This is a genomic window from Cupriavidus laharis (assembly GCF_914271435.1).
Lineage (GTDB): Bacteria > Pseudomonadota > Gammaproteobacteria > Burkholderiales > Burkholderiaceae > Cupriavidus > Cupriavidus laharis.
The window spans coordinates 170,519-226,112 of the sequence record NZ_CAJZAI010000008.1; the positions used below are offsets into that span (position 1 = coordinate 170,519).

Here is a 55,594-nt window from a genome sequence, read left to right on the forward strand (position 1 = left end):
CATGTAGGCGCCGAACGCACCGCCGGTGGGGCTGTGGCTGTCGCCGCCGACGATCAACCGGCCGGGCAGCACGTGGCCGTGCTCGGGCAGCACGACGTGGCAGATGCCTTCACCGTCGATCAGGTGCGCGCCACTGCGGCGCGTCCAGTCGCGCGTGAAGTGCAGGATCGCCTCGGTAGCCGGATCGCTGGCCGGCACGAAATGGTCGGTCACGACCACGTAGCGCGACGGGTCCCACACGGTTGTGCCAAGGGCGTCCAGCAAGGGTGCGACGCGGCGCGGGCCGCTGGAGTCGTGCGACATCGCAAGGTCGACCCGGCACATTGCCAGCGAACCGGGTTCGGCATGCGCCAGCCCGGCGGCGCGTGCCACCAGCTTCTGGGCGAGCGTTGCCGGACGGGGGCGCGCGGATACAACGGCCACGCTCATTCCGTCGAGGCTCCCGAGTACTTCACCACCGCGGCCCAGCGTTTCACGTCCTGCCTCACGAATGCGGCGAACGATTCCGGCGTAGTGCCCAGCGGCTGAGCGCCGTCTGCCTCCAGCCGCTTGCGCACGGCCGGCGCTTCCAGGCCCTTGTGGGCGGCATGGTAGAGGGCCTGCGTCACGTCCGCCGGCAGCCCGGCCGGTCCGAACAGGCCAAACCAGGCGCTGGATTCGAACCCCTTGACGGTGGCGCCGATCGGCGCCGCGCCGGGAAACTGCGGCAGCGGCGCGGCGCTGGTCACGCCCAGCACCTTGAGCTTGCCCGCCCGCACATGGGGCAGGACATTGAGCGTGCTCGCAAACATCAGGTCGCACTGCCCGGCAAGCAGGTCAGTGATGGCCGGCGCGGTGCCCTTGTACGGAATGTTCACGATATAGGTGTGGGTCATCATCTTGAACATGTCGCCGGCCAGATGCACCGATGAACCGACCGAGCCAATGGCGAAGTTCAGCTTGCCTGGCCGCGAGCGCGCCAGGCGGATCAGTTCGGGCACGTTGTTGGCGGGCAGCCGCGGGTTTGCCACGAGCACGCTGGGCACCGTGGCCACCAGCGTGACGGGTGTGAAGTCCTGCACCGGATCGAAGGGCAGCTTCTTGTAGAGCGTGGCGTTGATGGTGTGGCTGGTGAAGCTCATCAGCAGCGTGGCCCCATCGGGCGTGCTCCTGGCAACCAGGTCGGCCGCGATGTTGCCACCGGCGCCGGGGCGGTTCTCGACCACGACGGGCTGCCCCAGCTCCTGGGACATTTCCTGCGCGATCGTGCGGGCCAGCGTGTCCGTGGTGCCGCCGGCCGGTGCGCCTACCAGGATGCGGATGGTCTTGCCGCCGGCGATCTGCGCATAGGCAGCCAGCGGAACCGCGCAGAATGCCAGCGCGCAGGCGCTGGCGGCGCTGCGCAGCCAGGCGCCTGGTGAACGTCTGCGGGTCGGCGTGCACGGACGGGACAACGGCATGACGGCACCTCCTTGCGAAAAGTGATCACGAGTGCGCAGTATCGCCCGGGATCGCGCCGCGTAGGGCCATCCCCTTGGCGTGGCAGGGCGGTTGAACTGCCTGGCGGTGGTCCGGCTCAGTCGCGCAGGCCGGGGCGGGTTTCGTTTTCCACCCAGACGTTGGCGCTGTCGACCCCGGCAGGGGACAGCTCCATGCGGTATTCGTAGCGGTCCGGCCGGTACTGGCCGAGCAGGAACTGGACGGGGCGGCCGTTGCTGTCCTTGACCACGCGGCGCACCGCCAGCAAGGCGCCGCCGACCGGCACGTCGAGCAGCGGGGCGACTACCACATCCGCGAGGCGCGCCGACAGGGTCTGGCTGGCGCGGCCAAGCCGCACGCCGCTGCTTTCCAGCAGGCGCAGCACCGGCTGTTCTTCGAGCGCCTTGCGCGTGATCGTGCGGCCCAGTTCGGCGGGCAGGTAGACCGTGATATGCGAGAGAGGCCGGTTGCGGTAGTGGCGCACGCGGACGATCTTCACCACCGGATCACCTGGCGCGAGGTCGAGCGCCTCGGCCACTTCCGGCGTGGCGTGGACCTCGTCGATCGAGATCACCTTCACCGCCGTCTTCTGGCCCATGTCGATGATGTTGTCGAGCAGGCTGGCGCTGCGCTCTTCGGTCGTCGCCGCCGGCTTGACCGGATGCGGGTTGACGAATGTCCCCAGTCCGCGGTGGCGGCGAACCAGCCCTTCCTGGACCAGCCGGTCGAACACCCGCCGCATGGTCACCCGCGAAGCGTGGAATTGTTTGGCCAGGTCAATTTCGCCCGGCAGCGGTCCTTGGCCAAAGCGGCCCTCGACGATCTGCTGACGCAGTACCACGTAAATCTGGTGATACAGGGGAACGACGGCTTCGCTCATGGTTTCGCTTGCGGGGACATGACAAGTCTGTAATGCCTCTAATGTACTGTAAATCAGACATAAGTCCTAGCCCGACGGTGCAATGAGGGGATTTCGGCACAGCGGCGGCGGGCAATTTGTTGCAACTGTGCACCTGGGCCTGGCAAGCCCGGATCCCGGAGAGCGAGGGAACCCGCAATGTCTGTCCTGCGCCGCTGCCACCGGGCTTTGCAGCATGCGACCCCAAGGCAATATCTGATGTGCGTCGTCCCCGGAAAGAACTACCGGCCTGTGCATCGCCGGGCACCCTGTTTCAGCGCCGATACGCACTCAGGCGCATCAGGCATTCCCGGGGCATTTCGCTAACTCATTGAAAAATAGGGGGTTCTACCAATGTGCGAAAACGCACCTAGCAGGCAGGCGGGAGTCCGTGTCACAGCGGTGTGACATGTCGCTTGCGATGCACTGCGGCGAAGGTGGGGAAGACCGTTCACGGCGTCCGAAAGTTCCCGGGAAATGTCTGGCAAGGCCTTGTCCCGCAAGGGATTGCGATTTCGAGTGGCGAAGCTGGCACCGATTATGCGCATGGGGAGTCTGGTTTGGCACGGTGCCGGACCTAACCTCCAGCCATCGCTCGGGATGAGCGTTGGGCGGGGGCTGAGCCGCTGTATGAAATTCTCCTGGGAGCTTCGTATGAAAAAGACCTTAATTGCGTCAGCCATCGCCCTGGCGTTTGGTGGGCAGGCTTGGGCAAATCCGACCAACAACAACGAAAAAGTCTGGGACGGCGACAACAACCAGAGTGCCACTGCAACCTCGACTCAGAGTGGTAGTGGTGCCGCGGCGAATGAGAACTCGACGGCTGTCCAGGCGAATGGCAACACCAAGACCGACACCAAGACCACCTCTGTCTCAGTCTCAAAGTCGTCCACTAAGACATCGACCAAGACTATCCTCCACGCTCATCAGGACGTGGACGGCTATGGCAATGCGGCCGCCGCCAACGGCGGTACGGCTACCGCGAACTTCTCTAACTCGTTCAACACCAGCAAGGCGATTGCCATCAGCAAGCTGACCGGGACGGTATCCGGCAACAGCATCGCTCCGATGGGCAATTGGGCCACTAACAATGGCAACGCCAATGGCGCAGCGGGCGGCAAGGGCGGCGCTGGCTATGGCGGTACTGGCGGAGTCGGTAACGGCGGTAACGGCGGCAACGGCGGCAACGGCGGCAACGGCGGCTCCGGCGGCAGTGCCCTCAATGGCAGCGCTTCCAATGGTAGCGCCACCAATGGCAGCGCAAACGCCGGCAATGGCGGCGCGGGCGGCAAGGCGATTGGCTGGGCTGGCGATGGTGGCAGCGCCAAGGCCTATGGCGGCGACGCGTACAGCGCGGCTGGCAGCAAGGGCGGCAGCGGTGGCGGTGCCTACGGCTCGGGCGGCGGTGCTCTGAGCGCTTCACTCGGCGCGGGTGGCCGCGGTGGCGGTGCTGGCGCGATCGGTGGTGGCGCCCTGGGTGCCAGCGGTGCGCTGGGCGGTCTGGCCGGCTCGGCTGGCGGCGCGGGTGGCGGCAGTGGCACGGCCAATGGTTCGGGTGCTGACACGACTGGTAATGGCGGTGCGGGCGGCTCAGCTGGCTCGTCGAGCGCTACCGGTACGGCCGGCGCAGCCAGCGCCACGGGCGGTGCGGCCGGTGCGGCCGGCGGTGCGGGTGGCGCTGGAACCGCGACGGCAGGTGCTACTGGCGGTGCCGGCAGCGGCACCGGTGGTGCTGGTGGCGCAGGCGGCGCGGCGACCTCGACAGCGACGGGCGGCGGTGCCGGCAGCACTGGCGGCGCTGGTGGCTCGCAGGCCAGCATTGGCGGCGCCGGCGGCGCTGGCGGTTCAGCCAGCAACGGCAGCGCTTCGAGCTCGGCGTCCAACGGCAGCGCCACGGCCGGCAACGGTGCGGCGGGTGCCGTGGGTGCGACCGGCGGCGCCGGCGGTACCGGCAATGGCGGTGCCGGCGGCACCGGCAACGGTGCGGTCGGCGGAGCCGGAGGCAACGGTGGCTACGTCACGGTCAGTGCCGGCACGTTCAGCATGCAGAACGTCATGACCAGCGTGGGTCAGACGGCGGCGGGCATCATGGTCGCCAACCAGAACCTTGGCGCAGCATCGCTGGTGCAACAAAGCGTCAACGTGCAGGCAAATCTGACAGTAGGCAAGTGAGGCGCGCACGGCGCCCCCGGACCGCCCTCTTTGCAATAGGGTGCGGCCGGGCGGCGCCGGTGCGGGGCTTCAGGCCTGCAAGAGGGGGTATCCCGTGTGCAGTCCGCATCCGGGATGCCTGCCTGGCGTAGCAGTCTGTAAGTTCCGCCGCGGCTGGCCGGATGGGGCCGGGCGCGGCGGGCAACAAGGAGACGCACCATGCGACCGATTCGCATTGCTGTCACCACGCTGGCGACAGCATTCCTTGCCTGGCCGTACATGCAGGCCCACGCGGATCCCGCTGCGGGCGATGTCGCCGTGGCAGCGCCGGTCGCCGCAGTGGGTAGCGGGACAGCGGCCGACGAGGGTAAGGCAGGAGGGGCAACGCGGGCAACAAGCAATCCGTTCGGCGCGACAGTGGCGGCAGTCGCAAGCGATAAGCTGGACGGGGTGCGCGGTGGGGCAGATCTGGTGGTCAATGACATGCGCCTGCACGGAACGGTGGCGGACAATGCCGCGATTGGCACGTATTCCGGCAGCAATATCGTCACGGATGGCGCGTTCGCCAATGCTGCAGGCATTCCGACCGCGATCCAGAACACGGGCAACAACGTGCTGATCCAGAACGCGACCATCGTCAACGTCCAGTTCAAGTGATCAAGTGATGAAGATTTTTCGACGGATGCTGGGGGCCATACCGTTCCTGCTGGCATTGGGCGGGACGTCGCCCGCGCTGGCGGACCGGGTAGCGATATACGGACCGGTTGGCGAGTACTACAGCGTCCCGGTGACCAGCCTGCGCGAAGCGCGCTTCAAGACCACGGTCCGGCAGCAATACGATTTCAGTTGTGGCTCAGCCGCCGTGGCGACGCTGCTGACCTACCAGTACGGCGAGCCCATGACCGAGGAGTTGGCGTTTGCCAACATGTTCGTCAATGGCGATCAGGACAAGATCCGGCGAGAGGGCTTCTCCCTGCTGGACATGAAGCGCTTCCTGGAGTCGCGGGGCTATCTGGCCGACGGCTATGAACTGCCCTTGTCCAAGCTGGAGGAAACGCAGATTCCCGCGATCGTGCTGATCTCCGAGAATGGCTACCACCACTTCGTGGTCGTCAAAGGGGTCAAGGGCGACCGCGTGCTGATCGGAGATCCGGCGCGCGGCACGCGCTCCATTTCTCGCGAGCATTTCGAGAGCATCTGGGAGAGCCAGTTGCTCTTCGTGATCCATAACCGTACCGAACGTGCACGGTTCAATCTTGCGGCCGACTGGCGCGTGGCGCCAATGGGCCCTTACTGGATGGGAGTCAACCGGGACAGCTTGTTCTTCACCGTCATGCCAAAGCATGGCGCCAGCGATTTCTGAGGAACACATCATGCTCGAGACATCCGCTTCATTTCCTGGCCTGGCCGGCAGCCGATGCGGCACGGCGGGACAGGCAACTGTCGTATTGCTGCTCGGGGCCGGCATGGCCTATGCCGGTACCGTGCACGCGGCTGAACAATCCCTGCCGGACCCCCTCGATGCGGGCGCGGTCCCGGCGCAGGCGGCGCTCGCACGCGGCGACGACGCGCAGCCGGACAGCCCTGTTGCAGCCGCGCGCGGCGACATGACAGGCTGGAAGCCCGTCGCTCAAGAACGGCTCGAAGAAATGCGCGGCGGCTTTGACGCCGGAGGGCTGCAGGTTTCGTTCGGTATCGAACGTGCCGTGTACCTCAACGGTGCCCTGGTGGTGGCGACCAGCCTTAATATCCCGGACGTGGGCAGGATCACGACGGATCAGGCCGCCCGCCTGGCCTCGACCCTTGGGCCGTCGATCGTCAGTGCGACCCAGGCGGCTGTCGACAGTTCGCTGGCGGGTACCGCAGCGACGGCCGGCAGCAATGGAACTGCAGGTAGTGCGAGTGCAACGGGCGGTGCGGGGGCGGCAGGCTCCAGCGGTGCCTCGGCCTCGGGGGCAAGTTCCGTAGCGACCGGCATCGCTGGCCCGGCCGGTATGCCGGTGACGACGATCAACACCGGGACAGGCCAGGTCGTCACCAACGGCGCCATGGCCATTATCCAGAATGGGGCGGGCAATATTGCGAACGTAGGAGCGTTGGCAGGCTCGCCGGCAACGGTGATCCAGAACTCTTTGAACAACCAGAGCATCCGGAGCGTGATGACAATTGACGCCGGCGTGAATACACTGCAGGCATTCCGGTCACAGCTGGCCAATACAGCGCTGAACAGCGCGCTGATGCGGGCCGCCAGCATGAGGTAGTCGTAGCGAAGGCATAGCGCAGTGCAGGTAGCGGACTCCTGCCTAATCAGTCTGCAGTCTGCCGTCCCGGGGGAGGATAGACGTCATGAAGAAGCGGTCGATGCAGGGCATCCGGAACGCTGGATGCTCGACGTTGCTATTGGTCGGAGGCCTGGCACAGGCCCAGACCTCTCCAGACGCAGGGCTATCGCCCGCTCCAGGCATCGAAGCCTTGCAACACCAGTTGACCGAGCAACAGGGCCAGCTGGAAGCAATGAAGCGGGCGCTGGCTGAGCAGGACGCCGTTATCAAGGAGCTTCGCAGCGTTATCGGCGACGATGTCCTCGCGAGAAAGCGCGGGGGCGCGGGGCCGGGCGTCACGCCTGGGGACAATGCGACCAATGCCGCGACCGCCGCGGCAGCTGCCAGTGCGACGCAGAGTGCCCCTCCCAATGTCGTCAACGCTCCCCAGCAGGTCACGGGTCAGCAGCAGGCCGGTGCGCAACCGCAGCAGGGGCAGCCACAGCAGGGCGAGTCGTCGGATACGCAGACGATGGCCGGGGTCGAGGAGCCTGTAGGCCAGCCGCCCGAGCGCAATACGCGGCCCCCGGAAATCGCTCCGATCACCGACCAGCCTGGCGTGCTGACCGGTGAAGGCAAGCTGGTAATTGAGCCAGGTCTCCAGTACGGCTACTCATCCAACAACCGCGTTGCCCTGGTCGGCTACACGGTCATCCCCGCCATCCTGATCGGCCTTGTCGACGTGCGGGAGGTCAAGACCACGACGTACCTCGCCTCAGTCGCGTTGCGCTACGGCATCACCAAGCGACTGGAGATCGAAGCGAAGGTGCCATACGTGCACAGTTCCGGAGACACAGTCAGTCGCGAGATATTCACGGGCACGGCGGTCGACAACGTATTCAATGCCAGTGGCAGCGGCTTGGGCGACGTGGAAGCGACACTGCGCTACCAGCTCAACTACGGCAATGAAAAGATGCCGTACTTCATCGGCTGGCTACGCTACAAGTCCAATACCGGCAAGGATCCGTTCGAGGTCGTCACCGATTGCGTGACGCGCTGCGTCGGCAATGCGACCGGCACGGGCCTGCCGCTGGGCCTGCCTACCGGTACGGGCTTCCAGGCGATCCAGCCGGGCATTACGTGGCTGCTGCCGACCGATCCGGCGGTGTTCTTCGGCACCTTCAGCTACCTGCACAACTTCGCGCGCGACAACGTCAGCCGCACCGTGCTCAATGGCGAGAAGGAGAACCTGGGCAAGATCGCCCCGGGGGACATCTTCGAGTTCAGCTTCGGCATGGGCCTTGCGCTCAACGAGCATGCCTCGTTCTCGATCGGCTACGACCAGGCCATCATCTGGCCGACCAAGCAGAACGGGCAGACGGTGCCGGGCTCGGTGCGCGTGACGCAGGGCACGCTGCTGGTGGGCTACTCCTATCGCTTCAACAACCGCTACACACTGAATCTGTCGGTGGGCGCGGGCCTCACGCGGGATACGCCTGACCTGCAGGTCAATGTGCGTCTGCCGATCACATTCTGAAGCGCAACTCTGGCGATTGTGGCGCGCGCGACCGACGCGCGCGTCACATCGCCAGGCCAGTGGGAAAGCTGTCTTGCACTCGCTGCATGAACGGCGTACAAAGAAATAACCCCGTCCCACAGACGGTATCCCCACTTCCGGGACGGCCTGAAAAAGGAGACAGACATGCGCAAACGCATCTTCTGGTTGTTGCCCGATCTGGCCAGTGCCCGACGCACCATGGATGACCTGCTGCTGGCCCGCGTGGAGAACAGCCACATCCATTTCGTGGCGCGCGACGGGGCCGACATGACGGGCCTGCATGAAGCCAACCTGTTCCAGACTTCCGACATCGTCCACGCCGCAGAAATGGGGCTGATGGTGGGCGGCGGCGTGGGCGTGGTGGCCGGTGCGGTGGTGGCCATGTTCCCGATCGTCAGCGACACCCCGCAATGGGGGCTGGTCGGCGTGCTGGCCGTGCTGGGCGCGGTGTTCGGCGCCTGGGCCGCGAGCATGATCGGCAGTTCGGCACCCAACAGCCGCCTGCGCGCGTTCGAGAAGGACATCGAATCGGGCAAGATCCTGCTGATGGTCGATGTGCCGCGCAGCCGTGTCGAGGAAGTCGAGGCGCTGCTGCAGAAGGCCCATCCGGAAGCCGCCTTTGCCGGCCTGGATCCGGCCGTGCCGGCTTTTCCCTGATACACCGATACGCGTAGCCCTGTCCTGAGCGCAGCCAGTCTCTTCCCGGCGCGCCTGTGCGGCGCGCTTTGACGCGCCACTTGCTTGCGCGTCCCTGCATCACGCCAGCGTCGGCCGCCGGTGCCGGTGTGATGTCTCCGCAACAGCTTTTCCCTCCGCCGTTTGCCCCGACACCGCGCTTCGGGTAACTTGCGAAGCGTCGCGGCCATCCGCGTGCATTCGCGTGCATGGCCAGCGGCAGCCACGCTACAACAACAGCACGCCATCGAGGCGGAGGGGTCAAGAAGATGAAGGCAACATGGTTTGCGTGCGGCATGCTGGCCGCCACGCTGGGGTTTGCCGCGCCTGCGGCATTTGCGGAGCCGGGCGTCAGCAAGACGGCGATCCGCATCGGGCAATCCGCCGGCGTGACCGGCCCGGTGGCGGGTTCGGTCAAGGAGCAGATCGAAGGCGCGCAGGTGTACCTGCGCACGGTCAACGGGAACGGCGGCATCGCGGGGCGGCGCATCGAACTGGTGACGCTGGATGACGGGTTCGACGCGAAGCGCACGCCGGACAATGTGCGCAAGCTGCTCCAGGACGAGAAGGTTTTCGCGCTCTTCATGGTGCGCGGCACGCCCCAGAACGAAAGCATCCTGCCGATCATCGCGGCTGAGAAGGTGCCGCTGGTGGCGCCGCTGACGGGTGCCATCACGCTGCACCGCCCCGTCAACCGCTATGTCTTCAACGTGCGCGCGAAATACCAGGACGAAGTGGCGCGCGCGATCAACCACCTGGCGACCTCGGGCATGACGCGCATCGCCATCGTCCATGCCAGCGACGGCTTCGGTAAGGACGTATACGAAGGCTTCGACATCGCGCTGCAGGCGCGTGGCATGCAGCCGGCCGCCTCAGCCAGCTTTTCCCGGCCGATGGGGGACATCTCGCAGCAGGTGGCGACGGTGAACAAGGCCGAGCCGCAGGCAGTGCTGGTGATCGGCTCGGGTTCGGAGGCGGCGCGCGTCATCCGCGACCTGCGCAAGGCGGGCAGCCAGGCGCAGTTCGTCACCTTGTCGAACAACGCGGCCGACTCGTTCATCAAGGAGCTTGGCGAGGATGCCCGCGGGCTCATCATCACGCAGATCGTACCCGGCATGAACTCCAGCCAGATGACGCTGGCCAGCGAGTACCGCAGCCTCTCCCGCCAGCAGGGCGTGGAGCCCTCCAACGCCGGCATGGAGGGCTTCATGTCCGCCAAGGTGCTGGTGGAAGGACTGCGCCGCGCAGGCCCCGACCTCACGCGCGAACGCCTCGTGGCGGCGCTGGAGAACCTGCGCGACTATGACCTTGGCGGCATCCTGATCAGCTACAGCCCGGCCCGCCACACCGGGTCGTCCTTTGTCGAAATGTCGATCGTCTCGTCGACCGGCAAGCTGATCCGCTGAGCGGCAGCAGGCAGGGCGTACCCATTTCTGCGTGGTGCTTCGCCCTGCCGTGTGTGCCGTGCCGCAAGGGCGCGGCAGTGCCGCCAAAGCCCGCGAAGCGTACCCGATTCTGCGTGCGCTCAGGCGCGGCTGTAGTGTTCACGCAGGCAATCGATCATTGCCGCCGCCGCTGCCGAGTCGCCACGCTCGCGTAGCCGCACCAGGCAGATGTCCCTGACCAGCGATGGCATCTGCAGCGGGCGAATGGCCAGGCCTTCGCGCCGGAACTGGAACAGCGCCAGCGCAGGTACCACGCTCACGCCAAGGCCGGCCTGCACCAGTGCCGCGACCGTGGCCAGGTGCTCCACCTCCATCACGCTACTGAGCTTCAGCGGATGCAGGGCCGCGTCCAGGTGCTGGCGCACGCTGCTGGTCCGCGACAGGTGGATGAACGGCTGGCCCGCCAGCATCTGCGGCGTGATGCGGCGCTTGCGCGCGAGCGCGTGCGTCGCGGGGCAGACGAGGTGGAAGGAATCGTGCACCAGCGGCTCGACACGCAGGTCGTCGTCTTGTGCAGGCGCAGGCGCCAGCGCAAAGTCGGCGCGCCCGCGCCGAACCATGTCGATGCAGCCGTCAGCCAGCTGGTCGAACAACTCCAGCGCAATGCCCGGATAACGCTGACGGAAGGCTGCCAGCAGCGGTGGCAGGTCACCGCCTGCAATCGACGGCAGCGCCGCGATGCTGACCCGGCCCTTGCGGCGCTCGGCGTGGGCGCGCAGGTCCTCGAACGCAGCCTCGAAATCCGCCAGCAGGCGACACGCCGTCTCCTCGAAACGCAGGCCGTCGGCGCTCAGCTCGACGTGCCGCGTGGTGCGTTCGAACAGGCGGCTGCCGGCTTGCTCCTCCAGCGTCTGGACCAGCGCGCTGAACGCTGATTGCGACAGATGGCAGGCGCGCGCCGCGCGCGTGAAGTTGCGATGGGTGGCAAGCGCCACGAAGGCGCGCAGGTGCTTGACGGAGAGATTCATGGCGGCCCCACCGGATTCATCGAGATAGTCGCTAGATTAATCCAAATAATCCGCTTTTTGGTTGATTGAACCACCCCTAGAATGACCTGGAACATCGCGTAACCGCCCCAGACACCATGACTGCTCCCTTGCTGATCGGCTCCGGCGCCGGCTTTTCCGGCGACCGCACAGATGCCGCCCTGCCCGTCGTGCGCACCCTGATCGCCGCAGGCGGACCGGCTGCGCTGATCTTCGAGACGCTGGCCGAGCGCACGCTGGCGCTGGCGCAGTTGGCCCGGCGTAACGACCCCGCGGCCGGCTACGAGCCGCTGCTCGACGCCCTGCTGACGCCCGTGCTGGGGCTTTGCCTGGCCAACGGCATCCCCATCATCGGCAACTTCGGCGCGGCCAATCCGCGCGGCGCGGCGGCGCGCGTGCGCCAGCTTGCGCAGGAACTGGGGCTGCCGGCTCCGCGCGTGGCCGTAGTGGAGGGCGACGACCTGTCGCACGACGCAGGCCGCGCGCTGCTGCGCAAGATTGTCGGGCCTGCCTTTCCCGAGGCGCGCTTTGTCTGCGCCAACGCCTATATCGGCGCCCGCGGCATTGCCGATGCGCTGGGGGACGGCGCGCAGGTGGTGGTCTGTGGACGCGTGGCCGATCCCGCGCTGGCGGTCGGCCCGGCCATGGCGCACTTCGGCTGGTCCTGGCAGGACTGGGACCGGCTGGCCGCGGCCACCATGGCAGGGCACCTGCTCGAGTGCGGTGCGCAAGTCACCGGTGGCTATTTTGCCGATCCGGGCATGAAGGACGTGCCGGACGTGCACGCGCTCGGCTTCCCGATCGCGCAGCTCGACGAGGCCGGTGGCATCGAGATCTTCAAGGCCGCCGGCACCGGCGGCTGCGTGGACCTGCGTACGGTCAAGGAGCAGCTGCTGTATGAGGTCCATGATCCGGCCGCATACCTGACGCCGGATGTGGTGGCGGATATCAGCGAGGTCACGGTCGCGCAGCTCGGTCCGGACCGCGTGGCGGTGCGCAACGTGCACGGCCACGCGCGGCCTGCGCAGCTCAAGGCCAATCTCTTTTTCCACGGCGGCTGGATGGCGGAAGGCGAGATTTCCTACGCTGGCCCGAATGCCGCCGCACGCGCCCGCCTGGCGGCCGATATCGTGCGCCGGCGCATGGCGCTGCTCGGGCATGACCTGCCGATCCGCTTCGACCTGATCGGCGTGCTTAGCGTGCTGGCAGATGATGCGGGCAGGATGCTCGCGCAACCCGGCCCGCACGAAGCCGCTGCTGAAGACGTGCGCCTGCGCGCCGCGCTCTCGCACGAGGACGCCGGCGTTGCCCAGGCCTTGCTGCGCGAGGTCAATGCCCTGTACACCTGCGGCCCGGCGGGCGGCGGTGGCGTACGCACGGCGCAGCGCGCGCGGCTCAACGCCATGTCGTGCCTGGTCCCGCGTGAGGCGGTGTCGCCGGCCCATACCTTCATCGACTGAGCGGAGCCCCCGACATGACTGCGACTGCAATGCTTTACCAGTTCGCCCACGGCCGCACCGGCGACAAGGGCAACCGTTCCAACATCAGCGTGATTGCCTACGACACGCGCGATTTCGATCACCTCGTCAAGCATGTGACCGAAGACGCCGTGCGCGCGCTGTTCCGCGACCGCCAGCCCACAGCGGTCACGCGCTACCTCGTGCCGTCGTTGCATGCGATGAATTTCGTCATCGACGGCGTGCTCGACGGCGGCGTCAACGACGCGCTGAACCTCGACGCGCACGGCAAGGCCCTGTCGTTCCGCGTGCTGCAGTTGCAGATCCCGTTGCCGCCGCGGCTGGCCCCTCCGGACGCGTAATCGGACGCTTGCCGGCTTCTACATCGAACAAGACCCCTCAACAGGAGACATCCATGCCTGGAATCCACAGGATCCTTACCGCCGCCGTATTCGCCCTGTCCGCGCTGCCAGCGGCACAGGCGTTAGCCGAGTACCCTGATAAGCCGATCCGCTTCGTCGTGCCGTTTGCGGCCGGCAGCGCCACCGACCAGCTTGCCCGTGCGATCGGACAAGCCGTGACCGTGGACAGCAAGGTCACCGTGGTGGTGGACAACAAGCCCGGCGCCAATGGCTTCATTGCCGCCACCGATGTCGCCAAGGCCAGCCCTGATGGCTACACCGTGCTGATCACCACCAACACGACGCATGCCGCCAACGAGCACCTGTTCCGCAAGCTGCCTTATGACCCGGTCAAGGACTACGCGCCGGTTACGGCGCTGGGCCGCGGCGGCCAGATCATGGTGGTGAACCCGCAGGTGCCCGCGAAGACCGTGGGCGAGTTCATCGCGCTGGCGAAGAAGCAGCCGGGCAAACTCAGCTTCGGCAGCGGCAGTTCATCGTCGCGCATCGCCGGCGAGCTGTTCCAGCAGATGGCGCACGTCGAACTGCTGCACGTGCCTTACAAGAGCAACCCGCTGGCCATCACGGACCTGCTCGGCAACCAGATCCAGATGATGATCACCGATACCGCCACCGGCCTGCCGCAGGTCAAGAGCGGCAAGCTGCGCGCGCTGGGCGTTTCCGGCAAGGCGCGCTCGCCGCTGGCGCCGGATGTTCCGACCATCGATGAAGCGGGCGTCAAGGGCTATGAGATGAGCTACTGGTTCGCGGCGTACGCGCCGGCCGGCACGCCGCCGGCGGTGGTCAACAAGCTCAATGCGATGCTGGTGAAGGCTGCGCACAGCGGCACCGCTGCGAGTTTCTACCAGGGTACCGGCACCGAGGTGTTCACCAGCACGCCGGCGGAACTGGCGCGCTTCCAGCAGCAGGAAGCGGCCAAATGGGGGCGCATCATCAAGGCTGCGAATATTCAGCCGGAATAGGCCCAGACTGGAATCACGCCGACAACGGGGCCGCTGGCCCCGTTTTGTTTGCGCAGAAATGGGTACGCTTTTGGTTGGCTGCCAACCGCTTTCCCTTGTCGCGCCTTAAGATACGCATTCGGCGGACTGTTCCGGCGCAATGCTCGCAGCAGGCCGGCCATTCCAGCCGCGTGTGTCGGAACGCAAACCACGAACAGGAACGTGACATGAAGCTGCCGAATGCCTTGACCCATCGACTTGCCGGTTCCCTGCTTGCCGGGGCCGCCCTGTTTTGCACTATGCTGCCCGCCGCGCTGGCTGCGCCGCCTGACCAGGTCAGGACGCAGGCGCCGGGCTACTACCGCATGATGGTGGGCCAGTTCGAGGTGACAGCACTGTACGACGGCTACATCGACCTGGATCCGAAGCTCTTCAAGTACACGAGCGCGCGTGAAGTGCAGCGCCTGCTCGCCCGCATGTTCGTGGCATCGACGCCCGGCATGCAGACGGCCGTCAACGCCTACCTGGTCAACACCGGCAGCAACCTCGTGCTCGTCGATGCCGGCACGGCGAGCTGCTTTGGCCCGACGCTGGGCCAGGTCGTCAACAACCTGCGTGCGGCGGGCTACGAGCCGGCGCAGGTCGATACCGTGTTGCTCACGCACCTGCACGGCGACCACGCCTGCGGCCTCGTTTCCGGCGGCCAGGCGGTGTTCCCCAACGCGACGGTTTACGTCGACAAGGCGGACGCAAACTACTGGCTGAGCGAGACCAATGCCGCCGCCGCCGGCAAGGACAGCCAGGCGCTGTTCGGCATGGCGCGCGACGCCGTGGCGCCGTACCAGGCCGCCAACCGCTTCCGCACTTTCGATGCCGTCACTGGCGCGGAGCCCGTGCCCGGCGTGCGCACCGTGGCTGCCTATGGCCACACGCCGGGCCACACGGGCTACCTGTTTATGTCAGGCAAGGCCAGCCTGTTGTTGTGGGGGGATATCGTGCATAACCACGCCGTGCAGTTCCGTCGCCCGTCGGTGTCGATGGAGTTCGATGTCGACAGCCACGCCGCTGCCATCACGCGCAGCCGGATTTTTGCCGACGCGGCGAAGGGCAAGCTGTGGGTGGGCGGCGCGCACCTGCCGTTCCCGGGCATTGGCCACGTGCGCCGCGACACGGTTGGCTATGAGTGGGTGCCGGTGGAGTATGGGCCGATTCGCGAGGACCAGCTGGCGCCGCAGCGTTAGTTCAGATTCGTGATGTAGCTCGCGAGATTTCGGATATCGTCGTCGCTCAGGTTGCGCGAGACGCTGGTCATGTTGCCCGCATCATTGGTGCGCCGCTTGGCGCGGAAGTCTTCGAGCTGCTTCACGATGTAGGCGTACTGCTGTCCCGCCACGCGCGGGATCTCGTTCTGGCCGGAGAATCCGCCAAGGTGGCACATGGTGCACAGCACTTCTTCGGACTTCTTGCGGCCGGCTTCGACGCGCGCGGCCTCGACCTTGTAGGTGGAAGGCATCGGCTTCTGTGCGGAGAAGTAATCGGCCAGGTCGAGCATGTCCTCGCGCGACAGCGGCGCGGCCATCGGCGACATGGCCGGGTCGCTGCGCCGGCCTTCCTTGAAGTCGCGCAACTGCAGGTACAGGTAGCGGGTCGTCTGGCCGGCCAGTTCCGGATAGGCAGGATTGGTCGAGTTGCCCTGCGGACCGTGGCAGGCCACGCATACCTGGGCCTTGGCCTGCCCGGCGGCGGCATCCGCGCGGGCCAGGCCGGCCATGCCGCAGGCGGACAGCAGCAGGCCCAGCGCCAGCAGCCGCCTTGACGGGGGGCTGCGGCGCGGTGGGGTCAGGCCTGCCATGACAAGTTGCGTGCGCGGGACTTATTGCACCGCAAAGACGAAGACGCTGTTGCCGCGCTTGAAGTCGAGCTGCGTGTTGCCGCCCGCGGCGACGGCGATGTACTGCTTGCCGCCGACCATGTAGGACACCGCCGGCGCATTGACGCCCGCGCCGCACTGGAATTCCCACAGCTTCTTGCCGGTCGCTGCGTCAAAGGCGCGGAACAGGCCATTGCCCTCGCCGTTGAACACCAGGCCGCCCGCCGTGGCCAGCACGCCGCCGATCAGCGGCTGCTCGGTCTTGAAGTCCCACTTCACCTTGCCCGTGTCGATGTTGACGGCCGACAGCTTGCCCCACTGCTGCTCGCTCGGAATCGTCTTGAAGGCGCCGCCCAGCCAGAGCTTGCCGCCCGGGTACGGAGCGTCTTCCACCTGGTACGTCATCGGCTGGTGCAGGTTGGCGGCGTAGGCCAGGCGCAGCTTCGGGTTAAACGCCATCGGCGACCATTCCACCCCGCCATTGGCGCCAGGCAGCATGCGCGCGCCGGCCGGCGTTGGCAGCGTCCACATGTTTTCCTGCGGGATCATGGCATCCGAGAAACGGATCAGGCGCCCGTCGCGCCGGTCATGCACATAGACGTGGCCGGTCTTGCCGCCGTGGATCACGCCGGGAATCATGGCACCCTTCTCATCGCGCACGTCGACCAGGATCGGCGGACTGACGGCGTCCAGGTCCCAGACGTCATGGGCGACATATTGCGAATGCCACTTGTAGGCGCCGGTGTTGAGGTCGACGGCGACCATCGAGTCCGTGTACAGGTTGTCGCCCGGACGGATGGCGCCGTAGAGGTCAGGCGAGGGGTTGCCCACGACGAAGATCACGAGCTTGTTGGCACGGTCCACCGCCGGCGCCATCCACACGCCGCCGCCGAGCGTCTTGTAGAAGTCGCCGCCCTTGTCGGCCAGCATCTTCTTCTCGGCGGCGATATCGCGCTTCATGTCGCGCCCGGTAGCGTCCTTGGTGGCCCAGACGCCTTCATGGCCCTTCTCGGGGATGGTGTTGAAGGTCCACAGCAGCTTGCCGTCGTTGGCGCTGAATGCCTTGACGAAGCCGCGGATGCCGTACTCGCCGCCGTTCGTGCCGATCAGCACCTTGTCATCGACGACCACCGGCGCCATCGTTTCGGAGTAGCCCAGTTCAGGATCGGCGATCTGCGTTTCCCACAGCAGCTTGCCAGTCTTCGCGTCCAGCGCCACCAGCTTGGCATCGAGCGTGCCCATGTAGAGGCGGTCGCCACTGATCGCCACGCCACGGTTGTTGGGGCCGCAGCAGAAGGTCGTGACCGGCCCCATCTTGTGCTTGTAGTGCCAGAACTCCTTGCCGGTCACCGCGTCGACGGCGTAGACGTGGTTGTACGACGTCGTGAGAAACATCACGCCATTGACGACGATGGGCGCGGTTTCCATCGATTCCATCACGGCGGTCTGGAACACAAACGCGGGCCGCAGCTTGGCGACATTCTTCGTGTTGATCTGGCTGCCGGCGTAGTAGCGCGTCTGGCCATACGAGCCGTTCGAATGCAGCCAGTCATTGCTGTTGGTCAGCGCGCCATCGAGCTGTGCCTGGGTGACGGGACGCAGCGCGCCGGACATCGGCGAACCTGTAGTGGTCGCGCCGCCCTGGATCTCCTCGGCGCCGTGCGCGGCGGAGGCAACCAGAGTCAGGAGCAGCAGGGGAAGGGCATGCCGGGAGAGACGAGGGACGGAGAGCATGGGACGCTCCTTTTCTTCGATTCTTGTAGCCCCGGGGCGCCTGCCTCGTGCGCCGGTCCGCGGCGTGCGGGGCGGGCATCGGCGCGGCGCACAAACTGGCCCGGCCGCGCATCGAAGTGGCCCGAGGTGAGGGCAGTATAGGCAAGAATGTGCACAAGACAACCAATACACGCACGCTTGTGTGCCGCGGTTCCGGATGCGCAATCGGATACGGAAGGGACGCGGAACTGCCCTGCATTGCAGCATTCCACGCGCGGCTTGAATTTGTGCTTTGCGCACACCAAACTTAGCGGCAGCCACACCGGCCGGAGCCGGAAGGAGCCGCAGATGAACCGCGCATTGCAGAGAGTTTCCATGATGGGGCTGTGCATGCTGGGCGCGCTGTGCCTGCGGGCTGCGCCCGTGCTGGCCGACGATGATGTCAGCCTGAATGCACGGCTGCTGGCGTCGGCGCGCGCCGGCGACGAGGCCGGCGTCCGCGGTGCGCTGGAACAAGGCGCCGCGGTCGATTCGCGCAACCGGATCGGCGACACGCCCCTGATCTCCGCCGCCAAGCGCGGCCTGACCGGCATGGCGCGCACGCTGCTCGATCACGGCGCCAATGTCAGCCAGGCCAACCTCCAGGGCGTCACGCCGCTAATGGCCGCCGCGTACGGCGGCTACCAGGACATTACCGCGATGCTGCTGGCCCGCCATGCCGACGTCAACGCCACCGACCGCATCAGCAAGACCGCCATGGTCTACGCCGCGGGCCAGGGCCAGGCCGCTGTGGTGAAACAGCTGCTCGATGCCGGTGTCGATGTCAATGCGCGCTACCATCATGGCCTGACCGCGCTGATGTGGGCGGCCGGCTACGACAAGGGCGAGGTGGTGCAGCTTCTGCTGTCGCGCGGCGCCGATGCCGCGCTGCGCGACGACCGCGGACTGACTGCGCGCGAGATCGCCGAGCAGGCCGGCGCGAAGGCCGCGGCGGCCGTCATGGCCGCGCGTCAGTAGCCGCCCGGCGGCATTGCCTCAGGGCGCATCGATCGAGCCGATGCTCTTCGGATAGGTCACGATGCCCCATGCCAGCGGCAGCCCGTCGATCTGCTTCACCGGCTGGTAGGTGCGCGCGTCGAACACCTGCACCGCATTGGAACGCCCGCAGGCTACCAGCAGGCGGGTATCGTCGGGCGTGAAGCTGAAGTGCCAGCAGCGCTTGCCCACGGCAATGTCGGCCAGCGGCGCGTAGCTCTGGCCATCGAATACCTGCAGCGTGTCCGCGCGCGAAGCCGCCACGAACACACGTGCGCCGCTGCGATCGAACGTGACGCCATAGGGCCCGGTGCGCGTAGGTACGGTGCGCAGCACCCGGTAGTCGTCGGCGGCCAGCACCACGAATGCGTTGGCCGATTCCAGCGTCACCACGTAACGGCTGCCGTCGGGGCTCGCCCTGATGCCGCGCGGACGCGAGCCGGCGGGCATGGGCAGGCGTTGCACCTGCCGGCCACTCGCCTTCTCGTAGACGGTGACCGTATCGTCGCCTTCGTTGGTGACCAGCATCAGGCGCCCGTCGTGCGAGAACTCGATGCCCTCGGTTTCCAGGCCGCTGCGGACGGTGCGCGTCACGCGCCAGGTTCGGAGGTCGACCACGGCGATTTCGGCAGGCAGTGGCTTGTCGTCGTCGCGCTTGCCCGCGTCCTTTGGCGGTGTCGGTGCGGCCGGCTTGCCCGGCGGCCCGGCCCGCTCGCCCGGCTCGAAGGTGACGAAGGCCTGGTCGCCAGCCACGCGCACGAACTCCGGGTTCTGGCCGATCGGCACGCGCCTCACTTCTTTTCCGGCCGCCACGTCGATCACGGACATGTCGCCGGTTTCCTTGTTTGCCGTCAGCAGGTACTTGCCGTCGGCGGTCAGTCCCAGCCCGCGCGGCCCCTTGCCGGCGGTGGCCGGGCCGGGCAGGCGCTCCATGCGCTCCAGGTCGATCACGGCGATGCCGCCGCTCTCGGTGGAGACATAGGCCTGCGCCGCACCGGCCTGGCCCGTCCCGGCCAGCACCGGGGCAAGCGCCAGCAGCGCGGCGGCACGCAGGGATACGGAGGGTGATGTCATGGCGGCTCCTTTCGATTGAATCGGGCAACGTCGGTCAGCGGCCGTCCCACTCGTAGCGCACGCCGACCAGGAACAGGCGTGGCGCGCCGGGCGCGACAAAGCGCTCCACCGGCACCGCGGCGCCCGGTTGCAGCAGCGTGCCGCCCGGGAACAGGTTGTAGCCGGCCTGGCCATAGGTGGCGTCGCGCCGGTCGAACACATTGTCGATGCGGCCATAGACCTGCCAGCGTGGCGAGAACTGCCAGCTCGCGCGAAGGTTCAGCAGCAGGTAGCCGCCGGTATCGGACAGCCCCGGGTTCTGTGCACCCAGCGCGCCGTCTTCGTTACCGGCGACCGGCCGCGAGGACGACACCAGCAGGTCGCCGCCCACGCTCAGCGCCGCCGTGGCGCTCCAGTCGGCGCCCAGCTTGAAGCTGTGCAGCGGGATGCCTGCCATGCGCGTGCCGGGCTGCACCGCCACAGGCGCGGCAAAGGGCGTCTGCAGTTCTCCCTGCGCCTGGTAGGTCGCCTGCGTATAGCTGTAGCCCGCGCGCAGCGTCAGGCGGCCAAGGCGCTGGCGCAGGCCCAGCTCCACGCCCTCGTTGCGCGTCTTGGGGAAGTTGGAGAAGTAGCCCAGCGGGCTGACCGAGGAGCGCTGGAACACAATGTCGTCGCGGTTGTCGCTGCGATACAGCGCCAGCGTGACCTCGGTGGCATCGGCAGGCTGCCAGCGTCCGCCGAACTCCAGCGTGCGGGTGACCACCTGTCGCAGAAACGGGTCCGCCTGCAGCCCGGTGGGCAACTGGCAGGCATTGGCGGGATCGGCGCAGCCGAGTTCGATGGCCGTGGGCATGCGCGTGCCCTGCGAGGCCGAGCCGAACACCACCAGCCGGTCCAGCAGGCGGTGCGTCAGGCCCACGGAAGGATTGAGCCGCGAATAGGTGAAGCGCTCGTCGGACTGCGTGGGCAGGTTGAGCAGCGTGTGGCGGCGACCCTGGTTCCACCGCGCCGCCAGCGTCAGGAAGGTGCCTTCGAGCAGGCGCATGGTGTCGGTGGCAAACAGCCCGACCGTGCTGTCGCGCCCGTCCAGCGCGGCCTGGGTCAGCACCGGCGCACCGGCATCGGCCACGGTATTGCGGGCGCTGTCGAAGCTGGCCTGCTGCGTGGTCTGCGTGTAGTGCGAGCGGTTCATGTCGAGCACGGCGCCCAGCGCGAAGCGGTGCGTGTCGCCATCATGCGACCACTGCACCGATCCGCCGTAGCTGGTCTCGCGTACCGTGGCGCTGTTGAGCACGGCATTGGCCGGCGCACCGTCGGCCTCGCACTCCTCGCTGCCGGCGGCGCCCTGGCAGTCGAGCACGGTGTCGAGGTAGTCGTCGCTGATGTCGCCGCTGTTGGCGCGCGTGCGGGTCTGGCGCAGGTAGAGCGTGAGCTGCAGCTGGTCCTGTGCGTTGAACTGGTGCGCGCCATTGAGCGCCACCTGCAGCGAACGCGACCGCGTCTCGTCAGGCGCCGTGTAGATCGCGCGGCGGTCGGCGGCATAGAGGCTGTCCGGCGTCAGGCCGTTGCCGGACAACCGGCTGTTGCTGCCCAGCACGCTTACGTTCCATTGCGTGCCGCTGGTGGAGCGGCCCAGCTTGAAGAACAGGTTGCCCAGGTCGCTGTTCGAACGGTCGCGCCAGCCGTCCTCGCGCCAGCCCGTGCCTGCCAGGTAGGCGTGCCAGCCGTCGCCAAGCAGTTTGCCGGCGCTGGCATCCAGGCGCGCGCGCCCGTAGCTGCCCACGCTCAGGTCGGCCTCCACGCCAGGGTGTGTCTCGCCGGACTTGGTCTGCAGCGCCAGCGCGCCGCCCAGCGTATTGAGCCCGTAGAGCGGATTGCTGCCCGGCACCAGCGTGATGGTGCCGAGCGCGGCTTCGGGGATCGCGGCCCAGTGGATCACGTCGCCCAATGCCGCGTTCTGGCGCACGCCGTCCAGGTACAGCGACAGCCCCTGCGCCGACCCGAGCGTGGGCGAGAGCCGGTAGCCGCGATAGAGGATGTCCTGCGCGAACGGATTGCCCTGCGCGTCGTTGACCGCCACGCCGATCATGGTTTCCGCCAGGAAGGCCGTCAGGTTGGGCGCCTTGACGCGCTCCAGGTCGCCGTCGGTGGCGGTCTGCGCGTTGCCGGCAAAAGCCTGTCGCTCGATGGTGAAGCCCGGCAGCGGGGTGGGCGCTACGACTGTGACCTCCCGCAGGTTGTGGACCTGGTCTGCGTGCGCTTCGCCGGTGGCTTGCTGCGCTGCCGCAGGCCATGACGCGGGCAGCGCCAGGGCGCCCAGGCAAGGCACGACCCTGAGCGGACGGATGCGGCAGCGGCTTCGGGCCATGGCTCCCCTTGTCGCGCTGGATGGCGCGGGCATCGGTTACGGCCTGGATACAGAAGACTTCGAGTGGCGCAAATGCTACCTAATCTAGTTCAGCGGGCAGGCAGTGCCAAGTTGCGGCGCCTGCCGGCCAGCCGTTTTTTGCCTAGAGTTTTCAGGTGGCCCGGGCGTTGCGCCCCGGCGCCGCCTGTCCCGATCAGCGAACCAGGAGGAGTTGCCCATGCCGACCACAGAGACCGATGCCGTCCGCGGCCGTCGCCGCCTGCTTGGCGCTGGCGCGATCGCCATGTTGGCCCTAGCGTTGCCGAACCTCGGCGCGTGCGCGCAGGGCGGCGGCGCCAGCGGCAGCGGGCAGCCGGTGAAGATCGGCGTGATCGGATCGGGCCGCATCGGCGGGACCATTGGCGGGCTGTGGGTGAAATCGGGCCACCCGGTGCTGTTTTCCTCGCGGCATCCCGAGTCGCTGAAGTCGCTCGTCGACAGCCTGGGCCCGCTGGCGCGCGCAGGAACGGTGGCCGAGGCGATTGCCTTCTCGGACGTGCTGTTCCTGGCCACGCCCTACAACGCGCTGCCGCAGCTCGGCCAGGACAACCCGGGCGCCTGGAAGGGGAAGATCGTGCTGGACGCGACCAATGCCTTCGCCCAGCGGGACGGCGCCATTGCCGACGAGGCGCAGCGTAACGGCATTGGCATCACCACGGGCAGGTACCTGGCGGGCGCGCGCGTGGTGCGCGCCTTCAACTTCATGGGCGCGGCCAACTTCGCCAGCGAACACCATCGCCAGGGTGAGCGCGTGGCCGTGCCGATTGCCGGCGATGACCCGGTCGCGTTGCGCGTCGCGGAGCAGCTCGTGCGCGATGCGGGGTTTGAACCGGTAGTGGTGGGGCCGCTGGCCAGCGCGGACAAGTTCGCGCCTGGGGGGCCGTTGTTCCGGCAGATCGGCAGCGTGGAGGAGATGCGAAGGAAGATGGGCGCCGCGCAGTAGGGTGGCCCGGCAGGGTGGCCGCCCGGCGCGTTTGCACGCCGCGGCGACAAGCGGCTCAGGGCCGGCGGCGCTCCATGGCCACCATAGACGGCGTAAAACCGAGCTGGCCGAAGAATGCCGCTTCGGACGAGCGCGCCGCGCGCAACACCCAGGTGATGTCGGGATCGTTGCCCATGACCTGGCGTACCAGCGCACGCCCGATGCCCTGCCTGCGATGGCTGGGCGCCACCACCACCATTGACAGGAAGCCATCGGAAACGTCGTCGCAAAGCGCGCGCGCAAAGCCGACGACTTCGCCCTTGTCCACGGCCACGGCCACGCGCTGCGAATTGGCGACAAGGCGGGCGAAGCGTTCGGCGCTGCCCACGCGGTTGTTCCAGCCGTTGGCGATCAGTAGCTGCCTGGCGGCCTCGACATCTCCAGGCAACAGATTACGGATTTCCATCGGCGGCTCCCCTAGCAAAGCATGTACGGCCCCTCGCTTCCCCCTGCCAGGGGTGCCGCGAGTCGAGTACGGCACGGGAGGCCCGGCCGCGCAATTGGCGGAGTGTAGCGAGCGAGGGCAGACACGTCAATTTGCCGCCGCGCGCGCGGTGGTCGCGCCGCTGGCGCTGCAGCGCGGTATCATGGCTTCCATGAACGCCCCGATCTTCTCTTCTGCCCACCCGGCCGATCAGCTGGCCGAGTTCTCCGACGCCGACGCGGCGCTGGCACGCATCCGCGAGATCTACAACGCTTCGGTCAGCGCCGTGCGCGCACGCTTCGACGCGTTCGCCAACGGCAAGCCGCTGCCATCGGCGGCACACGCGTGCTACCCGTACCTGGGCATTTCGGTGAATATCGAAACCATGGTGACCGACAGCCGGCCGTCATGGGGCACGGTGGCCTATCCGGGCGTCTATGGCACCACGGTGACACGCCCCGACCTGCTCGCCGATTACTACCGCGACCAGATCGAACGGCTGATGCGCTACCACCGCGTGCCCGTGGTGGTGGGCCTGAGCCGGCGGCCGATCCCGCTGCCGTTCGTGATCGAAGCGTCCACGACCGATATCAGCTACACCCAGGCGCGCGAACTGGAAGCGTCCTTCGTGCTGCCGGAGCTGAGCCGCATCGACGATTCCATCGCCAACGGCACCTTCGAGCCGGTGCCGGGCGAAGCGTGGCCCCTGTCCCTGTTCCCGGCCGAGCGCGTGGACCTCGCCTTGCAGCGTTTGTACCACTACACCGGCACCGCGCCGCAGCATTTCCAGCGCTTCGTGCTGTTCACCAATTACCAGCGTTACGTGGACGAGTTCATCGCGCTCGGGCGATCGCTGATGGCCAGCAGCGACGGCGGCGGCTACACGCGCTTTGTCGAGCCCGGCGACGTGGTGCAGGCGCTTGGCGCGGCCGAGCCCGACGACGACGCGCGCCCGCGCGCGCTGCCGCAGATGCCGGCCTACCACCTGGTGCGCGACGACAAGCTGGGCGTGACGCTGGTCAACATCGGCGTGGGCCCATCCAATGCCAAGACCATGACCGATCATCTGGCCGTGCTGCGTCCGCACTGCTGGATGATGGTGGGCCATTGCGGTGGCCTGCGGCGTTCGCAGCAGCTCGGCGACTATGTGCTCGCCCACGCCTATGTGCGCGACGACCACGTGCTGGACCATGACCTGCCGCCGTGGGTGCCGGTGCCGCCGATCGCCGAAATCCAGGTCGCGCTGCAGGAAGCGGTGGCGCGCGTGACCGGCCTCTCCGGCGGCGAGATGAAGACGCGCATGCGCACGGGCACGGTGGTTTCCACCGACGACCGCAACTGGGAACTGAAGTCCAAATCGCTGTATGCACGCTTCAACCAGTCGCGCGCGATCGCCATCGACATGGAGAGCGCGACCGTGGCGGCCAACGGCTTCCGCCTGCGCGTGCCCTACGGCACCCTGCTGTGTGTATCGGACAAACCGCTGCACGGCGAGCTCAAGCTGCGTGGCATGGCCAATGCGTTCTATCGCCAGCGGGTCAGCCAGCACATGACCATTGGCCTGGAAGCGGTCCGCATCCTGCGCGAGAACGGCGTCGAGCAGCTGCATTCGCGCAAGCTGCGGAGCTTTGACGAGCCGGCATTCCGCTGAATGACTGGGCTGGCGTGGGTCGGCGAACGACCTGGCAATGCATGAAAAATGGCCAGCGCCGAAAGCGCTGGCCATTTTCGTCAGGACCAGGCCCGATCAGAACCGATAGCCCACACCCATGCTGAACAGCCACGGGTCGAGGTTGACCTTGGACACCTTCTCTCCGCCGGCCTTCACGTCGCTGGCCAGCCAGACCTTCTTGATATCGGCATTCAGGAACCAGTTCTTGGTCAGCTTGTAGTCCATGCCGATCTGCAGCGCGGGTGCCACGCTCCAGTTGTCCAGCTGCAGCGTATTGCCGGCGATGTCGGCACCCCAGATGCGCGTGAAGTTCAGGCCCGCGCCCACATACGGACGGAAGGTGCCTTCCGGCAGGAAGTGGTACTGCACCAGCAGCGTGGGCGGCAGGTGCTTGAAGGTGCCGATCTTGTTGCCATTCAGGTAGACGTCCTGCTTCTGCGGCACAGTGAGCACCAGCTCAGCAGCGATGTTCCGCGTGAAGAAGTAGGTGACGTCGAGTTCGGGGATCCACTTGTTGTTGACGGTGATCGCGTCCGACGGTACGCCCAGCGCGGGAATGGCATCCGATTTGTCGGCCATGTCGAGGTAGGTGGCGCGCAGGCGCACCATCCAGTTGCCCTGCGTTTCGCCATCGGCTGCGAAGGCAGGCGTGGAAACCGCGCCGAACATGGCAAGCGCGGCGATGGCGGTGCTGGCGACCCGGGTTCGGAGAGAGATCTTGGTCATAGCTTTTTGCTTAGGTCTGGTAAGAAATCTCGGCCAGTTTGGCCGAGCGGCCTTGGCGCGACATTGACCAAAGACAAGGATGACCCTATCAGCAGTAGGGTCGTCGCAATGGCGCCACGGCGCGGCCTGCGTGGCGCAGACCAGCCCCGCGGCGCGCGGCCGCGGCTTCTAAACACATGCGGATTTATTCGTGGCACGGCCGGAAGGCTCGCCTTAACCTTTGCGTCATGGCCGCAGGCGCGGCCGGTTCCTGGCATGTCGTGGGCGTCCGCAAGGGCGTCTTTCCGGGTGTGCCCCGTGGGGGCGGGGCACACCGGTTTCTTTGCCTGTCTGGCGCGGCCGTCGCAGCGCCAGAGTGCTGCAGCCATTGATCCCATGGGCAACGCACCGTCCTTCCGGTCTCTTCTCCAAGCCCATCGCCTTGATCGCCGCCGTCGCCCGCACGGCAATCAACGGACCCGTATCACGCAATGCGCGCATGCGCCGGCAGCCGTTCGCGCCCGTTCCGGGCCGATGCATCCGGGCTTGTCCTCTGAGCCAAAGGGATGGGATGTACGTCACCCCCTGTGACCGCCAATCGTGCAAAGGGCGTCCGTAGCCGATGCCCCCTCGGCGAAAGGATGAGGGTTCCCCGCCTATGTGCGCCAGCGCTCAGCCGTCTGGCCGGTACAGCGCCGAAGCCATTGCGAATAGGCTGGTAGCGCGGGAAAAAGCAAATGACTCAAGGGGGGGCGATCATGAAGGCAAGGACTTGGCTTGGCGGACTGGTATGCGCGGCGGCGACATTCCTCGTCGCGGCGTGCGGAGGCGGAGGAGGGGGCTCGGGCAGCGCGACGCCCGCCGCGGCGCCCACCGTGAACTACGCAGCGAAGCTGAATATCACCACCGCCGAAGTCGGCGTGGGCCGCACCATCACGATCAGCGCCGTTGCTGTCGACAGCAATGGCAACGATGTCACGTCATCCACCAGCTTCGCATGGACATCCGTCGACCCGGCCATTGCTTCCGTCGTCAGCAGCACGGCGACGGTCGGCAATGCGGTGGTCACGGGCGTCAATCCCGGTACCACCAGCGTGCAGGTAGTGGCCACCGTCAAGGCGGCAGACAACTCCACCGTACAACTGCCCGCACAGACCGCGACCATCACCGTGGTCCCGGCATCGGCCACGACCTACAGCCTGTCGGTCCCGAACACCTCGCTGTCGATGACTGACGGCCAGACGGTGCCGGTCAAGGTGTCGCTGGTCGATAACAACGGCAACGACGTATCCGCGAACGGCACCGGCTGGGCCTGGTCCAGCAGCGGCCCTGCGGTACAGGTCACGCCGAACCTGAACAGCGCGACGCTGAAGGCCAGCAACAGCTCCACCACCGCGGCTGCCACGGCCGATGTGTCGGTGTCGGTGACGGCGCCTGATGGCCGCGTGCTCGGTGGTGTGATCTTCGTCACTGTGCAGAAGAACGGCACCGCCACATACCGCGTCGTGACGACGCAGAACGGCGACCCGGTCAACGCGCTGCAGGTACTCAGCACCTATCCGGCCAAGTTCAGCGCACGCGTGCTGCGCAACGACGACCAGGACGTGACGGCGGACTTCGACGGTACGTGGACATATGCAGCAACATCGTCGACCCTGTCGGCTTCGGAAGCCGCCGGTACGCATGACGTGACGGTCAGCACCAGCCTTGCCAAGGGAGCGGGTCCGACGCAGGGCACGCTCACGGTCACGGCGGTCAGCACCAAGCTGGCAGCGAAGCCAACGGCCACGCTCAACGTGGTGGAGAACCCGGAGTGGGCGCTGATGCCTGACGTCCAGCAACCGCTTACGCTGATGATGTTTGGTATTCCGATCCCGGTCACGGTGGGCCTGAAGCACTTTGGCGACGACCAGGCTTCGACTGCTTGCAGTGGTTGGACCTGGGTCCCCAACGGACCGGTTACGCTGTCGCCGGGCATCGGAGACAATCAGCGGATCGTGTCACCGACGGCCACCGGCGACTTCACGCTGACGGTCAGCTGCACCAACGTTGCCGACAACAAACTGATGACGGTGAAGCTGGTCGGTACCGTCAAGTAGCAAGCACGGGCTGGTTGTCCCGCAGCCCCGTAACGCCCTCCGCAGGAGGGCGTTTTTGCATTTCTGGTGCCGTTGACGGACGGACATGGATGCTGAGCGTACCCATTTCTGCGTGCCCGGCAGACTGCCGCCTGGACACGCTTTCGTCGTCACTGCAGCGTGCGCTTCTACGTGCAAAAGCATCAGAAGCCGCCCGGCGCGGCGCAGCAAGCGTACCTGTTTCTGCGAGCATGGGCGCAATGGGTGCCGCCCTATTGCGAGGCGTGCAATATGGGGCCCGGTGGCCATATCGTGAAGCGCAGAAGAGCCGTCGCTGACGCGACATAGGGTACGGGCGTACCCGTTTCTGCGTAGAAATCCGAAGGAGAAAGGGAGCGCCAGAGGGCCGGAATCAGCGCTTGCGCACCAGCCGGATGACTTGCTCGGCGGGTTTGTCCTGCGTGCCTTCGGAGGGCGCAGTGTTGGAGGCGCACGTATTGCAGCCGCCGTCATCACAGCTGCTGGCGCAGCCAGCCGCTGCCTGCGGGGCCAGCCAGCGCACCAGGCGCGCGCGCCAGCCGGTGGCAGACGGGCCGCCGAGGCGCGCGGCCAGCCCGGCCTTCAGGCGTTCGCGCGTGCGCGGCGCGTAGCGGGCCGCCACCGACACCGCGCACGCCAGCACGATCAGCGGGACCAGCAGGGATTCGATGGCGTGGTAGAAGCTCATGGCGTCAGAGCGTCAGCTGAACAGCAGGGCGACGCGGTAGGTGATGAGTGCGGCCAGGTAGCCCAGGCCGGCCAAGTAAGCCGCCGAGGCCGCCATCACCTTCCACGAATTGGTTTCGCGGCGGATCACCGCCAGCGTGGAAATGCACTGCGGCGCGAACACGTACCAGGCCAGCAGCGCCAGCGCCGTGGCCAGCGACCACTGCTGCGCGATCATCGGGGCGAGCTGCGCTGCCACCGCGTCGTCGCTGCCCGACAGCGCATAGACAGTCGCCAGCGCGCCCACCGCCACCTCGCGCGCGGCCAGGCCCGGCACCAGCGCAATGCAGATCTGCCAGTTGAAGCCCACCGGCGCGAAGACATGCTCCAGCGCCTTGCCGATCATGCCCGCGAAGCTGTAGTCGATAGCAGGTCCCGTGGCGCCTTCCGGCGGGGCCGGGAACGTCGCCAGGAACCACAGCAGCACGGTCAGCGCCAGGATCACCTTGCCGACGCGCGCCAGGAAGATACGGGCACGCTCCCACAGCCCCAGCGCCACGTCGCGCGGGTTGGGAATGCGGTACGACGGCAGCTCCATCAGCAGCGGATGGTCGGTGCGATCGTGGCGGAAATACTTGAGCGTGTAGGCCACCGCCAGCGCACTGACGATGCCTGCCACGTACAGCGCGAACAGCACCAGCCCCTGCAGGTTGAACAGGCCCATCACCGTGCGTTGGGGGATGAACGCGCCGATCAGCAGTGCATAGACCGGCAGCCGCGCCGAGCAGGTCATCAGCGGCGCCACCAGGATCGTGGTCAGCCGGTCGCGTGGATCCTGGATGGTGCGCGTGGCCATGATGCCCGGGATCGCGCAGGCGAAGCTCGACAGCAGCGGAATGAACGAGCGCCCCGACAGCCCGGCACCCATCATCAGCCGGTCCAGCAAGAAGGCCGCGCGGGGCAGGTAGCCCGATTCTTCGAGCGTCAGGATGAACAGGAACAGGATCAGGATCTGCGGCAGGAACACCACCACGCTGCCCAGGCCCGCGATCAGGCCATCGACCAGCAGGCTCTTCAGCATGCCGTCGGGCATATAGGTGCCGACGATCTCGCCGAACCAGTGCACGCCGGCTTCGATGCCGTCCATCAGCGGCGCGGCCCACGAGAACACCGCCTGGAACATCAGGAACAGCAGCACGGCCAGCAGCAGCAGGCCAAACACCGGGTGCAGCACAATGCGGTCGAGGCGGTCATCCAGCGCAGCGGTGCGCGCAGGCATCGACACCGCGGCCTGGAGCAGCCGGTTGACCTCGGCATGCACGTCGAGATCATCGGCAGGTGGCAATGCCGGCGGTGCGGGCGGCAGCGCGCCATCCAGCAGGTTGAGCAGGGCCGCGGCGCCTTCGCGCTTGATCGCCACGGTCTGTACGACCGGCACCCCCAACGCGGCCGTCAGCTTGTCGCGGTCGATATGGATGCCGCGCTTGGCAGCCGCATCGCTCATGTTGAGCACCACCACCATGGGCAGTCCCAGGCGGCGCAATTCCAGCACGAAGCGAAGGTGCAAGCGCAGGTTGGTGGCGTCGACCACGGAAACCAGCAGGTCGGGTGTCGGCTCGCCGGGGCGCTTGCCCATGCAGATGTCGCGCGTGATGGCCTCGTCGAGGCTTGCTGCGTGCAGGCTGTACGCGCCCGGCAGGTCCAGGATGCGGATCTGCCTGCCGGCCGGCGACACGAAGAAGCCTTCCTTGCGCTCAACCGTCACGCCGGCATAGTTCGCCACCTTCTGGCGGCTGCCGGTCAGGCGGTTGAACAGCGCGGTTTTGCCGCAGTTGGGATTGCCCACCAGCGCGATACGCAAGGCGGAGGAAGAAGGAGCTGCAGACATATTCGGGGAGAACTCAGGCGGTGCGTTGGGCCGCCTTGCTATCAGGCTGACCGGCGGCCTCGCTGGCCGGCGCAATGCTGGTAACGGTGGCGCTGACGACTTGGACGCCGATGCGTGCCGCCTCGGAGCGGCGCAGGGCGAAGCGTGTGAAGCCGACCTGGGCAACCAGCGGATCCATGCCGAAGGGGCCGAAGGCGATCACCTGCACCGGTTCGCCGGGAACGAAGCCAAGCTCGCGCAGGCGGCGCGCCACCGGATCACCCGGCGTGGCATCGTCCACCGATTGCACAACGGCGGGCGTGCGCCGTGGAAGTTCAGACAACCGCATCATGCTTCCAGTCCGTAGGCGCGGAGTATCGCCGCGCGGACGGCGCGATCCCGCCAGGGTACGTAAATGAAAATCGTTTTCATTGTATCTCAATTCCATTGCAGCAATGCCAAACCGGCTGACGGGGCGGGCACTTTGCGCATATTCGCCGATACACGCAAAGCCGCTATTTTGCCTTGCTACCCCATCCAGCGGGACGGGCTTGCGCTGATTTCCGATGGCCTGCCACGGCTTTGCTTGCGCCGCGATGCCCGTCCTTTCGATTACTCCATTTGTGTTATTGGTGAGGCAAGGCCCGGGAGTTAAGCTGCACTCACGCTGAACACCCCGTTCCACGCGTACTTCACAAGCCACCAGCCCTTGGGTCCGGTGGCTTTTTCTTTGTGGGCGGGGAACCCGTTCAGGCCTGCGTTGCCTGTGCTGCCGTGGCCGCCCGCACCATCGCCACGAAGTGGTCTCGTGCCGGGTGGTCCGGCGCAGCCTTCCACGCGCAGTAGACCTCGGACGGTACCGCCGCGTCCGCCAGCGGCCGGAAGGCAGCCCCGGCCATGCCCGATCTTGCCAGCGCAGCCGGCACGACCGCCACGCCCATCCCCTGTGACACCAGCGACACCACCGACAGCCAATGCCGCACCTCGTGCCGGATCTGCGGATAGAAGCCACACGCGGTGCACATCTCGAAAATCCGGCTGTAGTAGTCCGGCGAAGCCTTGCGCGAGAACAGCACGAACGGCTCGGCGCGCAGGTCGGTCAGCGCCACCTCGGCCTGCGCCGCAAGCGCATGGTCCTGCGGCAAACAACAGACAAAGGGCTCACGGTGGACCAGCACGGCGCTCAGTTCGTCCGGCAGGCGCCCCGTATGGACGAAACCGGCGTCGAGCTCGTTATGCAGCAGGGCGTCGATCTGTTCCTGCGAGTTGAGTTCCGTCAGCGCCACCTGGATGCCCGGATAGCCCGCCTGGAAGTCGCGCAGGTGCTGCGGCAGGCCGCGGTACAGCATCGAGCCAACAAAGCCCACCCGCAGCCGCCCGACCGCGCCGGCCTCGATCTCGCGCGCCAGCATGCGCGCGGACTCGGCCTGGGCCAGCAGCGCGCTAGCCGACTCGCGGAAGGCCCGCCCGGCCGCCGTCAGCCGCACGCCCCGGCTGTCGCGCTCGAACAGCTTTGCGCCCACCGAGGCTTCGAGCTGCTGGATATTGAGCGACAGCGGCGGCTGCGAGATGGCCAGCCGCTTGGCGGCGCGGCCGAAGTGCAGTTCCTCGGCCAGGACCAGGAAATAGCGCAGGTGTCGAAATTCCATGGCGATATAAAAATTATATTGATCAAGCCAATTTTAGAATTAGACGTGAATCCATGGGCATCCAATAATGGTGCAAACAGGTCCGCGCGCCGCTATGTCAGCCGGCTGAACAGCGGATCAGACAGCCCGTCCAGGAGACCTTCATGACCAGTGCTGTGCGTCATGCCGCACCCCAAGCCCAATCCATCGCACCGCAGGCCGAGCATCCGGTACCGGATCGTCAGGGCGGCAGCCTCTATACCGCCGACCCCGAGCTGCGCGCACTGCTGCCGCTGTACTTGCCGGCGGACCTGCTGAATCTCCTCCAGCCGCACCTGGAGCGCATGGGCGAACTGGCCGGCGGCGTGCTGGACGAGCTGGCCCTGATCGCCGACCAGAACCCGCCCACGCTGACCCACCGCACCCGCAGCGGCATCGATCAGCAACTGGTGCACAAGCATCCCGCTTACGTGGAACTGGAGCGCGTGGCTTTTTCCGAGTTCGGCCTCGCCGCCGTCTCGCACCGCGGCGGCGTGTTCGGCTGGGACAGGCCGATGCCGCCGGCGGCCAAGTATGCACTCACGTATATGCTGGTACAGGCGGAATTCGGCCTGTGCTGCCCGCTGTCGATGACCGATTCGCTGACGCGCACGCTGCGCAAGTTCGGCGATCCGGCGCTGGTCGAACGCTTCCTGCCCAACCTGACCACGCAAGTCTTTGAAGACCTGTACCAGGGCGCGATGTTCATGACCGAGCAGGGTGCCGGCTCCGACGTGGCCGCCACGGCCACGCGCGCCGTGCGCGACCCGCAGGCCGAAGGCGGCTGGCGCCTGATCGGCGACAAGTGGTTCTGCTCCAACCCCGACGCCGCGCTGGCCATGGTGCTGGCGCGCGTGGAGGACGAGGCCGGCAATGCCGTGCCCGGCCACAAGGGCGTGTCGCTGTTCCTGCTGCCGCGCACGCTGTCCGACGGCACCGCCAATCAGTACCGCATCATCCGTCTCAAGGACAAGCTCGGCACGCGCTCGATGGCCAGCGGCGAAATCCGCCTGGAAGGCGCCAGCGCGTACCTCGTCGGCGAACTCGGCCGCGGCTTCGTGCAGATGGCCGACATGATCAACAACTCGCGCCTGTCCAACGGCGTGCGCGCCGCCGGCCTGATGCGCCGCGCGCTGACCGAGGGCCTGTTCATTGCCCACGAGCGCAAGGCCTTCGGCAAGCGCCTGGAAGACATGCCGCTGATGCGCCGCCAGCTCCTGAAGCTGACGCTGCCGACCGAGCAGGCGCGCACCATGGTGTTCCAGACTGCCGAAGCGCTGCGCCGCGCCGATGCCGGCGAGGCTGGCGCCTATCCGCTCATGCGCATCCTCACGCCGCTGATCAAATTCCGCGCCTGCCGCGACGCCCGCAAGGTCACTGGCGACGCCATGGAGATCCGCGGCGGCTGCGGCTACATCGAGGAATGGAGCGACCCGCGCCTGGTGCGCGACGCGCACCTCGGCTCGATCTGGGAAGGTACCAGCAATATCGTCGCGCTGGACGTGCTGCGCGCCATCCGCCGCGAAGGCTCGCTGCCGGCGCTGCGTGCGCACCTGGCCGGCCTGCTGGCCGACACGCCGCTGCACGCCACGGCCCGCGTCACCTTCGAATCCGCTATCGAACGCGCCGCCGCCTTTGCTGCCAGCGCGGCCGAAGCCGGCGCCGAAGGCGACCTGCTGGCCCGCCAGGCCGCCTCCGGCCTGTACAACGTCACCACGGCCGCGGCGATGGCCTGGGAAGCCGGGCGCATCGGCTCGGTACGCCGCATGCGGCTCGCGCAGCTCGTGCTGCGTCATCGCGTGCTGCCGCAAGACCCGCTGTCCGGGCAAGCCGAGCCGGAGTGGCTTGCCGAAACCGTGGCACCGCCTGCCGACGGCACCGTGCGCGCAGCCGGCGCGGTCGATCAGGTCAACTTGTTCTAACCTTCCCCCAGCTTCACTCAATACCTAGCCCCCGGCGGCACCGCAACATGGTGCCGTCCACCGCATCGCCCGTCATCCCCCCCGGGGCAATGCGAGACGACCCATTCCAGGAGACAAGCCATGAAACTCTGGCACCGCGTCGCGGCTATCGCCGCCTGCTCGCTCTGCGTGAGCGCCACCCCCGCCTTCGCGCAGAAGGACTATCCATCCAAGCCGATCATGATGGTGGTGACCTACCCGCCAGGCGGCCCCACCGACGCCATGGCGCGCACGCTTGCCGCGGCGCTCAAGACCAGCCTGGGCCAGCCCGTGGTGATCGAGAACCGCGCCGGCGCCGGCGGCAACATCGGTGCCGAAGCCGTGGCGCGTGCCGAGCCGGACGGCTACACGCTGATGTTCGGCACCTCGGCGCCGCTGGCCATCAACGTCAGCCTGTACCGCAAGATCAACTACGACCCGGTCAAGAGCTTCGCGCCGGTGATCCAGATAGGCCAGCTGCCCAATGTGCTGGTCGTGAACCCCAGCATCCCTGCCAAGAACGTCAGCGAGCTGATCGCCTACGGCAAGGCGCATCCGGGCAAGCTCAGCTACGCATCGTCGGGCAATGGCGCATCGTCGCACCTGGCCGGCGTGCTGTTCAACAACCTCGCAGGCACCGACTTCCAGCATGTGCCGTACAAGGGCACCGGCCCGGCGCTCAATGACCTGCTGGGTGGACAGGTCAGCATGACCTTCACCGACGTGCTGACGGCGCTGCCGTTCATCAAGAGCGGTAAGGTGCGCGCGCTGGGCGTGACCACCAAGGCGCGCTCGCAGGCGCTGCCCGATGTCCCGACGGTTGCCGAGCAGGGCGTGCAGGGCTTCGACGTGTCGGTGTTCTTCGGCGTCGTGGCCCCGGCCGGCACGCCCGCACCGGTGATCGCCAAGCTGAACCACGCCTTCGCCGAGGCGCTGCAGAAGCCTGACGTGCGCAAGACCCTGCAGGCCCAGGGCCTGGAGTTCGCACCATCCACCACGCCCGAGCAGCTCGGCGGCTTCGTCAAGTCCGAGGTCAGCAAGTGGCGCACGGTCGTGCAGAAGTCCGGCGCGCAACTCGACTGACAAGGAGCGATGTCATGACCCAATCCAAGACGGGCGCGCTGGCCGGCATCCGCGTGGTCGACCTGTCGCGCATCCTGGGCGGCCCGTACTGCGGCCAGATCCTGGGTGACCACGGCGCCGACGTGCTGAAAGTCGAACCGCCGCAGGGCGACGACACGCGTACGTGGGGCCCTCCGTTCAAGGACGGCGTGGCGTCGTACTACTTCGGGCTGAACCGCAACAAGCGCGTGATGAAGCTGGACCTCACGACGGAGTCGGACCGCAGCGTACTGCTCGCGCTGCTCGAAGATGCCGACGTGCTGGTCGAGAACTTCAAGACCGGCACCATGGAGAAATGGGGGCTCGGCTACGACACGCTGTCGCAGCGCTTCCCGCGCCTGGTGCACTGCCGTGTCTCCGGCTTTGGCGCGGATGGCCCGCTTGGCGGCCTGCCCGGCTATGACGCCGCGGTGCAGGCCATGACCGGCCTCATGAGCATCAACGGCGAGGCAGACCGCGATGCCTTGCGCGTCGGGCTGCCTGTCGTGGATATGGTGACGGGCATGAATGCCGCGCTCGGCGTGCTGCTGGCGCTGCAGGAGCGCGAGCGCAGCGGGCGCGGGCAGTTCGTCGAGGCTGCGCTCTATGACTCCGGGCTGTCGCTGCTGCATCCGCATGCGGCGAACTGGTTCATGAACGGCAAGACGCCGGTGCGTACCGGCAATGCGCATCCGAACATCTATCCGTACGATACGGTTGCTACCGGGACGGACCCGATCTTCCTTGCTGTGGGCAATGACCGGCAGTTCCGCATTCTTTGCGAGTACCTGCAGGTGCCGTCGCTGGCGGATGACGAGCGCTATGCCACTGCCGGTGCACGTTCGGTCAACCGCGAGGCCCTGAAGACCGAGCTGGAAGCACGTATGCGTGAGCTGGACGGCAAGGTGCTGGCCGATACGCTCGTGGCGGCAGGCGTGCCGTGTGCGCCGGTGCTGTCGGTGCCCGATGCTCTGCAGCATCCGCATACCGTGCATCGGGAGATGGTCGTCGAGATGGACGGTGGCTATCGCGGATTGGGCGCGCCTGTGAAGTTGAGCCGGACGCCGGCTACGTATCGGTTTGCGCCGTTGACGGAAGGGGATCAGTTCCTGCCGAAGGAAGACTGAGCGCGGGCGATTGGGTACGGATTCTGATGCTTGCCAGGCACCAGAATCCGTTCGTTGCCTGCGCGCTCAGAACAATGTGTATCCACCATCGATGACGAACGTATCCCCAGTGTGATACCCCGAAGCCGAACTCATCAAATACACCGCAATCCCCGCAAAGTCAGAACCCTCGCCCCAGCGCCGCATCGGCACCCGCTTCCCAACCATCTCCTGAAAGGTCGCATTCGCCTGCGCATTGCTGGTCATCTCGGTCTTGATCCACCCCGGCAGCACGGAGTGCGCCCGAATCCCATGCCGCGCATACTCGACCGAGAGCCCGCGCATCATGGAAATCAGCCCACCCTTGGTCGCGGCATAGTGCTCATTGCGCGGCGCGCCTTCGATGGCGGCAACAGAGGCTGTGCCAACCAGCACCCCTCCATCCCCCTGCGCCAGCAACTGCCTCGCCGCCGCGCGCAGCGTAAAAAACGCCCCATCCAGATTGACCCGCAGCACGCGGTGCCAGTCCTCCGTACCCATTTCTTCGAAGCGCGTGCCACGCGCGGACACACCGGCGTTGGCGAAACAGCCGTCGATACGGCCGAGTGCGGCCAGCGTGCCATCCATGGCAGCAGCGACGGAGGATTCATTGCTGACATCGCAGATTGCGGTATGCACCTTGTGCCCATACTGCGCCAGCCGCTCGGCTGCGGCCGCGTTCTTCTGCGCATTGGTCCCCCAGATCGCAACATCGGCGCCGGCCTGGGCCAGGCCCTCGGCCATGCCGAGGCCGATGCCGCCGTTTCCGCCGGTGACGAGCGCTACCTTGCCGGTGAGGTCAAATGGGGTAAAAGCCATGATCTGTCTCCTTTGAGGATGGAAGCGCCCGGCTCTCGTCGGCGGGCGGATCAGATCATGCTAAGAGGCCGCGTTGCCGGCGGGCATCGTCGGATGCGACGAAACCCGCCTGTGGCCCGGAGCAGGCTTAGCCCGGGATCATCCCCGGCAGCACGTAGGCCTGCACCACGGTGATGATGCCGATGATCACCGCGAACAGCAGGCTGTGCTTGACGGTGAAGCGGAACAGCTCGGATTCCTTGCCCACCAGCCCGGTCGCCGCGCAGGCCACCGCGATCGATTGCGGCGAGATCATCTTGGCCGTCACGCCGCCTGTGGTGTTGGCGGCAACCAGCAGCGTGTCAGACACGCCGATCTGGTGCGCGGTGGTGTTCTGCAGCGAGCAGAACAGCGCGTTCGACGAGGTATCCGAACCCGTCAGGAATACACCCAGCCAGCCGAGGAACGGCGAGAAGAACGGGAAGGCCGCGCCGGTACCTGCCAGCAGCAGCGCCAGCGTGGACGACATGCCCGAGTAGTTGGCCACGAAGGCAAACGCCAGCACCAGGCCGATCGACAGGATCGGGCGGGCCAGTTCCCCCAGCGTTTCACCGAAGGTCGACACCAGCTCGCGCGGCTTCATGCGCAGCAGCACGGCGGAGATCAGCGCGGTCAGCAGGATGGCGGTGCCGACAGCCGACAGCAGGTCGAGCTTGAGCACGGCTTCATACGGCTTGGGCGAAGCGACGATCGGCGCGGCCTTGATGACCATCTGGTCCAGCCCCGGCACCTTGAACTTCAGCACCGTGCCGGCCAGCGCACCGTTGCCGGCGAACAGCGCCTTGAACGGCTGCAGGCTCCACACCGTGACGATGGCGGTCAGGATGCCGAACGGTGCCCATGCGCGGATCGTCTGCGCAGCGGTGTAGGGAGACTTGCGATTGCCACTGTTCTGCACGCCGTTGCCGAAGCCACCGCCGCCAAACGCCGACATCGCCATGGTGCCGCCACCGACGCTGCCACCCGCGCGCTGCGAGGCACTGCGCGGCTGCCACACCTTCAGGAAAGCCGCCAGCGACACCATGCTGACCAGCGCGGAGGTGATGTCCGGCAGCTCAGGCCCGATATGGTTCGACGTGAAGTACTGCGTCACCGCGAAGCTGCCGCCCGTCACCAGCGCGGCCGGCCACGTTTCGCGCACGCCCTTGGCGCCGTCCATCATGAACACCAGCCAGAATGGCACCGCCAGCGACAGCAGCGGCAGTTGGCGCCCAGCCATCGCGCCGATGTGCACGGCGTCGATGCCCGTCACCTGCCCGGCCACGATGATGGGAATCCCCATCGCACCGAAGGCCACCGGCGCGGTGTTGGCGATCAGGCAGAGACCTGCCGCATAGAGCGGGTTGAAGCCCAGCCCCACCAGCAGCGCGGCGGTGATGGCCACCGGTGCGCCAAAGCCGGCCGCGCCTTCCAGGAACGCGCCGAAGGCAAAGCCGATCAGCAGCATCTGCAGCCGCTGGTCATCGGTGATGGACAGCACCGACGCACGGATGACGTCGAACTGCCCGGTCTTGACCACGATCTTGTACAGGAACACCGCGGTCACGATGATCCACGCAATCGGCCACAGCCCATAGGCAAAGCCGAAGCCCGCCGCCGCCAGCGCCTGCTGCGCCGGCATGCCGTACGCGAAAATCGCCACGGCCAGGGAAAGCAGCAGCGTCACCGCCGCGGCCACATGGCCCTTCAGGCGAAACACCGCCAGGGCCACGAAGAAGAACAGGATGGGAACGGCTGCCGCCAGGGCGGACAGCCACAGGCTGCCCAGCGGCGTATAGATTTGGGTCCAGGGTTGCACGCTTAGTCTCCTACTTCAGTGGTGTTTCGGGAAATCTTTGTTATTGTTGGCAAGCACGCCGGGCGCCGGCGCATCGCTTGTTTTCTCCCCTCTCCCGCTTGCGGGAGAGGGGGGCACGCAATCGGTGTTGCGACCGGCCTGCAGGCGGTCCTTATTCCGGCTGCCCCTTCTCTTTCAGCAAATCCGACAAGCTCCGCGCCGCCGGCGTCAGCGGCGTCCGATGCTGTGTCCATCCCATCTGCTTCGCCGGCGTCAGCGCACGCAACCGCGTCGCCGCCCACCGGAACATGCGATAAGCCTTCGGGTGCGAGAACGCGCCACTCCAGAAGCGCCAGATCAGATGCTCGCCACGGCTGTACTTGGCCCCCTGGCCACGCAGCGGATGCGCGACCTGCTCGTCGGGATTACGGTTGGCTTCGGTGCGCAGGCGCACCAGCAGTTGCGGAATCGGAATGCGCACGGGGCAGACTTCACCGCACGCACCGCAAAGACTCGAGGCCGTAGCCAGATCGGCAGTCGCTTCCAACCCCAGCAGATGCGGCGAGATGATCTTGCCGATCGGCCCCGGATACGTCGTGCCGTAGGCATGCCCGCCGATACGCGTATAAACCGGGCAATGGTTCATGCAAGCCCCGCAGCGAATGCACTGCAACGTCGCGCGCAACTGCGCGTCGGCATAGGCCTGCGTGCGCCCATTGTCGAGCAGCACCAGGTGCACCTCGCGCGGGCCATCGCGTTCGCCTTCGCGGCGCGGGCCGGAGATCAGGTTGAAGTAGGTCGTGATGGCCTGGCCCGTGGCCGAGCGCGTCAGCAGGCTCGACAGCGGCACGATGTGTTCGAGCCGCGCCACCACCTTCTCCATCCCCATGATGGCGATATGCACGTCCGGCACCGTGGTCGACAGGCGCCCGTTGCCCTCGTTCTCCACGAGCCACAGCGTGCCCGTGTCCGCCGCGGCGAAGTTCACGCCGGACAGGCCGATATCCGCCTCGACGAACGCCTGGCGCAAGGCGCGGCGTCCGGTCTGGATCAGCGCATCCACGTCCTCGGTGTAAGGCGTGTCGGGGATGTGCTGCTCGAACAGCGTGGCAATGTCGCCCTTGGTCTTGTGGATCGCCGGCATGACGATGTGCGATGGTTTCTCGCCGGCAAGCTGGACGATGTACTCGCCCATGTCCGACTCGATGCAGTCCACGCCGCGCTCGGCCAGGTAATGGTTCAGCTCGATTTCCTCGCTGGCCATCGACTTGCCCTTGATCACGCGCTTCGCCTGCTTCGATTCGGCAATGCGATGGATGATCGCGTTGGCTTCGTCGGCAGTCTCGGCCCAGTGCACCTGCACGCCGGCAGCGGTCAGGTTGCTTTCGAGCTGCACCAGCAGGTCGGGCAGGTTGGCCAGCGCGTGCTGGCGGATCGCCTCGCCCAGGTCGCGCAGGTGTTCGAGTTCATCGGCATCCGGGAACTGCGCCAGGCGCTTGCCCTGCAGGAAATCCATCGCGCCGCGGAAGCTCTGGCGCAGCTTGGGGTCGTCCAGCGCCTCGCGGGCGCGCGCCTTGAAGTCCTGTGTCGGGACGAAGTGCAGCGTGTTCTCGCTCATGCCTGGCTCCTCGCGTTGCTGTCATCGACGATCACTACCCAAAGCTGGCGCGGACCGTGCGCGCCGTAGGCCAGGGTTTGTTGGATATCGGAGGTCTTGGACGGCCCCGACACCATCACGAGGTTGGTCGGCATGCCGTCGCGCCAGCGCTCGGCGCGCGCGGCCGTGTGCAGGTCGGCATGCAGCGTGGAGGCATGCACCAGCGCCACATGCAGCGGCGGCACCAGCGACACCGTGCGCGGCGAGCCCGCATCCGGCGCCAGGATCAGCGTGCCGGTGGCGGCAATGCCGGAGCGCGCGACCGTGAAGCCGGCATCGACTGTGTCGAACAGCTCGGCCTTCCATTGCTCGATGGGGCGGTCATAGCCGATGGCTTCGACCTGCGGCGGCAAGGCGCGCTTCAGCGCAGCGCCGGCCGCTTGCGTCGGGTCCAGCAGCAGGCGCCGCACGCCGGCCTGCGCGAGCTTGTCCGCGAGCAGGGCGGGCCATGCCGATGCGGTGGTGCGCCAGACTTCGGCGTGCGAGGCTTCCAGCGCTGCCTGCATTGATGCAACGCGTTCCTCGAACCCGGGTGTGGCCGGTTGGCGAACGGCGTAGTGCGCGTCGACGCGGCGATCAATCTCCGCGGTGGTCGTAGCACCGGTTGCCGGCGCGGCGGCGCGCAGCCGGCCCAGCATGCGTTCGCGTGCAGTGAGGGCGGTCATGCTGCACCTCCGGTACGGCGCCACAGGAAACTGGCAAGGTGTTCGACTTGCAACGGCGCGCCGTCATGCGCGGCTGTGTGGCCGATATTGAGCAGGCAGCCGCAATCGGCCGACACCAGCCGGTTGCAGCCCGTGGCGCAGGCGGAGGCGACCTTGTCGCGCACCATGGCGCCGGAGATATCGGGGTGCTTGAGCGAGAAGGTGCCGCCAAAGCCGCAGCACTCCGATTCGCGTTCATGCTCCACGCGCATCACGCCGGGCAAGGCATCGACCATGGCCACGCCATGCTCACGCGTACCCATTTCTCGACGCGCGCCGCATGAGGTATGCAGCACGACGCGCTCCGCCGCCTGGCCGCCCGGCAGCGCCTGGCTGAAGTCGACCTTGAGCACGTGCAGCAGGAATTCGGTCAGTTCGTAGATGCGTTCGGCCAGCGCACGGGCCTTGGGGCCGGCGACGGGGTCATCGGCGAAAAGCTGCGGCCAGTGGTGCCGCATCATGCCGGCGCAGGAGCCGGACGGGACGATGACCGGCCACGGTTCGCCGAACAGGTCGAGCTGCGCGCGCGCCACGGCGCGGGCCTGGTCGGGATTGCCGCTGCTGTAGGCCGGTTGCCCGCAGCAGCTCTGCGCGCGCGGAAAGTGCACGGTCAGGCCTTCGCGCTCGAGCAGGCGCACGGCGTCAAGGCCGGCCTGGGGCACGAACAGGTCGACCAGGCAGGTCGCAAACAGGTAGACCTGCGCGGGGGCAGTGGTGGGGTATTGCCTGTCCTTCATGTCTCACTCCGCACGCGCTGGAATCGCACGTTCGGGCGCATAATTCCCGCTTCCGCGCTACAGTACAAATTGGTTGGACCACTTTGCGTGGAGGTCACATCGGCCACGGCCGGCGATCAGGAAAGTCAGCAAGGGAAGAACGATGGCAACGGGGACGCAATGGCACGGGGGCGGGCGCGGACGCGTCGAAGCGGTGATGCGGCGCATGGAAACCGCATTGCTCGACGGCACCTGGCCTGCGGGCGCGCGGTTGCCGGCCGAGCGCGTACTGGCCGAGCAATACGACGTCGCGCGCAACACCGTGCGCGAAGCCATCCAGCGCCTGGCCGCACGCGGGCTGCTGCAAAGCCGGCGCGGCGCCGGTGTCTACGTGACCGACCAGTTGCGCTCAGGCATCGCCTCGCCATGGGGCCAGCTTGTAGCCGACCATCCGGCGCTGCGCGACGACATCCTGGAGTTCCGTCGCGTGCTGGAAGGCGCCACCGCCTACTTCGCCGCGTTGCGCGGCGATGACGAAGACCGCGAACGCATCCGCGGCCTGATGGCGGAACTCGAACGCGCCCGCATGGCTGACGACAAGCAGGCCGAGGCAGAGGCGGATACGCGCCTGCACGACGCCATCGCGCAGGCCTCGCACAACACCATGTTCCTGCACCTGCATACCAGCGTTATCAGCATGCTGCGCGAACACATCACCATCAGTGGTACCGGGCTGCGTGAAGAGGGGGAGGCCACGTCCGCGCTCCTGCTGCTGCAGCACCGCACGGTGTGCGACGCCATCTGCGCGCGCCGCCCGGAAGAGGCGCGCACGGCCATGCAGACGCATATCGATTTTGTGCGGACGTGGGTGGAGAACGGGGGTGGGGCGGACAAGGGCGTGGATTAGTCCTACCACTGCGCACCGGGCCGCGCGGCCACGCCGCACGTCACACCAATCCTCCGATTGTCAGCTCGCGCTTCAGGTAGGCGTAGAAGATCGGGCCCGCAATCACGCCCGGAATGCCGTACAGCGTTTCCATCAGCAGCATCACGATCAGCAACTCCCACGCTGCCGCCTGGATGCGCGCACCGATGATGCGCGCGTTCAGGAAATACTCGAACTTGTGGATCACCACCAGGTAGAACAGTGACGCCACCGCAATCGGCAGCGACACCGACAGCGACGCCACCACGATGGCCGTGTTCGAAATCAGGTTCCCCAACACTGGCAACAGCCCGACCACGAAGGTAATGACCACCAGCGTCTTCGACAGCGGCAGGTGGACACCGAACAACGGCAGCACCACCAGCAGGTAGATCGCCGTCAGGAACGTATTGATGGTCGAGATCTGGATCTGCGCGAAGATGAACTGCGCAAACGCCTGCTGCAGCGAACGGGCCCGCGAGACCAGCGCCGTCGCCAGCGGCCGGCGGTTGGGGCGCGACACCGCGCGGTAGAGCGCCACCATCGCGCCGATGACCATGCCGATGATGATATGCAACAGCGTGCGCAGCACCTCCGCCCCCAGTTTCTGCGCCATCTGCGCGTGTTCGCGCAGCCAGTGGATCATGGTGTTGGCCAGTTCCTCGACCGTACTCGGCAGCGCGCCGCTGACCCAGTCGGGCAACTGGCCGCGCGACTGGTCGATGATGTCGGCGATGTGGTTCATCAGGGCGTCCAGCGTGCCCTCGCCGCTGACGAAGCGCACCAGTGCCCAGATACCGAGCGACAGCGCTACCAGGATCACGATGGACAGGATGGCAACGGCCAGTGCGTCATGCCGCTGGTTCAGGCGCTTCAGGCGCGGGGCGAGCACGTCTACCAGCGAGTACAGCAGCAGGCCGGAGAGCAGGGCGGCGACAAGGTTGGCCTGGAGCACCGTCCAAAGCGCCAGGGCGGTGAGGAGGTAAGAGGCGCCGACCACGGTGAACCAGGCCGCTGGGAGCAGGCGTGGTGCGGGGGGCGGGTCTTGGTGATCCATCGAACTCTCCGGCGTATGTGTTGCTCCTGCGGCATCTGGGCGCGTGCGTGATGCACGAGGCTACGGGCGGGAGCGCTGGAGGTTGATTTTCGGGGCTGGATTGAGACTAGGCAAGCACCCCGATCTGTAGTTGAGGAAAACAAGCGGCCTCTTCCGGTCATACCGGCGCCATCCGGGCGCGATCCACCGCAATTTCCTTGTCTTGTTGGCTTCCCGATCAGCCGGGCTGGTCAGGCAAGGATCCGCGGATCTCGTTGAGCACTCCGGCCTCGGCCTCCGGGTTCGATTCGCCATCCCTGGTGGCAATCAACGCTTTCGGTGTCAGCGGGATCAAGGTCAGGATCAGTGCGTACACCACGGTGGTCGCGATCACGCAATATGTGAATCCGTGCGTGGCGTCGCTATTGTAGATCCATGAGCCCAACAGATCGCCAGCGCGCGCCGAGAGCGCGAGGACGCCATCCACCAGCATCATCAAGGTTCCCTGCAAGCCTGGCGGGCAGGACCGGATCGCGAGATCGAAGTATGCTGCCGTGGCGACACCGCCCATCAGTCCTATCGGTGCTGCCAATACAAGGGCGAGATCGGCTGAATGAATGAAAGCGAGCGGAATCATCTGCGGTACTGCGATGATCGTTCCCCACCACAACAGCTTGTTCAGCGATACCCTTTTGCACAGAAAGCCATATAGCAGGAATGTCGGGATGAATGCGGCGGCAAAGATCCCGTTGTAGTACGAGTAAACCGAATCCGATGCATGCAGCTCGTTGGTCAGATAGAACTGCAGCGGTGTGGCGGATCCCGGGGCAAAATTCCACAGAAAGCAGATGAATACGGCGGGATAGACGGCCTTATGCCTGACCAGCCGCCTGACATTCCCGACGAAATCCGTGCCTCTGGCTTGCGGTTTCTCGTAGAGGTGGCCGTAGACGAAAATGGGTTTCCAGAGCGCCAATACGGCAATCAACAGGTTGAACATCGCGACCAGGAGGAGTGCTTCCTTCGCGGCAAGATGATCGGACACATATCCGGACGCGAACGCCCCTGCAACGACCGGCACGGAACTGATTACGTTTCCCAGAGCGCTCAGGCGCCCGGACATGAGCTTCTCCTGGCCCACCAGCGCGATCAACCCCTGATAGGCAGCGGCGACGAATCTGGACGACATCATGGCCAGCAGCATCCCGACGACCAGTCCCGCGTATGAGAAACCTGAAAATGCCATCAGGATGACTGCCGCCGCGGTCGCCGGGGCGAAGATCAGGAAGAAGCCGCGATCGCGCAATCCCAACGGGTTCCATTGGTCGCGCGCCAGGCCAAAAGCGAAGGCGATGTAGACGGGTATGCCCGTCACCAGCCGGAATGTCGAGATCTGCGTCGCCGTCGCGTGCAACTGGTTCTTGAGTATGTACGACGTCTGTATATCGACCAGGTAACCGGCTGGCGTTGCCAGATAGATGAACAGGGTCATCCAACCGAAATACAGCAAGGTTCGGTCGCTGCCTTCAGAACCATGACGACCGGAATCTGCCAGCATTTTCGTAGCCTGACGGCAAGCTCGGGATTTCCAACTGTTCCGGAGTGCGGAGCCGAACTGCGCGAAACGCCCCCCAAGCAGGCGAAAGCGAGTGGAGCGGCAAAGAATCGGCTCAAGCTGCAACACCGGGCAACGTAAAAAGAATACAGCGTCGGCGGAAGCGTGCAGATAAAAGATACCCCCGGCAAAATCCGCGCAGCAATCCGTTGCGCGGCCCTGGAGACTGCCGATGATTCGCTTGCTGATGTTGCTGTTGGGCGTGGATTACCTGCGCTCGCGCTGGAAGGCACTGGCCCGGACCGGTGCCATCAGCATGGTGGTAGGCATCGTGCTGTTCCTGGCGGATGGCATAGTCGAGATCGCACTGGCGATCTTCTTCATCCAGCCGTACCCGACGCATTACGTGGGCACCGTGCCGTACTGCCCTGGGGCTCGGCCTGGTCTTCGGTGGCTGGAACTGCTGTTGCTGGCGTCGCGCGTGCGGCGGCTGGCAGGCAATCCGGGCGTCTCAGACAATGCAAAATCCGCTGCCGCTGCCGCTGCACCGGATGCGGGTGCGCACCGGCTGACCACCTGGGATGGCCCGCCCTCGGCCGACGAGCGCGCGCTGACCGTGCACGTCTGGATGCCGGTCGGTACGGCGAAGTCGGAGGCGTGCCGGCACCCGATCATCGATCGCCATATCGCCGAGGTGGATCGCGATGGCGTTATCTCCATCGGCCACGCCGCGCTGGAATCGCCCGAAGGCATCTACATCAGCCTCTATCCGGCGGTCGAGATCGACCGTTCGCCTGACGACTTCGCGCGCCCGCTGCGCGCGACGCGCGAGAACGATGCTCCGGCCTGTTCCAGCCGGACTATCCGACCGAGTCGAAAGCGTGGTGCCCGTCGACGGTGCAGGTCCGCATCCGCAACTGCGATGCCGGCCGCCTGTGTTAAGGATGGTTTGATGCCTGCCCTCTGTTCTGCTGTCTCGTTAACGGCGCGCGAGCGTACCAGTTACCGCTGCGCTCTCCGACGCTGCATGCCTACCACGGTCACCGCCGCACAGCACACCAGGTTGAGCACCGCGATCAGCGTGAAGAACAGGTCGTGGATGAGGACCGCACCGTAGGCCACAGCGGTCGCGTTGGCCACAACCCATGATCCCCAGGTGAACAGGGAGATGTCGCGCGCACCGTCTGTGCTGCGCCAGACCGCCATCAATTGCGGCACATAGGTGAAGACGCGTGCTGCGTTGGTCAGGATGTAGAGCGAAGCGATCGTCGAGTTTGTCGTCCAGGGGGACACTGTCGCCTGGAGGTATCCGGCCGGCCTGTTCCAGATGAACGCTGCAAGAATGCAGGAGATCAGGGTGACCACATAGCCGGCGGACGTTCGCTTGGCGGCCGTGGCGAGGATTCGAGTGACGTAGTCGACCATCGGAGCAACCTTTCTTCCATCTATTGAGCTTTCCCTATTTCACGACAACATCAAAGCAACCACCGTCATTCCCGCGAAGGCGGGAATCCAGCGTCTTACAAGTCCCCCGAAGGGGGACAAAAAGTCACTGGGTCCCCGCCTGCGCGGGGACGACGAATATTTTGCGTTGTCATGAATTCTGGAAACATCAATAGGAATTCGTGTTGCTTGTAAGCGTATAAAATCGTTCCCAGCGCCGCGTCATCGGAAGCGATGAGGGACAAGACTAATAAGAAGAAGGGAGTTCGACATGAACGGTCTTGAGGGTGTAACGGCCCAGCAACTTTCCGATGTGATCGGCGCCATCTATGACTGCGCCCTCGATCCCGAGCGCTGGCCGTCCACCTGCCGGACGGTTGCGGACCTGTGCGCAAGCACGGGCGGCGGCATCTGCGTGCATGACCTCAAGCAGGTGCGCAACGACCAATTGTTCGTGTTCGGCTACCAACCCGATTTCCTGGAGAAGCTGGGCAGCCAGTTCGCCGAAAGCCCGATGGCCGCCGCGGATATCGTCTCGAATGTCGGCGATGTCAACTCGCTGGGCAAGGAGCCCCGGCAACTGCTTGAAAGCCGCTTCTACCGCGAAGTCCTGGAGCCCTACGGGCTGACGGACATAATCTGGTTTCCGGCGCTGCGCACTGGCGGGCGAATGGCCTCGCTGCACGCTTCCCGCAGCGACAGGAAGCCCCTCTACCAGCAGCACGAGGTGCAACTGTTCAGGCTGCTGTCTCCGCATGTCTGCCGGGCACTCGCGATCTCCGATGCGCTCGACATCCGGGCGCTTCGATCGGAGATGCTCGAAAAGACGCTCGACGGGCTTTCCGCCGGCGTCTTCCTTACGGCGCGCGATGGCCGCGTCGTCTACATGAATGCGGCGGCCGAGCGGCAGGTGAAGGCGGGCCATTCGATCTGCCTCGCCCACAACCGGCTGTCCGCCATCCATCCTGTGGCCCGTGCGGCACTCGAGAAGAACATCGATGCCGCGACGCGCGCGGACACCACCTCATCCTGGAGCGAGCATTCCGTGGCGATTCCAGATGGCGCTGGCGCCGGCAGCGGCTACGTCGCTACCCTGCTGCCGATCGAGAACGGCGAGCGCCGCGGAATCCTTGCACCCTTCGCCGCATCGGTCGCCGTGTTCATGCAAGACCCCATTCAGATCCCGCTCATGCCGGGCGAAGCCTTTGCGCGGCTGCATGGGCTGACCGGTGGCGAACTGCGCGTGCTGCTGGCGCTCTCGCAAGGGCTCGGCGGAATGGAGTCGGCAGAGATGCTCGGCATCAGCGAGCCAACCGTTCGCACTCATCTGCAGCACATCTTTTCCAAGACCGGCACGACAAGGCAGTCCGATCTTCTGAGCCTGCTGCATCGCTCCACGCCGCCGGTTCGCGCCGAAGCGCACTAAAACTTGCGCTGTCTGAAGGCGCCGCCATCATCAAAACTGATGAGGCGCTCCGCCCAGGGCGAACGATGACCGAATTCATCGCCCGGCACGCAGTGCAGCAGCAGAGGACATGGACGTCTCCTCCGGCGAAGTGACGTGCGAGGTGCTGTCAAAAACAAAGCTGCCGACGAATTCGTCGGCAGCTTTGGGAGTGTCCCTAGGCCGGACAAGGACCATAGGGCGATTACTCCAGACTTTCAACGGATTTTGTTAACGGCTAGCCGATGAGCCGCCGTTTGATCCAAGTGCTACGCGCAGCTTCCTTAACACCACTTAACTGCCGCTGGACCTGGCACCACTCAACGGGCGGCCGGCACGTTCTCAACATTCTTGCTGGTTAGTGGCATCCGCAAAGGTCCAGGCAGCTCATTCGACTATCAACTTTCCGTGTAGGTTTTTTTGTTATTAGTCTTGTCCGTCATCGCTTCCGATGACGCGGCGTTGGGAACGATTTCATAAGCTTACGAGCAACCCGAATTCCTAGATAGAACCGAGGTGCGCAGTGAGTAACTGACGCTCCGTCGAGCCGGATGTCGGGTAACGGCCGAAAGCTAGCCAACTTAGCAATTCACGGTCAACAAGGCAACGAGTGCAATGGTTTCTGCGAGAGTCGGGCTAGGTGACTCGCAGTCTGCCGCCACCGATACGGAGCCGCTGATGAATCCTGATCCCCTTCTGCGCACAACTGGGCGACATGTTCTTGCCATTGGCGCACTTACATTCTGCGCTGTCGCACATTGCGAGCCGGCGGCAACGCCGGAACAGAAATTCCCGCCCGGCTACCTGGAAGCTTGCTCGACCGGTTACGACAACGGTCAGGCCGCCCAAGCGCCTGCTCCAGACAAGACGCAAGTAATGACACTTGGTGCCGTGCTCCGGACCTCACTTGTTGCCCAGCCTCCAACACCGAGTTCTTCGCCAAACAAAACGAAGACCGGGAAGTGACTAGGCGGATTTCGGCATTGGCGACTGTCATCCCCGAGTAGCGCAATGTTTGGCTGCCCCCCGAGTCTCCGCAGCAGGGAGACTCGGGCCATTCTCCACCCACGGTTCGAGCGCTTAACTCGCAGATTGGCAAATGAAGGTTCTTCGCAAAATTCCGGGAAACCAAGGTCCCTTATCGGACCCGTAGCGGTCGCTCGCAGGTCTGGCAAAGTTGACGAAAGACTGTTAACGGACTATATTTGGTCTACCTACGCCATCCACAGGAGCCGTGCGATGCGAATTGCCGATCACGTCAAGCCAATCAGCTATCTCAAGAGTGAAGCCGCGCAGATCGTCAAGGACCTTGCTGAATCTGGTGAACCATTGATCATCACCCAAAACGGCGAAGCCAAGCTCGTTGTCCAGGACGTGCGCAGCTATGAATCCGACCGGCAAACATTGGCACTGCTGAAGATTCTGGCCCTTGGGCAAAAGCAGATCGAGCAGGAAAAGTTTTCCGACATCGATGATGTGTTCGCAGAACTGGACGAACTGGACCGGCAAGAGAAGCGGCGCTGATGGCCTCCACATTGCTGAAGGCAAAGCTTCTCGACAGCGGTAAAGCCGAGCTGAAGCGGGTGCGCCGCTACGTTGTGGACGCATTTGGCATGGCCGTCTGGGAAGACTCGTATGCTCAGATCCAGGCATCCATCACTCGCATCCGGGAGTATCCGGAATGCGGCCATATTGTCGATGAACTCAGTGGGCTAACCGCGGAAAGATTCCGCGAAGTGCATTGCGGAAAGAATCGAATTATCTATGAAGTCGGGGACGACGCTATTTATGTGCACTTGATCATAGATCAGCGTCGAGATCTGACTGCGCTGCTGCAGAAAATCATCCTGCAGGTGTGAGAAGAGACGGCCAGCGTCGCGATCCCTTGTATAGATGATTTTCGCTGAGTCGAAGGCTTATCACTACAGAACGGTGAGCTTCTTCGTTCGACCAGCCAGGGCAAAGGCCAATCACCTTCAGTTGTGCCGGTAGAACGAATCGCTGTCCGCCACTCTACGAAGCGGGGCGAAGCCCCCGGGCAGTCCAGGCCAAGCGTTCGTCAAAAGTTGTATCCTTTGCGATACGGGGTGCCGACGGGCGTCATGGCCCTCAGTTCTCCGTCATGGCACGGAAAGTATGGCACTGACAACATGTGGCGTATTCATGCACGGATTGTGCTTTGCATCATGTTGGCTGCCTGCGTATCGACCGGCGTCAACGTGACACCGGAGCATTTGTCGAACTTCTTGCCCGGTTTCTCCACCATTGACGACGTCACTACCCAGCTCGGGACGCCAACTTCCCAAGTCACGCTGAAGAGCGGATCCACCATCCTGATCTATTCATTCGCGACCTCCAGGCCTCACCCTGAAAGCTTTATCCCGTTCATTGGCCCGCTCTTTGCCGGAGGCGAGATCCGGTCATCGACCGTCCTGTTCGAGTTTGACGAGAACGGCGTCCTCAGGAGTCAGCGCAGAACGACGTCGAGCGGTGCTTCAGGCTGGAGCGTGTTGCCCTCCGACGCAATGTAGTTTGTCCGCCGGGCAGGGCAGTATACTTTCGGCCTTTGCCACGCATCCAAGGATTACCCATGAGCGCATTACCCCCCTGCCCGAAATGTAATTCCGAGTTCACCTATGAAGATGGGGGACTCTATATTTGTCCGGAATGCGCGCATGAATGGTCGGCGCAGGCATCGGCACCGGCTGAAGCGGAAGCAAGGATTTATCGCGATTCAGCGGGCAACGTATTGCAGGATGGAGATACCGTCACTGTCATCAAGGATCTCAAGCTGAAGGGCTCAGCCGGCGTGATCAAGATGGGCACCAAGGTAAAGAACATTCGCCTGGTCGACGGTGACCACGATATCGATTGCAAGATCGATGGCTTTGGTCCCATGAGCCTGAAATCGGAGTTCGTCAGGAAGGTGTGACGAGGTCCGCGGGAAACCGCCCACTGTCGTCCTGACAACGGACCTCCAAAGCGAAAGAGCCCCCGCTCATTTGCGAGGGCTCGTCCGGACAGAGATCGGTGTCGTGGTGTTCGCGGGCCAGGCTGCGAGGCGTGGCAGTGCGTTCACGACAGCAGCGCCTCGGGATGCTGCCATGAGGGAGACATCTCTTGCCTGGCCACCGCGGTCACTCTTCCTGGAACGCCTCCTCACGCTTGGCCTTGATCGAAGGCAGCGCCACGACGGCGACCAGAGCGGCTGCGGCAATCAGCAGGCCCATCGAAAGCGGCCGCGTGACGAACACCGAGAAGTCGCCACGGGACAGCAGCAGCGTCCGGCGGAAGTTCTCTTCCATCATCGGCCCGAGCACGAAACCGAGCAGCAGCGGCGCGGGTTCGCAACGAAGCTTCAGGAAGAGGTAGCCCACCAGACCGCAGCTCGCCGCCACGAACACGTCGAAGACCGTGTTGTTGACCGAGTACACGCCGATGCTGCAGAACACCAGGATGGCGGGATACAGGAAGCGGTACGGCACGGTCAGCAGCTTCACCCAGATCCCGATCAGCGGCAGGTTCAGCACCACAAGCATGAGGTTGCCGATCCACATCGACGCAATCAGGCCCCAGAACAGCGCGGGGTTGCTCGTCATGACCTGCGGTCCCGGCTGGATGTTGTGGATCGTCATGGCCCCCACCATCAGCGCCATCACGGCGTTTGGCGGAATGCCCAGCGTGAGCAGCGGAATGAACGACGTCTGCGCGGCCGCATTGTTGGCCGACTCCGGTCCGGCAACGCCTTCGACTGCACCCTTGCCGAATTCGTGTGCGTACTTCGAGGTCTTCTTCTCGAGCGAGTAGGCGGCAAACGATGCCAGCGACGCGCCACCGCCAGGAAGAATGCCGAGCGCCGACCCGAGCATGGTTCCGCGCAGCACGGCGGGGATCATGCGGCGGAAGTCCTCGCGCGTGGGAAACAGGCCGGACACCTTGTCGGTGAAGGTCTCGCGCGTTTCCTTCTGCTCCAGGTTCGCGATGATCTCAGCGAAGCCGAACAGGCCCATGGCAAGCGCGGTGATGCTGATGCCGTCGGTCAGTTCCGGCACGTCGAACGAGAATCGCGCGGCACCGGAATTGACGTCGGTGCCTACCAGGCCAAGCAGCAGGCCCAGCACGATCATCGCCACAGCCTTTACCAGCGAGCCGGAAGCCAGCACCACGGCGCCGATCAGGCCAAGAACCATCAGCGAGAAGTACTCGGCGGGACCGAACTTGAAGGCGAGCTCGGACAACGGCGTGGCGAACGCCGCGAGAATCAGCGTTGCCACGCTGCCCGCGAAGAACGAACCCAGCCCTGCCGTGGCCAGCGCCACCCCGGCGCGGCCACGCCGTGCCATCTGGTAGCCGTCCAGCGTGGTGCAGACCGACGATGACTCGCCGGGCAGGTTGACCAGGATCGCCGTCGTCGACCCGCCATATTGCGCGCCGTAGTAAATGCCCGCCAGCATGATCAGCGCTGCCACCGGCGGAAGCGAATAGGTCACCGGCAGCAACATGGCGATGGTGGCGAGGGGGCCCAGCCCCGGCAGCACGCCGATCAGCGTGCCGAGCACGCAGCCCAGGAAGGCATAGGCCAGGTTCTGCAGGGAGAGCGCCGTCGAAAATCCCAGCGCGAGATGGCTCAACAATTCCATGGCGTGTTCCCTAGTTTGCGAGGAAGGCCGGCCATACCGGCATCTGCAGGTTGATTCCGTACACAAACGCGAACGTGCTGATAATCACCAGCACGCAGGCGTTCAGTACCGCCCCTTTCCACGTAAATTCGTGACTGGCCATCGATGACACCAGCACCAGGACAAGCACGGACAGCACCATGCCCAACGGCTTGAGGATGAGGCCGAACAACACCACCGAACCGAGCACCCACAAGAGCGTCTTGATGTCCCATCGCGCCATGTGATCGGCCTCGCTCTTCGCGGAGGTCGATCCGATCGCCACGACCGCGCCCAGCAGTGCCAGCACGATGCCAAGCCAGAAGGGAAAGTAGCCCGGACCCATGCGGGCCGCCGTTCCCATCGTGTAGCCGCGGGCAACGAACGAAAAGCCCAGCCCGACGGCGATGAACATCAGTCCGGACAGGAAGTCCGTCTGTCTGCGTATCTGCATTGATTGTCCCCCGTTTGTATGTCCCGCAATCCGAGGTTGCTGTCTTTCCAGGGGCAGCTCCGACCGCGGGAGTGCGAGACAATACATCATGTCATGATGTATTTGTCGGGAGCTTGGGGTTATCCCCGACGAATTTCGTTCGTGATGCGCGAACAATCACCAAATACATCACATCATGATGTATTAATCCGTGCGAACGTATATGGCTTTCCCCGGGGATACATGTGACGGGGTGGGGCCTGGTGCTGCGCAGGGTCAGAAGCGGTTGGCCCGTCAGGCCGTCCAACACCAGGCCTAATGCAAATGCCGCAGCTTGTCAGGGTTGCGGACCACGTAAATCGCCGCGACCTTCCCGTTCTCGATTTCCAACGCCGTCGTCTGCAACTCCCCATCAGCCTCGAGCGTGACAAAGCCGGGCAGCCCGTTGATAAAGGCCGCGCGCACGAACGTCGAACCCCTTTTCTGGAAGAGCGCCGACAGCTGCGCATGCACCTTCATCACATCGTCGAAGCCGAGCACCGGGTGGCCGAGCGCCGGCCGTTTGCCGCCGCCGTCCGCATGCAGGCTCACGTCGGCGGCCAGCATGGTGCCGAGCGCGCTCATGTCGCCGCTGCGTGATGCGTCGAAGAACGCTTTCGCGAGCTCGAGGCCGCGCTCCTTCTCGACCTGAAAGCGCGGGCGCGACTCCCGCACGTGGGTACGCGCCCGCGCCGCGAGCTGGCGGCACGCGGCTGGCTCGCGCCGGATTGTCTTTGCGACCTCGTCGAACTCCAGCCCGAAGACGTCGTGAAGCAGGAACGCGGCGCGTTCGAGCGGCGACAGGCGCTCGAGCGCGAGCATCAGCGGCAGCGTGACGTCCTCCTGCTCGTCCTCCTCGAGGACGGGGTCGGGCAGCCACGGGCCGATGTAGGTTTCGCGCTGGTGCCGCGCGGACTTGAGCTGGTCCAGGCACATCCGCATGACCATGCGGCGCAGGAACGCCTCGGGCACGCGCACCTCGGTGCGCTCGGCATTCACCCAGCGGATGTACGCGTCCTGCACGATGTCCTCGGCATCCGCGACGGAACCGAGCATCCGGTACGCGACGCGGATCAGCGTGCGCCGCAGCGGCTCGAAACTCGCCGCGGCGTCCGTGAGGTTGGCGCCAGTCATCAGGCGAATGCCTTGGCAGCGGCCTTTGCCGCCGCCGGATCGACCCACAGGCCGAAGCCGACCGCGAGCCGGTTCCAGCCGTTGATGACGTTGATCATGAGCGTGAGCCTCACCTGCTCTGCCTTGCTGAAGTGGTCGTTGAGCGCCGCGCGGGCGCCGTCGAGCGCATCGCCTTCGGACAGCCGGGTCAACGCGTCGGTCCAGCCGAGCGCCGCGCGTTCGCGATCGGTGTAGCACGGCGCGTCGCGCCAGGCGGACAGCAGGTAGAGGCGCTGCTCGGTTTCGCCTTTCTCGCGTGCGTCTGCTGTGTGCATATTAATGCAGTTCGCGCACCCGTTTATCTGCGACGCGCGGACTTCGACAAGCGACACAAGGCTCGGTTCAAGGCTCGCCGCCACGGCGAGCGATGTGCCCATCCAGGACTTCATCTGGGCGGGGGCGGCGGCGAACGGGTCGAGCTTGGCAGTCATGGTTTGATCTCCTTTTCGAGGGGTTACGACGACATGACGAGCCAGCCTCCTTCGCGTGTGACATCGGCCAGGAATTTTTTTCCGCGGGCCGCAGGATTCCCCCTTTGGAGCCGGTCAGGTTCGATAGGC

Annotated in this window: 50 protein-coding genes and 1 pseudogene (1 of these 51 only partly in view); 25 read left to right on the forward strand and 26 right to left on the reverse strand. The window is 65.7% G+C overall.

The genetic code is table 11. From position 1 onward, the window contains the following. The 3 genes from LDO29_RS17420 to LDO29_RS17430 all read right to left on the reverse strand — a co-directional run. Nucleotides 1-429, reverse strand: partial view of a 3-isopropylmalate dehydratase large subunit gene (locus LDO29_RS17420; RefSeq protein WP_224081045.1) — the 5' end (the start) only. 876 nt of this gene lie to the left of the window's left edge; only the first 429 of its 1,305 coding nucleotides appear in the window; it begins with the start codon at nt 427-429; the stop codon falls past the left edge of the window. Next, on the reverse strand, nt 426-1,439 hold the full coding sequence (locus LDO29_RS17425) for a tripartite tricarboxylate transporter substrate binding protein (RefSeq protein WP_224081046.1): 1,014 nt from the start codon (nt 1,437-1,439) through the stop codon (nt 426-428). Before LDO29_RS17425 ends, LDO29_RS17420 begins: the two co-directional genes overlap by 4 nt. 116 nt (nt 1,440-1,555) lie before the next feature. Next, entirely contained in the window at nt 1,556-2,338 is a 783-nt protein-coding gene (locus LDO29_RS17430) for a GntR family transcriptional regulator (protein ID WP_224081047.1), read from the reverse strand. Nucleotides 2,339-3,010: 672 nt separating this feature from the next. Between LDO29_RS17430 and LDO29_RS17435 the strand changes: the two genes are divergently transcribed. The 7 genes from LDO29_RS17435 (at nt 3,011) to LDO29_RS17465 (ending at nt 10,407) form a co-directional block, all read left to right on the forward strand. Continuing rightward, a complete protein-coding gene (locus tag LDO29_RS17435) occupies nt 3,011-4,528 on the forward strand; it encodes a hypothetical protein (protein ID WP_224081048.1) in 1,518 nt (505 codons plus the stop codon). 198 nt (nt 4,529-4,726) lie between these two features. After that, the gene (locus tag LDO29_RS17440; RefSeq protein WP_224081049.1) at nt 4,727-5,164 is read left to right on the forward strand and encodes a hypothetical protein; all 438 of its coding nucleotides are present in this window, start codon (nt 4,727-4,729) and stop codon (nt 5,162-5,164) included. Between the two features lie 7 nt (nt 5,165-5,171). Next, nucleotides 5,172-5,870 (forward strand): C39 family peptidase, encoded by a 699-nt coding sequence (locus LDO29_RS17445; protein ID WP_224081050.1) that lies wholly within the window; start codon nt 5,172-5,174, stop codon nt 5,868-5,870. Then, nucleotides 5,851-6,768 carry a flagellin gene (locus LDO29_RS17450; RefSeq protein WP_318035507.1) on the forward strand — a complete coding sequence of 306 codons (918 nt, stop codon included), beginning with the start codon at nt 5,851-5,853 and terminating at the stop codon, nt 6,766-6,768. The genes LDO29_RS17445 and LDO29_RS17450 overlap by 20 nt, the downstream gene beginning before the upstream one ends. A gap of 85 nt (nt 6,769-6,853) precedes the next feature. After that, complete coding sequence (locus LDO29_RS17455) at nt 6,854-8,305, forward strand: acetate kinase (RefSeq protein ID WP_224081051.1); 1,452 nt, start codon at nt 6,854-6,856, stop codon at nt 8,303-8,305. Between the two features lie 165 nt (nt 8,306-8,470). Beyond that, a complete protein-coding gene (locus LDO29_RS17460; RefSeq protein ID WP_224081052.1) occupies nt 8,471-8,983 on the forward strand; it encodes a DUF1269 domain-containing protein in 513 nt (170 codons plus the stop codon). Nucleotides 8,984-9,270: 287 nt separating this feature from the next. Continuing rightward, nucleotides 9,271-10,407 (forward strand): ABC transporter substrate-binding protein, encoded by a 1,137-nt coding sequence (locus LDO29_RS17465; protein ID WP_224081053.1) that lies wholly within the window; start codon nt 9,271-9,273, stop codon nt 10,405-10,407. 119 nt (nt 10,408-10,526) lie between these two features. On the opposite strand, the gene LDO29_RS17470 is transcribed toward LDO29_RS17465, so the two are convergent. Further along, nucleotides 10,527-11,414, reverse strand: a complete 888-nt coding sequence (locus LDO29_RS17470) for a LysR family transcriptional regulator (RefSeq protein WP_224081054.1) — start codon at nt 11,412-11,414, stop codon at nt 10,527-10,529. 116 nt (nt 11,415-11,530) lie between these two features. On the opposite strand from LDO29_RS17470, the gene LDO29_RS17475 reads away from it, so the two are divergent. The 4 genes from LDO29_RS17475 to LDO29_RS17490 all read left to right on the forward strand — a co-directional run bounded on the left by LDO29_RS17475 (nt 11,531) and on the right by LDO29_RS17490 (nt 15,493). Continuing rightward, nucleotides 11,531-12,892, forward strand: a complete 1,362-nt coding sequence (locus LDO29_RS17475; protein WP_224081055.1) for an acyclic terpene utilization AtuA family protein — start codon at nt 11,531-11,533, stop codon at nt 12,890-12,892. Between the two features lie 14 nt (nt 12,893-12,906). Beyond that, a complete protein-coding gene (locus tag LDO29_RS17480; RefSeq protein ID WP_224081056.1) occupies nt 12,907-13,251 on the forward strand; it encodes an AtuA-related protein in 345 nt (114 codons plus the stop codon). A gap of 53 nt (nt 13,252-13,304) precedes the next feature. Then, nucleotides 13,305-14,273 carry a Bug family tripartite tricarboxylate transporter substrate binding protein gene (locus LDO29_RS17485; protein ID WP_224081057.1) on the forward strand — a complete coding sequence of 323 codons (969 nt, stop codon included), beginning with the start codon at nt 13,305-13,307 and terminating at the stop codon, nt 14,271-14,273. Nucleotides 14,274-14,479: 206 nt separating this feature from the next. Further along, the gene (locus tag LDO29_RS17490; RefSeq protein ID WP_224081058.1) at nt 14,480-15,493 is read left to right on the forward strand and encodes an MBL fold metallo-hydrolase; all 1,014 of its coding nucleotides are present in this window, start codon (nt 14,480-14,482) and stop codon (nt 15,491-15,493) included. On the opposite strand, the gene LDO29_RS17495 is transcribed toward LDO29_RS17490, so the two are convergent. After that, nucleotides 15,490-16,104: a c-type cytochrome gene (locus tag LDO29_RS17495; protein WP_396022680.1), complete on the reverse strand. Its 615-nt coding sequence runs from the start codon at nt 16,102-16,104 to the stop codon at nt 15,490-15,492. The genes LDO29_RS17490 and LDO29_RS17495 overlap by 4 nt on opposite strands. 21 nt (nt 16,105-16,125) lie before the next feature. Beyond that, complete coding sequence (locus LDO29_RS17500; RefSeq protein ID WP_224081059.1) at nt 16,126-17,856, reverse strand: pyrroloquinoline quinone-dependent dehydrogenase; 1,731 nt, start codon at nt 17,854-17,856, stop codon at nt 16,126-16,128. Between the two features lie 327 nt (nt 17,857-18,183). Here LDO29_RS17500 and LDO29_RS17505 point away from each other — a divergent pair, with 327 nt between their 5' ends. Next, the gene (locus LDO29_RS17505; protein ID WP_396022681.1) at nt 18,184-18,852 is read left to right on the forward strand and encodes an ankyrin repeat domain-containing protein; all 669 of its coding nucleotides are present in this window, start codon (nt 18,184-18,186) and stop codon (nt 18,850-18,852) included. 18 nt (nt 18,853-18,870) lie between these two features. Here LDO29_RS17505 and LDO29_RS17510 read toward each other — a convergent pair whose 3' ends face one another. Then, the gene (locus LDO29_RS17510; protein WP_224081060.1) at nt 18,871-19,944 is read right to left on the reverse strand and encodes a YVTN family beta-propeller repeat protein; all 1,074 of its coding nucleotides are present in this window, start codon (nt 19,942-19,944) and stop codon (nt 18,871-18,873) included. A gap of 34 nt (nt 19,945-19,978) precedes the next feature. Then, nucleotides 19,979-22,291 carry a TonB-dependent receptor gene (locus tag LDO29_RS17515; protein ID WP_224081061.1) on the reverse strand — a complete coding sequence of 771 codons (2,313 nt, stop codon included), beginning with the start codon at nt 22,289-22,291 and terminating at the stop codon, nt 19,979-19,981. 217 nt (nt 22,292-22,508) lie between these two features. Here LDO29_RS17515 and LDO29_RS17520 point away from each other — a divergent pair, with 217 nt between their 5' ends. Continuing rightward, nucleotides 22,509-23,273 (forward strand): NADPH-dependent F420 reductase, encoded by a 765-nt coding sequence (locus tag LDO29_RS17520; RefSeq protein WP_224081062.1) that lies wholly within the window; start codon nt 22,509-22,511, stop codon nt 23,271-23,273. Nucleotides 23,274-23,328: 55 nt separating this feature from the next. Here the strand turns inward: LDO29_RS17520 and LDO29_RS17525 are convergent, their stop codons facing one another. Next, nucleotides 23,329-23,718, reverse strand: coding sequence for a GNAT family N-acetyltransferase (locus LDO29_RS17525; RefSeq protein ID WP_224081063.1), 390 nt, complete (start codon nt 23,716-23,718; stop codon nt 23,329-23,331). A 181-nt stretch (nt 23,719-23,899) separates the two neighbouring features. Here LDO29_RS17525 and LDO29_RS17530 point away from each other — a divergent pair, with 181 nt between their 5' ends. After that, nucleotides 23,900-25,387 carry an AMP nucleosidase gene (locus LDO29_RS17530; protein ID WP_224081064.1) on the forward strand — a complete coding sequence of 496 codons (1,488 nt, stop codon included), beginning with the start codon at nt 23,900-23,902 and terminating at the stop codon, nt 25,385-25,387. Nucleotides 25,388-25,483: 96 nt separating this feature from the next. Here LDO29_RS17530 and LDO29_RS17535 read toward each other — a convergent pair whose 3' ends face one another. Beyond that, the gene (locus tag LDO29_RS17535) at nt 25,484-26,134 is read right to left on the reverse strand and encodes an OmpW/AlkL family protein (protein WP_224081065.1); all 651 of its coding nucleotides are present in this window, start codon (nt 26,132-26,134) and stop codon (nt 25,484-25,486) included. A gap of 737 nt (nt 26,135-26,871) precedes the next feature. Here LDO29_RS17535 and LDO29_RS17540 point away from each other — a divergent pair. Beyond that, on the forward strand, nt 26,872-28,212 hold the full coding sequence (locus tag LDO29_RS17540; RefSeq protein WP_224081066.1) for a hypothetical protein: 1,341 nt from the start codon (nt 26,872-26,874) through the stop codon (nt 28,210-28,212). A 391-nt stretch (nt 28,213-28,603) separates the two neighbouring features. On the opposite strand, the gene LDO29_RS17545 is transcribed toward LDO29_RS17540, so the two are convergent. The 4 genes from LDO29_RS17545 to LDO29_RS17560 all read right to left on the reverse strand — a co-directional run bounded on the left by LDO29_RS17545 (nt 28,604) and on the right by LDO29_RS17560 (nt 32,412). Continuing rightward, entirely contained in the window at nt 28,604-28,918 is a 315-nt protein-coding gene (locus LDO29_RS17545) for a DUF6587 family protein (protein WP_224081067.1), read from the reverse strand. Nucleotides 28,919-28,930: 12 nt separating this feature from the next. Continuing rightward, complete coding sequence (gene feoB / locus LDO29_RS17550; RefSeq protein ID WP_224081068.1) at nt 28,931-30,784, reverse strand: ferrous iron transport protein B; 1,854 nt, start codon at nt 30,782-30,784, stop codon at nt 28,931-28,933. A 13-nt stretch (nt 30,785-30,797) separates the two neighbouring features. After that, nucleotides 30,798-31,112 carry a FeoA family protein gene (locus tag LDO29_RS17555; RefSeq protein ID WP_224081142.1) on the reverse strand — a complete coding sequence of 105 codons (315 nt, stop codon included), beginning with the start codon at nt 31,110-31,112 and terminating at the stop codon, nt 30,798-30,800. A gap of 400 nt (nt 31,113-31,512) precedes the next feature. Continuing rightward, nucleotides 31,513-32,412 (reverse strand): LysR substrate-binding domain-containing protein, encoded by a 900-nt coding sequence (locus LDO29_RS17560; protein WP_224081069.1) that lies wholly within the window; start codon nt 32,410-32,412, stop codon nt 31,513-31,515. Between the two features lie 143 nt (nt 32,413-32,555). Between LDO29_RS17560 and LDO29_RS17565 the strand changes: the two genes are divergently transcribed. The 3 genes from LDO29_RS17565 (at nt 32,556) to LDO29_RS17575 (ending at nt 36,598) form a co-directional block, all read left to right on the forward strand. Then, the gene (locus LDO29_RS17565) at nt 32,556-34,352 is read left to right on the forward strand and encodes an acyl-CoA dehydrogenase family protein (protein WP_224081070.1); all 1,797 of its coding nucleotides are present in this window, start codon (nt 32,556-32,558) and stop codon (nt 34,350-34,352) included. A gap of 120 nt (nt 34,353-34,472) precedes the next feature. Beyond that, nucleotides 34,473-35,453, forward strand: a complete 981-nt coding sequence (locus LDO29_RS17570) for a Bug family tripartite tricarboxylate transporter substrate binding protein (RefSeq protein WP_224081071.1) — start codon at nt 34,473-34,475, stop codon at nt 35,451-35,453. A 14-nt stretch (nt 35,454-35,467) separates the two neighbouring features. Further along, nucleotides 35,468-36,598 (forward strand): CaiB/BaiF CoA transferase family protein, encoded by a 1,131-nt coding sequence (locus LDO29_RS17575; RefSeq protein WP_224081072.1) that lies wholly within the window; start codon nt 35,468-35,470, stop codon nt 36,596-36,598. A gap of 66 nt (nt 36,599-36,664) precedes the next feature. Here LDO29_RS17575 and LDO29_RS17580 read toward each other — a convergent pair whose 3' ends face one another. The 5 genes from LDO29_RS17580 to LDO29_RS17600 all read right to left on the reverse strand — a co-directional run bounded on the left by LDO29_RS17580 (nt 36,665) and on the right by LDO29_RS17600 (nt 42,349). Continuing rightward, the gene (locus LDO29_RS17580; RefSeq protein ID WP_224081073.1) at nt 36,665-37,435 is read right to left on the reverse strand and encodes an SDR family NAD(P)-dependent oxidoreductase; all 771 of its coding nucleotides are present in this window, start codon (nt 37,433-37,435) and stop codon (nt 36,665-36,667) included. A gap of 127 nt (nt 37,436-37,562) precedes the next feature. Then, nucleotides 37,563-39,272: a lactate permease LctP family transporter gene (locus LDO29_RS17585; protein WP_224081074.1), complete on the reverse strand. Its 1,710-nt coding sequence runs from the start codon at nt 39,270-39,272 to the stop codon at nt 37,563-37,565. A 151-nt stretch (nt 39,273-39,423) separates the two neighbouring features. After that, nucleotides 39,424-40,869, reverse strand: coding sequence for a LutB/LldF family L-lactate oxidation iron-sulfur protein (locus LDO29_RS17590; protein ID WP_224081075.1), 1,446 nt, complete (start codon nt 40,867-40,869; stop codon nt 39,424-39,426). Beyond that, on the reverse strand, nt 40,866-41,573 hold the full coding sequence (locus tag LDO29_RS17595; protein ID WP_224081076.1) for a LutC/YkgG family protein: 708 nt from the start codon (nt 41,571-41,573) through the stop codon (nt 40,866-40,868). Before LDO29_RS17595 ends, LDO29_RS17590 begins: the two co-directional genes overlap by 4 nt. Next, complete coding sequence (locus LDO29_RS17600; RefSeq protein ID WP_224081077.1) at nt 41,570-42,349, reverse strand: (Fe-S)-binding protein; 780 nt, start codon at nt 42,347-42,349, stop codon at nt 41,570-41,572. The genes LDO29_RS17595 and LDO29_RS17600 overlap by 4 nt, the downstream gene beginning before the upstream one ends. A gap of 196 nt (nt 42,350-42,545) precedes the next feature. Between LDO29_RS17600 and LDO29_RS17605 the strand changes: the two genes are divergently transcribed. Continuing rightward, nucleotides 42,546-43,235, forward strand: coding sequence for a FadR/GntR family transcriptional regulator (locus tag LDO29_RS17605; RefSeq protein WP_224081143.1), 690 nt, complete (start codon nt 42,546-42,548; stop codon nt 43,233-43,235). Nucleotides 43,236-43,275: 40 nt separating this feature from the next. Here the strand turns inward: LDO29_RS17605 and LDO29_RS17610 are convergent, their stop codons facing one another. Both LDO29_RS17610 and LDO29_RS17615 read right to left on the reverse strand, forming a co-directional pair. Further along, a complete protein-coding gene (locus tag LDO29_RS17610; protein ID WP_224081078.1) occupies nt 43,276-44,310 on the reverse strand; it encodes an AI-2E family transporter in 1,035 nt (344 codons plus the stop codon). A gap of 217 nt (nt 44,311-44,527) precedes the next feature. After that, nucleotides 44,528-45,847: an MFS transporter gene (locus tag LDO29_RS17615; RefSeq protein WP_224081079.1), complete on the reverse strand. Its 1,320-nt coding sequence runs from the start codon at nt 45,845-45,847 to the stop codon at nt 44,528-44,530. A gap of 346 nt (nt 45,848-46,193) precedes the next feature. On the opposite strand from LDO29_RS17615, the pseudogene LDO29_RS17620 reads away from it, so the two are divergent. After that, nucleotides 46,194-46,780 (forward strand): annotated as a pseudogene (locus tag LDO29_RS17620) (DUF308 domain-containing protein); the annotation flags it as partial. 66 nt (nt 46,781-46,846) lie between these two features. Here LDO29_RS17620 and LDO29_RS17625 read toward each other — a convergent pair. After that, complete coding sequence (locus LDO29_RS17625) at nt 46,847-47,269, reverse strand: hypothetical protein (RefSeq protein ID WP_224081080.1); 423 nt, start codon at nt 47,267-47,269, stop codon at nt 46,847-46,849. A gap of 289 nt (nt 47,270-47,558) precedes the next feature. Between LDO29_RS17625 and LDO29_RS17630 the strand changes: the two genes are divergently transcribed. The 5 genes from LDO29_RS17630 to LDO29_RS17650 all read left to right on the forward strand — a co-directional run bounded on the left by LDO29_RS17630 (nt 47,559) and on the right by LDO29_RS17650 (nt 51,663). Then, the gene (locus LDO29_RS17630) at nt 47,559-48,713 is read left to right on the forward strand and encodes a helix-turn-helix transcriptional regulator (RefSeq protein ID WP_224081081.1); all 1,155 of its coding nucleotides are present in this window, start codon (nt 47,559-47,561) and stop codon (nt 48,711-48,713) included. A gap of 1,257 nt (nt 48,714-49,970) precedes the next feature. Then, entirely contained in the window at nt 49,971-50,255 is a 285-nt protein-coding gene (locus tag LDO29_RS17635; protein WP_029049528.1) for a type II toxin-antitoxin system Phd/YefM family antitoxin, read from the forward strand. After that, nucleotides 50,255-50,590 carry a type II toxin-antitoxin system RelE/ParE family toxin gene (locus tag LDO29_RS17640; RefSeq protein ID WP_224081082.1) on the forward strand — a complete coding sequence of 112 codons (336 nt, stop codon included), beginning with the start codon at nt 50,255-50,257 and terminating at the stop codon, nt 50,588-50,590. Before LDO29_RS17635 ends, LDO29_RS17640 begins: the two co-directional genes overlap by 1 nt. A 291-nt stretch (nt 50,591-50,881) precedes the next feature. Continuing rightward, entirely contained in the window at nt 50,882-51,262 is a 381-nt protein-coding gene (locus LDO29_RS17645) for a hypothetical protein (RefSeq protein WP_224081144.1), read from the forward strand. A 59-nt stretch (nt 51,263-51,321) separates the two neighbouring features. Further along, nucleotides 51,322-51,663 carry a zinc ribbon domain-containing protein YjdM gene (locus LDO29_RS17650; RefSeq protein WP_224081083.1) on the forward strand — a complete coding sequence of 114 codons (342 nt, stop codon included), beginning with the start codon at nt 51,322-51,324 and terminating at the stop codon, nt 51,661-51,663. A gap of 205 nt (nt 51,664-51,868) precedes the next feature. On the opposite strand, the gene LDO29_RS17655 is transcribed toward LDO29_RS17650, so the two are convergent. The 4 genes from LDO29_RS17655 to LDO29_RS17670 all read right to left on the reverse strand — a co-directional run bounded on the left by LDO29_RS17655 (nt 51,869) and on the right by LDO29_RS17670 (nt 55,465). Beyond that, a complete protein-coding gene (locus LDO29_RS17655) occupies nt 51,869-53,371 on the reverse strand; it encodes a tripartite tricarboxylate transporter permease (RefSeq protein WP_224081084.1) in 1,503 nt (500 codons plus the stop codon). Nucleotides 53,372-53,381: 10 nt separating this feature from the next. After that, complete coding sequence (locus LDO29_RS17660; protein ID WP_224081085.1) at nt 53,382-53,843, reverse strand: tripartite tricarboxylate transporter TctB family protein; 462 nt, start codon at nt 53,841-53,843, stop codon at nt 53,382-53,384. Between the two features lie 294 nt (nt 53,844-54,137). Further along, entirely contained in the window at nt 54,138-54,995 is an 858-nt protein-coding gene (locus tag LDO29_RS17665) for a sigma-70 family RNA polymerase sigma factor (RefSeq protein ID WP_224081086.1), read from the reverse strand. Further along, nucleotides 54,995-55,465, reverse strand: coding sequence for a carboxymuconolactone decarboxylase family protein (locus tag LDO29_RS17670; protein WP_224081087.1), 471 nt, complete (start codon nt 55,463-55,465; stop codon nt 54,995-54,997). Before LDO29_RS17670 ends, LDO29_RS17665 begins: the two co-directional genes overlap by 1 nt. Nucleotides 55,466-55,594: the final 129 nt, after the last annotated feature.

Excerpts from the sequence above, each read along its gene's own strand:
- LDO29_RS17425 (WP_224081046.1), bottom strand. The coding sequence starts at position 1,439 with ATGCCGTTGTCCCGTCCGTGCACGCCGACCCGCAGACGTTCACCAGGC.
- LDO29_RS17430 (WP_224081047.1), bottom strand. The coding sequence starts at position 2,338 with ATGAGCGAAGCCGTCGTTCCCCTGTATCACCAGATTTACGTGGTACTG.
- LDO29_RS17435 (WP_224081048.1), top strand. The coding sequence starts at position 3,011 with ATGAAAAAGACCTTAATTGCGTCAGCCATCGCCCTGGCGTTTGGTGGG.
- LDO29_RS17440 (WP_224081049.1), top strand. The coding sequence starts at position 4,727 with ATGCGACCGATTCGCATTGCTGTCACCACGCTGGCGACAGCATTCCTT.
- LDO29_RS17445 (WP_224081050.1), top strand. The coding sequence starts at position 5,172 with ATGAAGATTTTTCGACGGATGCTGGGGGCCATACCGTTCCTGCTGGCA.
- LDO29_RS17450 (WP_318035507.1), top strand. The coding sequence starts at position 5,851 with ATGGCGCCAGCGATTTCTGAGGAACACATCATGCTCGAGACATCCGCT.
- LDO29_RS17455 (WP_224081051.1), top strand. The coding sequence starts at position 6,854 with ATGAAGAAGCGGTCGATGCAGGGCATCCGGAACGCTGGATGCTCGACG.
- LDO29_RS17460 (WP_224081052.1), top strand. The coding sequence starts at position 8,471 with ATGCGCAAACGCATCTTCTGGTTGTTGCCCGATCTGGCCAGTGCCCGA.
- LDO29_RS17465 (WP_224081053.1), top strand. The coding sequence starts at position 9,271 with ATGAAGGCAACATGGTTTGCGTGCGGCATGCTGGCCGCCACGCTGGGG.
- LDO29_RS17470 (WP_224081054.1), bottom strand. The coding sequence starts at position 11,414 with ATGAATCTCTCCGTCAAGCACCTGCGCGCCTTCGTGGCGCTTGCCACC.
- LDO29_RS17475 (WP_224081055.1), top strand. The coding sequence starts at position 11,531 with ATGACTGCTCCCTTGCTGATCGGCTCCGGCGCCGGCTTTTCCGGCGAC.
- LDO29_RS17480 (WP_224081056.1), top strand. The coding sequence starts at position 12,907 with ATGACTGCGACTGCAATGCTTTACCAGTTCGCCCACGGCCGCACCGGC.
- LDO29_RS17485 (WP_224081057.1), top strand. The coding sequence starts at position 13,305 with ATGCCTGGAATCCACAGGATCCTTACCGCCGCCGTATTCGCCCTGTCC.
- LDO29_RS17490 (WP_224081058.1), top strand. The coding sequence starts at position 14,480 with ATGAAGCTGCCGAATGCCTTGACCCATCGACTTGCCGGTTCCCTGCTT.
- LDO29_RS17495 (WP_396022680.1), bottom strand. The coding sequence starts at position 16,104 with ATGGCAGGCCTGACCCCACCGCGCCGCAGCCCCCCGTCAAGGCGGCTG.
- LDO29_RS17500 (WP_224081059.1), bottom strand. The coding sequence starts at position 17,856 with ATGCTCTCCGTCCCTCGTCTCTCCCGGCATGCCCTTCCCCTGCTGCTC.
- LDO29_RS17505 (WP_396022681.1), top strand. The coding sequence starts at position 18,184 with ATGAACCGCGCATTGCAGAGAGTTTCCATGATGGGGCTGTGCATGCTG.
- LDO29_RS17510 (WP_224081060.1), bottom strand. The coding sequence starts at position 19,944 with ATGACATCACCCTCCGTATCCCTGCGTGCCGCCGCGCTGCTGGCGCTT.
- LDO29_RS17515 (WP_224081061.1), bottom strand. The coding sequence starts at position 22,291 with ATGGCCCGAAGCCGCTGCCGCATCCGTCCGCTCAGGGTCGTGCCTTGC.
- LDO29_RS17520 (WP_224081062.1), top strand. The coding sequence starts at position 22,509 with ATGCCGACCACAGAGACCGATGCCGTCCGCGGCCGTCGCCGCCTGCTT.
- LDO29_RS17525 (WP_224081063.1), bottom strand. The coding sequence starts at position 23,718 with ATGGAAATCCGTAATCTGTTGCCTGGAGATGTCGAGGCCGCCAGGCAG.
- LDO29_RS17530 (WP_224081064.1), top strand. The coding sequence starts at position 23,900 with ATGGCTTCCATGAACGCCCCGATCTTCTCTTCTGCCCACCCGGCCGAT.
- LDO29_RS17535 (WP_224081065.1), bottom strand. The coding sequence starts at position 26,134 with ATGACCAAGATCTCTCTCCGAACCCGGGTCGCCAGCACCGCCATCGCC.
- LDO29_RS17540 (WP_224081066.1), top strand. The coding sequence starts at position 26,872 with ATGAAGGCAAGGACTTGGCTTGGCGGACTGGTATGCGCGGCGGCGACA.
- LDO29_RS17545 (WP_224081067.1), bottom strand. The coding sequence starts at position 28,918 with ATGAGCTTCTACCACGCCATCGAATCCCTGCTGGTCCCGCTGATCGTG.
- feoB (WP_224081068.1), bottom strand. The coding sequence starts at position 30,784 with ATGTCTGCAGCTCCTTCTTCCTCCGCCTTGCGTATCGCGCTGGTGGGC.
- LDO29_RS17555 (WP_224081142.1), bottom strand. The coding sequence starts at position 31,112 with ATGCGGTTGTCTGAACTTCCACGGCGCACGCCCGCCGTTGTGCAATCG.
- LDO29_RS17560 (WP_224081069.1), bottom strand. The coding sequence starts at position 32,412 with ATGGAATTTCGACACCTGCGCTATTTCCTGGTCCTGGCCGAGGAACTG.
- LDO29_RS17565 (WP_224081070.1), top strand. The coding sequence starts at position 32,556 with ATGACCAGTGCTGTGCGTCATGCCGCACCCCAAGCCCAATCCATCGCA.
- LDO29_RS17570 (WP_224081071.1), top strand. The coding sequence starts at position 34,473 with ATGAAACTCTGGCACCGCGTCGCGGCTATCGCCGCCTGCTCGCTCTGC.
- LDO29_RS17575 (WP_224081072.1), top strand. The coding sequence starts at position 35,468 with ATGACCCAATCCAAGACGGGCGCGCTGGCCGGCATCCGCGTGGTCGAC.
- LDO29_RS17580 (WP_224081073.1), bottom strand. The coding sequence starts at position 37,435 with ATGGCTTTTACCCCATTTGACCTCACCGGCAAGGTAGCGCTCGTCACC.
- LDO29_RS17590 (WP_224081075.1), bottom strand. The coding sequence starts at position 40,869 with ATGAGCGAGAACACGCTGCACTTCGTCCCGACACAGGACTTCAAGGCG.
- LDO29_RS17595 (WP_224081076.1), bottom strand. The coding sequence starts at position 41,573 with ATGACCGCCCTCACTGCACGCGAACGCATGCTGGGCCGGCTGCGCGCC.
- LDO29_RS17600 (WP_224081077.1), bottom strand. The coding sequence starts at position 42,349 with ATGAAGGACAGGCAATACCCCACCACTGCCCCCGCGCAGGTCTACCTG.
- LDO29_RS17605 (WP_224081143.1), top strand. The coding sequence starts at position 42,546 with ATGCGGCGCATGGAAACCGCATTGCTCGACGGCACCTGGCCTGCGGGC.
- LDO29_RS17610 (WP_224081078.1), bottom strand. The coding sequence starts at position 44,310 with ATGGATCACCAAGACCCGCCCCCCGCACCACGCCTGCTCCCAGCGGCC.
- LDO29_RS17615 (WP_224081079.1), bottom strand. The coding sequence starts at position 45,847 with ATGCTGGCAGATTCCGGTCGTCATGGTTCTGAAGGCAGCGACCGAACC.
- LDO29_RS17625 (WP_224081080.1), bottom strand. The coding sequence starts at position 47,269 with ATGGTCGACTACGTCACTCGAATCCTCGCCACGGCCGCCAAGCGAACG.
- LDO29_RS17630 (WP_224081081.1), top strand. The coding sequence starts at position 47,559 with ATGAACGGTCTTGAGGGTGTAACGGCCCAGCAACTTTCCGATGTGATC.
- LDO29_RS17635 (WP_029049528.1), top strand. The coding sequence starts at position 49,971 with ATGCGAATTGCCGATCACGTCAAGCCAATCAGCTATCTCAAGAGTGAA.
- LDO29_RS17640 (WP_224081082.1), top strand. The coding sequence starts at position 50,255 with ATGGCCTCCACATTGCTGAAGGCAAAGCTTCTCGACAGCGGTAAAGCC.
- LDO29_RS17645 (WP_224081144.1), top strand. The coding sequence starts at position 50,882 with ATGTGGCGTATTCATGCACGGATTGTGCTTTGCATCATGTTGGCTGCC.
- LDO29_RS17650 (WP_224081083.1), top strand. The coding sequence starts at position 51,322 with ATGAGCGCATTACCCCCCTGCCCGAAATGTAATTCCGAGTTCACCTAT.
- LDO29_RS17655 (WP_224081084.1), bottom strand. The coding sequence starts at position 53,371 with ATGGAATTGTTGAGCCATCTCGCGCTGGGATTTTCGACGGCGCTCTCC.
- LDO29_RS17660 (WP_224081085.1), bottom strand. The coding sequence starts at position 53,843 with ATGCAGATACGCAGACAGACGGACTTCCTGTCCGGACTGATGTTCATC.
- LDO29_RS17665 (WP_224081086.1), bottom strand. The coding sequence starts at position 54,995 with ATGACTGGCGCCAACCTCACGGACGCCGCGGCGAGTTTCGAGCCGCTG.
- LDO29_RS17670 (WP_224081087.1), bottom strand. The coding sequence starts at position 55,465 with ATGACTGCCAAGCTCGACCCGTTCGCCGCCGCCCCCGCCCAGATGAAG.